Annotated in this window: 64 protein-coding genes (2 of these 64 cut by a window edge); 48 read left to right on the top strand and 16 right to left on the bottom strand. The window is 47.8% G+C overall.

What is annotated here, in order from left to right:
* On the top strand, positions 1–897 hold the 3' portion of the coding sequence (gene thrC, locus WHS43_06030; GenBank protein ID MEJ5339196.1) for a threonine synthase. It extends 333 nt beyond the left edge of the window; 897 of the gene's 1,230 nt are visible here — the last part of the coding sequence; its start codon lies beyond the left edge, outside the window; the stop codon is at positions 895–897.
* Positions 860–1,324 (top strand): TlpA disulfide reductase family protein, encoded by a 465-nt coding sequence (locus WHS43_06025; protein ID MEJ5339195.1) that lies wholly within the window; start codon positions 860–862, stop codon positions 1,322–1,324. The genes thrC and WHS43_06025 overlap by 38 nt, the downstream gene beginning before the upstream one ends.
* Here WHS43_06025 and mgtA read toward each other — a convergent pair.
* On the bottom strand, positions 1,314–3,734 hold the full coding sequence (gene mgtA, locus WHS43_06020) for a magnesium-translocating P-type ATPase (protein ID MEJ5339194.1): 2,421 nt from the start codon (positions 3,732–3,734) through the stop codon (positions 1,314–1,316). The two genes, WHS43_06025 and mgtA, sit on opposite strands and share 11 nt — an antisense overlap.
* A 63-nt stretch (positions 3,735–3,797) precedes the next feature.
* On the opposite strand from mgtA, the gene WHS43_06015 reads away from it, so the two are divergent.
* The 3 genes from WHS43_06015 to WHS43_06005 all read left to right on the top strand — a co-directional run bounded on the left by WHS43_06015 (position 3,798) and on the right by WHS43_06005 (position 7,842).
* Positions 3,798–6,815 (top strand): valine--tRNA ligase, encoded by a 3,018-nt coding sequence (locus WHS43_06015; GenBank protein MEJ5339193.1) that lies wholly within the window; start codon positions 3,798–3,800, stop codon positions 6,813–6,815.
* A 103-nt stretch (positions 6,816–6,918) separates the two neighbouring features.
* Entirely contained in the window at positions 6,919–7,593 is a 675-nt protein-coding gene (locus tag WHS43_06010; protein ID MEJ5339192.1) for a peroxiredoxin, read from the top strand.
* Positions 7,594–7,596: 3 nt separating this feature from the next.
* Positions 7,597–7,842, top strand: a complete 246-nt coding sequence (locus tag WHS43_06005) for a hypothetical protein (protein ID MEJ5339191.1) — start codon at positions 7,597–7,599, stop codon at positions 7,840–7,842.
* Here WHS43_06005 and fabZ read toward each other — a convergent pair.
* Positions 7,831–8,277 (bottom strand): 3-hydroxyacyl-ACP dehydratase FabZ, encoded by a 447-nt coding sequence (fabZ, locus tag WHS43_06000; protein MEJ5339190.1) that lies wholly within the window; start codon positions 8,275–8,277, stop codon positions 7,831–7,833. The two genes, WHS43_06005 and fabZ, sit on opposite strands and share 12 nt — an antisense overlap.
* Before the next feature lie 330 nt (positions 8,278–8,607).
* Here fabZ and WHS43_05995 point away from each other — a divergent pair, with 330 nt between their 5' ends.
* The 3 genes from WHS43_05995 to WHS43_05985 are packed head-to-tail and all read left to right on the top strand — an operon-like array spanning position 8,608 to position 9,883.
* The gene (locus WHS43_05995) at positions 8,608–8,850 is read left to right on the top strand and encodes a c-type cytochrome (GenBank protein ID MEJ5339189.1); all 243 of its coding nucleotides are present in this window, start codon (positions 8,608–8,610) and stop codon (positions 8,848–8,850) included.
* A complete protein-coding gene (locus tag WHS43_05990) occupies positions 8,847–9,083 on the top strand; it encodes a hypothetical protein (GenBank protein ID MEJ5339188.1) in 237 nt (78 codons plus the stop codon). Before WHS43_05995 ends, WHS43_05990 begins: the two co-directional genes overlap by 4 nt.
* Positions 9,074–9,883, top strand: a complete 810-nt coding sequence (locus WHS43_05985) for a TRC40/GET3/ArsA family transport-energizing ATPase (GenBank protein ID MEJ5339187.1) — start codon at positions 9,074–9,076, stop codon at positions 9,881–9,883. Before WHS43_05990 ends, WHS43_05985 begins: the two co-directional genes overlap by 10 nt.
* On the opposite strand, the gene WHS43_05980 is transcribed toward WHS43_05985, so the two are convergent.
* Complete coding sequence (locus tag WHS43_05980) at positions 9,868–12,366, bottom strand: cation-transporting P-type ATPase (protein ID MEJ5339186.1); 2,499 nt, start codon at positions 12,364–12,366, stop codon at positions 9,868–9,870. The genes WHS43_05985 and WHS43_05980 overlap by 16 nt on opposite strands.
* Positions 12,367–12,397: 31 nt before the next feature.
* Here WHS43_05980 and atpB point away from each other — a divergent pair, with 31 nt between their 5' ends.
* From atpB to leuA, 8 genes are read left to right on the top strand one after another with little or no spacing between them, the layout of a single operon-like run.
* Positions 12,398–13,057, top strand: a complete 660-nt coding sequence (atpB, locus tag WHS43_05975) for a F0F1 ATP synthase subunit A (protein ID MEJ5339185.1) — start codon at positions 12,398–12,400, stop codon at positions 13,055–13,057.
* Positions 13,058–13,082: 25 nt separating this feature from the next.
* Complete coding sequence (gene atpE, locus WHS43_05970; protein MEJ5339184.1) at positions 13,083–13,391, top strand: ATP synthase F0 subunit C; 309 nt, start codon at positions 13,083–13,085, stop codon at positions 13,389–13,391.
* A gap of 37 nt (positions 13,392–13,428) precedes the next feature.
* Positions 13,429–13,572: a 50S ribosomal protein L34 gene (gene rpmH, locus WHS43_05965; protein MEJ5339183.1), complete on the top strand. Its 144-nt coding sequence runs from the start codon at positions 13,429–13,431 to the stop codon at positions 13,570–13,572.
* Complete coding sequence (gene yidD, locus WHS43_05960) at positions 13,569–13,775, top strand: membrane protein insertion efficiency factor YidD (protein MEJ5339182.1); 207 nt, start codon at positions 13,569–13,571, stop codon at positions 13,773–13,775. Before rpmH ends, yidD begins: the two co-directional genes overlap by 4 nt.
* Positions 13,775–15,274 carry a YidC/Oxa1 family insertase periplasmic-domain containing protein gene (locus tag WHS43_05955; GenBank protein MEJ5339181.1) on the top strand — a complete coding sequence of 500 codons (1,500 nt, stop codon included), beginning with the start codon at positions 13,775–13,777 and terminating at the stop codon, positions 15,272–15,274. The genes yidD and WHS43_05955 overlap by 1 nt, the downstream gene beginning before the upstream one ends.
* Positions 15,271–16,203 (top strand): ADP-glyceromanno-heptose 6-epimerase, encoded by a 933-nt coding sequence (rfaD, locus tag WHS43_05950; GenBank protein ID MEJ5339180.1) that lies wholly within the window; start codon positions 15,271–15,273, stop codon positions 16,201–16,203. Before WHS43_05955 ends, rfaD begins: the two co-directional genes overlap by 4 nt.
* Complete coding sequence (locus WHS43_05945; protein MEJ5339179.1) at positions 16,172–16,783, top strand: DUF429 domain-containing protein; 612 nt, start codon at positions 16,172–16,174, stop codon at positions 16,781–16,783. Before rfaD ends, WHS43_05945 begins: the two co-directional genes overlap by 32 nt.
* 35 nt (positions 16,784–16,818) lie before the next feature.
* Positions 16,819–18,378: a 2-isopropylmalate synthase gene (gene leuA / locus WHS43_05940; protein ID MEJ5339178.1), complete on the top strand. Its 1,560-nt coding sequence runs from the start codon at positions 16,819–16,821 to the stop codon at positions 18,376–18,378.
* On the opposite strand, the gene selD is transcribed toward leuA, so the two are convergent.
* Entirely contained in the window at positions 18,375–19,343 is a 969-nt protein-coding gene (selD, locus tag WHS43_05935) for a selenide, water dikinase SelD (protein ID MEJ5339177.1), read from the bottom strand. The two genes, leuA and selD, sit on opposite strands and share 4 nt — an antisense overlap.
* Positions 19,344–19,497: 154 nt before the next feature.
* Between selD and trpD the strand changes: the two genes are divergently transcribed.
* From trpD to WHS43_05920, 3 genes are read left to right on the top strand one after another with little or no spacing between them, the layout of a single operon-like run.
* Positions 19,498–20,511, top strand: a complete 1,014-nt coding sequence (gene trpD / locus WHS43_05930; GenBank protein ID MEJ5339176.1) for an anthranilate phosphoribosyltransferase — start codon at positions 19,498–19,500, stop codon at positions 20,509–20,511.
* Complete coding sequence (locus tag WHS43_05925) at positions 20,511–21,263, top strand: menaquinone biosynthesis protein (protein MEJ5339175.1); 753 nt, start codon at positions 20,511–20,513, stop codon at positions 21,261–21,263. Before trpD ends, WHS43_05925 begins: the two co-directional genes overlap by 1 nt.
* 4 nt (positions 21,264–21,267) lie before the next feature.
* Positions 21,268–21,666, top strand: coding sequence for a YMGG-like glycine zipper-containing protein (locus WHS43_05920; protein ID MEJ5339174.1), 399 nt, complete (start codon positions 21,268–21,270; stop codon positions 21,664–21,666).
* A 12-nt stretch (positions 21,667–21,678) separates the two neighbouring features.
* On the opposite strand, the gene raiA is transcribed toward WHS43_05920, so the two are convergent.
* Complete coding sequence (raiA, locus tag WHS43_05915; protein MEJ5339173.1) at positions 21,679–22,281, bottom strand: ribosome-associated translation inhibitor RaiA; 603 nt, start codon at positions 22,279–22,281, stop codon at positions 21,679–21,681.
* A gap of 46 nt (positions 22,282–22,327) precedes the next feature.
* Here raiA and purN point away from each other — a divergent pair, with 46 nt between their 5' ends.
* Genes purN through WHS43_05900 form a run of 3 tightly spaced genes read left to right on the top strand, consistent with a single transcriptional unit; the run spans position 22,328 to position 23,885 of the window.
* A complete protein-coding gene (gene purN, locus WHS43_05910) occupies positions 22,328–22,975 on the top strand; it encodes a phosphoribosylglycinamide formyltransferase (protein ID MEJ5339172.1) in 648 nt (215 codons plus the stop codon).
* Positions 22,976–23,009: 34 nt separating this feature from the next.
* Complete coding sequence (locus tag WHS43_05905) at positions 23,010–23,402, top strand: PA2779 family protein (protein ID MEJ5339171.1); 393 nt, start codon at positions 23,010–23,012, stop codon at positions 23,400–23,402.
* A gap of 3 nt (positions 23,403–23,405) precedes the next feature.
* Positions 23,406–23,885, top strand: a complete 480-nt coding sequence (locus WHS43_05900) for a C39 family peptidase (GenBank protein MEJ5339170.1) — start codon at positions 23,406–23,408, stop codon at positions 23,883–23,885.
* On the opposite strand, the gene purC is transcribed toward WHS43_05900, so the two are convergent.
* The gene (gene purC, locus WHS43_05895; GenBank protein ID MEJ5339169.1) at positions 23,873–24,571 is read right to left on the bottom strand and encodes a phosphoribosylaminoimidazolesuccinocarboxamide synthase; all 699 of its coding nucleotides are present in this window, start codon (positions 24,569–24,571) and stop codon (positions 23,873–23,875) included. The genes WHS43_05900 and purC overlap by 13 nt on opposite strands.
* Before the next feature lie 27 nt (positions 24,572–24,598).
* Between purC and WHS43_05890 the strand changes: the two genes are divergently transcribed.
* From WHS43_05890 to WHS43_05840, 11 genes are all read left to right on the top strand, one after another.
* On the top strand, positions 24,599–25,702 hold the full coding sequence (locus WHS43_05890; GenBank protein MEJ5339168.1) for a type IV pilus twitching motility protein PilT: 1,104 nt from the start codon (positions 24,599–24,601) through the stop codon (positions 25,700–25,702).
* A gap of 2 nt (positions 25,703–25,704) precedes the next feature.
* Positions 25,705–26,937: a type II secretion system F family protein gene (locus tag WHS43_05885; protein MEJ5339167.1), complete on the top strand. Its 1,233-nt coding sequence runs from the start codon at positions 25,705–25,707 to the stop codon at positions 26,935–26,937.
* A 25-nt stretch (positions 26,938–26,962) separates the two neighbouring features.
* Positions 26,963–28,069 (top strand): redox-regulated ATPase YchF, encoded by a 1,107-nt coding sequence (gene ychF / locus WHS43_05880; protein MEJ5339166.1) that lies wholly within the window; start codon positions 26,963–26,965, stop codon positions 28,067–28,069.
* 15 nt (positions 28,070–28,084) lie between these two features.
* On the top strand, positions 28,085–28,930 hold the full coding sequence (locus WHS43_05875; GenBank protein MEJ5339165.1) for an Hsp33 family molecular chaperone HslO: 846 nt from the start codon (positions 28,085–28,087) through the stop codon (positions 28,928–28,930).
* A gap of 81 nt (positions 28,931–29,011) precedes the next feature.
* Positions 29,012–29,836, top strand: coding sequence for a 30S ribosomal protein S2 (gene rpsB / locus WHS43_05870; protein ID MEJ5339164.1), 825 nt, complete (start codon positions 29,012–29,014; stop codon positions 29,834–29,836).
* Entirely contained in the window at positions 29,833–30,702 is an 870-nt protein-coding gene (tsf, locus tag WHS43_05865; protein ID MEJ5339163.1) for a translation elongation factor Ts, read from the top strand. The genes rpsB and tsf overlap by 4 nt, the downstream gene beginning before the upstream one ends.
* The gene (gene pyrH / locus WHS43_05860) at positions 30,702–31,421 is read left to right on the top strand and encodes a UMP kinase (protein ID MEJ5339162.1); all 720 of its coding nucleotides are present in this window, start codon (positions 30,702–30,704) and stop codon (positions 31,419–31,421) included. The genes tsf and pyrH overlap by 1 nt, the downstream gene beginning before the upstream one ends.
* Before the next feature lie 2 nt (positions 31,422–31,423).
* The gene (locus WHS43_05855; GenBank protein MEJ5339161.1) at positions 31,424–32,062 is read left to right on the top strand and encodes a ThaI family type II restriction endonuclease; all 639 of its coding nucleotides are present in this window, start codon (positions 31,424–31,426) and stop codon (positions 32,060–32,062) included.
* Positions 32,047–32,940, top strand: coding sequence for a site-specific DNA-methyltransferase (locus WHS43_05850; protein ID MEJ5339160.1), 894 nt, complete (start codon positions 32,047–32,049; stop codon positions 32,938–32,940). Before WHS43_05855 ends, WHS43_05850 begins: the two co-directional genes overlap by 16 nt.
* 3 nt (positions 32,941–32,943) lie before the next feature.
* The gene (gene frr, locus WHS43_05845; GenBank protein MEJ5339159.1) at positions 32,944–33,489 is read left to right on the top strand and encodes a ribosome recycling factor; all 546 of its coding nucleotides are present in this window, start codon (positions 32,944–32,946) and stop codon (positions 33,487–33,489) included.
* A complete protein-coding gene (locus tag WHS43_05840; GenBank protein MEJ5339158.1) occupies positions 33,486–34,190 on the top strand; it encodes a SapC family protein in 705 nt (234 codons plus the stop codon). The genes frr and WHS43_05840 overlap by 4 nt, the downstream gene beginning before the upstream one ends.
* Here WHS43_05840 and WHS43_05835 read toward each other — a convergent pair.
* From WHS43_05835 to WHS43_05810, 6 genes are read right to left on the bottom strand one after another with little or no spacing between them, the layout of a single operon-like run.
* Positions 34,180–34,698, bottom strand: coding sequence for a C40 family peptidase (locus WHS43_05835; protein MEJ5339157.1), 519 nt, complete (start codon positions 34,696–34,698; stop codon positions 34,180–34,182). The two genes, WHS43_05840 and WHS43_05835, sit on opposite strands and share 11 nt — an antisense overlap.
* Positions 34,640–35,803 (bottom strand): geranylgeranyl reductase family protein, encoded by a 1,164-nt coding sequence (locus tag WHS43_05830; GenBank protein ID MEJ5339156.1) that lies wholly within the window; start codon positions 35,801–35,803, stop codon positions 34,640–34,642. The genes WHS43_05835 and WHS43_05830 overlap by 59 nt, the downstream gene beginning before the upstream one ends.
* Before the next feature lies 1 nt (position 35,804).
* Positions 35,805–36,731, bottom strand: coding sequence for a beta-ketoacyl-ACP synthase III (locus WHS43_05825; protein MEJ5339155.1), 927 nt, complete (start codon positions 36,729–36,731; stop codon positions 35,805–35,807).
* Positions 36,731–37,735 (bottom strand): phosphate acyltransferase PlsX, encoded by a 1,005-nt coding sequence (plsX, locus tag WHS43_05820; protein MEJ5339154.1) that lies wholly within the window; start codon positions 37,733–37,735, stop codon positions 36,731–36,733. The genes WHS43_05825 and plsX overlap by 1 nt, the downstream gene beginning before the upstream one ends.
* A complete protein-coding gene (rpmF, locus tag WHS43_05815; protein ID MEJ5339153.1) occupies positions 37,732–37,917 on the bottom strand; it encodes a 50S ribosomal protein L32 in 186 nt (61 codons plus the stop codon). The genes plsX and rpmF overlap by 4 nt, the downstream gene beginning before the upstream one ends.
* Positions 37,918–37,951: 34 nt before the next feature.
* Positions 37,952–38,440: a YceD family protein gene (locus WHS43_05810; protein MEJ5339152.1), complete on the bottom strand. Its 489-nt coding sequence runs from the start codon at positions 38,438–38,440 to the stop codon at positions 37,952–37,954.
* Between the two features lie 47 nt (positions 38,441–38,487).
* On the opposite strand from WHS43_05810, the gene WHS43_05805 reads away from it, so the two are divergent.
* The 9 genes from WHS43_05805 to tpiA are packed head-to-tail and all read left to right on the top strand — an operon-like array spanning position 38,488 to position 45,987.
* A complete protein-coding gene (locus WHS43_05805; protein MEJ5339151.1) occupies positions 38,488–39,465 on the top strand; it encodes a YvcK family protein in 978 nt (325 codons plus the stop codon).
* Positions 39,449–40,957: an FAD-binding protein gene (locus WHS43_05800; protein MEJ5339150.1), complete on the top strand. Its 1,509-nt coding sequence runs from the start codon at positions 39,449–39,451 to the stop codon at positions 40,955–40,957. The genes WHS43_05805 and WHS43_05800 overlap by 17 nt, the downstream gene beginning before the upstream one ends.
* Positions 40,958–40,966: 9 nt before the next feature.
* On the top strand, positions 40,967–41,377 hold the full coding sequence (locus WHS43_05795) for a hypothetical protein (protein MEJ5339149.1): 411 nt from the start codon (positions 40,967–40,969) through the stop codon (positions 41,375–41,377).
* A gap of 18 nt (positions 41,378–41,395) precedes the next feature.
* Positions 41,396–41,758 (top strand): YkvA family protein, encoded by a 363-nt coding sequence (locus tag WHS43_05790; protein MEJ5339148.1) that lies wholly within the window; start codon positions 41,396–41,398, stop codon positions 41,756–41,758.
* Positions 41,758–42,732, top strand: coding sequence for an ABC transporter permease (locus WHS43_05785; GenBank protein ID MEJ5339147.1), 975 nt, complete (start codon positions 41,758–41,760; stop codon positions 42,730–42,732). Before WHS43_05790 ends, WHS43_05785 begins: the two co-directional genes overlap by 1 nt.
* 12 nt (positions 42,733–42,744) lie before the next feature.
* Complete coding sequence (locus WHS43_05780) at positions 42,745–43,296, top strand: DJ-1 family glyoxalase III (protein MEJ5339146.1); 552 nt, start codon at positions 42,745–42,747, stop codon at positions 43,294–43,296.
* Positions 43,293–44,468, top strand: a complete 1,176-nt coding sequence (locus tag WHS43_05775) for a class I SAM-dependent rRNA methyltransferase (GenBank protein MEJ5339145.1) — start codon at positions 43,293–43,295, stop codon at positions 44,466–44,468. The genes WHS43_05780 and WHS43_05775 overlap by 4 nt, the downstream gene beginning before the upstream one ends.
* The gene (locus WHS43_05770; protein MEJ5339144.1) at positions 44,468–45,238 is read left to right on the top strand and encodes an undecaprenyl-diphosphate phosphatase; all 771 of its coding nucleotides are present in this window, start codon (positions 44,468–44,470) and stop codon (positions 45,236–45,238) included. Before WHS43_05775 ends, WHS43_05770 begins: the two co-directional genes overlap by 1 nt.
* A gap of 8 nt (positions 45,239–45,246) precedes the next feature.
* The gene (gene tpiA, locus WHS43_05765) at positions 45,247–45,987 is read left to right on the top strand and encodes a triose-phosphate isomerase (protein MEJ5339143.1); all 741 of its coding nucleotides are present in this window, start codon (positions 45,247–45,249) and stop codon (positions 45,985–45,987) included.
* Here the strand turns inward: tpiA and WHS43_05760 are convergent.
* Positions 45,946–47,004 (bottom strand): LptF/LptG family permease, encoded by a 1,059-nt coding sequence (locus tag WHS43_05760; protein MEJ5339142.1) that lies wholly within the window; start codon positions 47,002–47,004, stop codon positions 45,946–45,948. The genes tpiA and WHS43_05760 overlap by 42 nt on opposite strands.
* 16 nt (positions 47,005–47,020) lie before the next feature.
* Here WHS43_05760 and gcvT point away from each other — a divergent pair, with 16 nt between their 5' ends.
* The gene (gene gcvT, locus WHS43_05755) at positions 47,021–48,040 is read left to right on the top strand and encodes a glycine cleavage system aminomethyltransferase GcvT (protein ID MEJ5339141.1); all 1,020 of its coding nucleotides are present in this window, start codon (positions 47,021–47,023) and stop codon (positions 48,038–48,040) included.
* On the opposite strand, the gene mnmH is transcribed toward gcvT, so the two are convergent.
* Both mnmH and WHS43_05745 read right to left on the bottom strand, forming a co-directional pair.
* On the bottom strand, positions 47,996–49,042 hold the full coding sequence (gene mnmH, locus WHS43_05750; GenBank protein ID MEJ5339140.1) for a tRNA 2-selenouridine(34) synthase MnmH: 1,047 nt from the start codon (positions 49,040–49,042) through the stop codon (positions 47,996–47,998). The genes gcvT and mnmH overlap by 45 nt on opposite strands.
* 3 nt (positions 49,043–49,045) lie before the next feature.
* Positions 49,046–50,395, bottom strand: a complete 1,350-nt coding sequence (locus tag WHS43_05745; protein MEJ5339139.1) for a glycosyltransferase family 39 protein — start codon at positions 50,393–50,395, stop codon at positions 49,046–49,048.
* 17 nt (positions 50,396–50,412) lie between these two features.
* On the opposite strand from WHS43_05745, the gene asd reads away from it, so the two are divergent.
* The 3 genes from asd to amrB are packed head-to-tail and all read left to right on the top strand — an operon-like array spanning position 50,413 to position 52,957.
* Positions 50,413–51,429: an aspartate-semialdehyde dehydrogenase gene (gene asd, locus WHS43_05740; protein MEJ5339138.1), complete on the top strand. Its 1,017-nt coding sequence runs from the start codon at positions 50,413–50,415 to the stop codon at positions 51,427–51,429.
* 2 nt (positions 51,430–51,431) lie between these two features.
* A complete protein-coding gene (locus WHS43_05735) occupies positions 51,432–51,848 on the top strand; it encodes a M67 family metallopeptidase (protein ID MEJ5339137.1) in 417 nt (138 codons plus the stop codon).
* The gene (gene amrB, locus WHS43_05730; protein MEJ5339136.1) at positions 51,845–52,957 is read left to right on the top strand and encodes an AmmeMemoRadiSam system protein B; all 1,113 of its coding nucleotides are present in this window, start codon (positions 51,845–51,847) and stop codon (positions 52,955–52,957) included. The genes WHS43_05735 and amrB overlap by 4 nt, the downstream gene beginning before the upstream one ends.
* On the opposite strand, the gene WHS43_05725 is transcribed toward amrB, so the two are convergent.
* Positions 52,954–53,241: a DUF503 domain-containing protein gene (locus WHS43_05725; GenBank protein ID MEJ5339135.1), complete on the bottom strand. Its 288-nt coding sequence runs from the start codon at positions 53,239–53,241 to the stop codon at positions 52,954–52,956. The two genes, amrB and WHS43_05725, sit on opposite strands and share 4 nt — an antisense overlap.
* A gap of 53 nt (positions 53,242–53,294) precedes the next feature.
* Here WHS43_05725 and WHS43_05720 point away from each other — a divergent pair, with 53 nt between their 5' ends.
* Complete coding sequence (locus WHS43_05720) at positions 53,295–53,717, top strand: hypothetical protein (GenBank protein ID MEJ5339134.1); 423 nt, start codon at positions 53,295–53,297, stop codon at positions 53,715–53,717.
* Positions 53,714–53,767 carry the beginning of a tRNA (adenine-N1)-methyltransferase gene (locus WHS43_05715; protein ID MEJ5339133.1) on the top strand. The gene runs 687 nt beyond the window's last position, so 54 of the gene's 741 nt are visible here — the first part of the coding sequence; the start codon lies at positions 53,714–53,716; its stop codon lies off the right edge, out of view. The genes WHS43_05720 and WHS43_05715 overlap by 4 nt, the downstream gene beginning before the upstream one ends.

The following is a 53,767-nucleotide window of genomic DNA, read 5'->3' as shown; positions in this document are numbered from 1 at the left end:
GTCGTATCCGTTGCCATATCCAAGGCTATGGAGTTTGGCTTTGATACTGCCGCATGCGCCTCTACAGGAAACCTTGCCAATTCGGTGGCGAGCCATTCTGCACAGGCAGGCCTCAACTGTTTTGTCTTTATACCTGCAAACCTCGAATCCCAGAAGATATATGGTAGCCTTGTCTTTGCTCCCACAGTGGTTGCGGTGGAGGGCACTTATGACGATGTGAACAGGCTCTGCTCTGAGATTGCCAGCGAGCTTCAGTGGGCCTTTGTGAACATAAACATAAGACCCTTCTACGCAGAAGGCTCAAAGACCCTTGCCTTTGAGGTGGTGGAACAGTTGGGCTGGAAGGCTCCCGATGCTGTGGTGGCACCTGCAGCCTCAGGCTCATTGGTTACCAAAATATGGAAAGGTTTAAAAGAGCTCCTGAAGGTGGGTCTTATAGAGGAGCTCAGGACTAGAGTATACGGAGCTCAGGCGGAAGGTTGCTCCCCAATAGCAAGCGCCTGGAAAGAAGGCAGAGACTACATAATCCCCGTGCGTCCCAACACCATTGCCAAGTCCATAGCCATAGGAAACCCCGCAGACGGCATATACGCACTACAGGTCACAAGGGAAAGCGGAGGAGACTGGGAAACTGCCACTGACGAGGAAATAATAGATGGCATCAAACTCCTTGCGGAGACAGAAGGTATATTCACAGAGACCGCCGGTGGGACAACCATAGCAGTCCTCAAAAAGCTCGCCCAGAGGGGAGCCTTCAGAAGGGACGAGGTGGTGGTCGCCTACATTACAGGCAACGGATACAAGACCATGGAAGTTCTTGACAATCATCTGAAAGAGACTATACATATAAAACCGAGCCTTGCGGACTTTAAGGAAAAGATACTTGCCCGCGTTTAGATACTTTGCCCGTGTCTTCTTTCTCCTCCCCCTTTTTTTACTCCTTTCCTGCTCACGGGACACCCTGCCCAGGGTGCAGGTCAGAGACCTTGAGGGCAGGGGCGTATACCTTTCAGACTTAAAGGGCAGACCCATTATCCTTTACGTATGGAGCAGGACCTGCGCCGGGCACAGCGAGCATCTGAAGAAGCTAAACAGGCTCGTGGAAGAAAAGAAGGAATACCTTATCATCTCCTATGCGGTCGCCATGGAGCCCGAGGATGTTCTCAAGAGCTACAGAGAGCTCAACATAGAACCGCGTTTTCTCACCCTTGTGGACACAGAGGTCAGGTTCAACGACCACTTTCCCATAACCTTTCTGCCCTCCACCTTTATCTTTGACGAGAGGGGTAGGTTTGTGAGGAGTTCACCAGGACTTAATTACTGAGTCTCGCAGCATATAACCTTTTTACCATCTCCACAAGAAAAACGTAAGAGAGCGTCACTATGAACACGAAGATGAGCTGCTCTACACCAAGAGGATATAGCCCAAGGAGCCTTCCAAAGGGTGAATAGAGGAGGAAAACTCCAGAGCTCAAGACTCCGAGGACTGTAAGCACAAGAGCCTTAGAGGGCCTGCTCTGTAAAAAGGCAGTTTTATCAGTTCTTAAGAAGAGGAGGACGAGGCTCTGAGTGACAAGGCTTTCAAGAAACCAGAGAGACCTGAATGTATCCGGCCCTGCCCTGAGTATATGCATGGCGTAGAAGAAGGTTGCGTAATCAAAGATAGAGCTTACAGGACCAAAAAAGACGATAAACTTCTTGAGCTTTGATAAGTCCCAGGAGGTTGGTTTTTTAAGCTTTTCCTCATCCACATTATCAGATGGAAGGGTCAGGAAAGATAGGTCTGCAAGAAGATTCAAAGTTAAAACCTGATAGGGAAGAAGTGGGATGAAAGGCACAAGAAAGGAAGCACCCAACACAGACAACATGTTTCCAAAATTGGAGCTTGTCTGTATTCTTGAATACTTCATACTGTTCAAAAAGGCTCTCCTCCCCTCAACAATTGCTTCCCTTATGCCTGCAAGGTCTGGGTTTGAAAAAACGATATCTGCAGACTCTTTGACCACATCCATTGCATTTTCCACAGACAGTGCAACATCTGATGCTCTCATAGCAAGCAAATCATTGGCACCATCGCCCATATAACCCACCACATGACCAAGCCTTCTTAATGCAAGAACTATGTCTTCCTTCTGCATGGGGTCAAGTTCTGCAAAAACATAAAAATCCCTGACTATTGCTGTCAAAGCCTCCGCTGGATATTTTCTCAGCTCTTCACCGGATATAATTTTCTCTGGGAGACCCAAATCCTTTGCAAATTTTTTGGCTACGAGTATATTGTCTCCCGTTACTATTCTTAAATCAACTCCAAGAGCCATTAATTCCTGAATAGTTTTCTTTGAGTCTTGCTTTATCGGGTCATGAAGCACTATAAATCCTCCAAATATCATCTCTCTTTCATCAGTGTAGGCGATATTATCTTTTCTGAGGTCTTTATATGCTAGAGCTATGACTTTGTATCCCTGTTCGCTATATCTCTGATAGATTTCTTCAATCTTACCCTTTAATTCTTCTATTCTTAAGATTCTACCTTCAACTGAGGCGTAAGAGCATACTTCAAGTATGTTTTTATATGCTCCTTTTGTGATGAGTATAAAATTCCCTTCTTTTGTTCTGACAAGTATGGAAAGCCTTTTTCTCTGAAAATCAAAGGGTATTTCATCTGCCTTTGTAAAATCCTCCAGGTATTCTTTGTTAAACTTTGACTTAATGGCTTCGTCTATTGGATTTCTGTAGCCAGTCTGCATCATGGCGTTAAGACAGGCATAAAGTCTGACTTTTTCATCCTCCTTTCCAAGGGCGTTTAGAAAGGCCAGAACATCCATCTTCCCCTGAGTCAGGGTTCCTGTCTTGTCTGTGCAGAGTATGGTCATGTTCCCTAGATTGTAAAGGGAGGAGAGCCTTCTGGTTATTATTCCTCTTGTTGCTATAAGTCTCGCGCTGTGAGAAAGGGTTACATTCACAATAACCGGTAGCAGAAAGGGTGTTATCCCTATGCCAACAGAAAGAGCATATAGAAGGGAGTCGATTACACCCTTGTGGAGATGAGCGTTTATTGCAAAGACCACTATTACCATAGCTGAAGCTATCTGCAATAGAACAAAACCAAGGTTTCTGAGCCCCTTTTCAAAGTCCGTTTCTTCTTTTCCATGCTTTAGTTTCTCAACAACCTGGCCGTATCGCGTGTTCCTTCCTGTCTTTTCAACTCTACCAATACCGTAGCCGCTTATGACACTCGTGCCCATGTAAGTCCTTTCACCTTCACGCTTTTCTACGGGATACGCCTCACCGGTGAGAAAGGCTTCGTCTACGAATAAATCCTTTGCTTCTATGAGAAGAATATCTGCAGGGACTATGCGGCCTGCAGTCAGGACCACAATATCGTCAACAACCACTTCCTCAACCGGAACTTCTCTCCTTTCCCCCTCTCTAATTACAATAGCTGTGGTCTTTACTCTACTGAGGAGTTTTTCCACGGACCTGTTTGCAGACCTTTCCTGCAGGAAGCCTATAAAACCAGAGATTAGAAGAATCAGAAGGATTATGAGGGTATCTGTAGTCTCACCGAGGATGTATGAGAAGGTAGCTGTGAGAATCAGCAGGTATATGAAGGGGTTTTTAAACTGAGAAAGGAAAAGTTGAAGGTCTGATGACCTTCTTTCTCTCAAGCTATTGTATCCGTATAGCTTTAATCTTCTGTCTACTTCCTCATGACTTAGACCTCTATAGGACATACACTCTTATTCTAATCTTTGACCGTTAAGAAATAATGAAGAAGGTGCTATAATCCTTTCCTTATGAAGGACATAGGGCAGTATAACCACAGGGAAGTAGAGGACAGGCACTCAAAGAGATGGATAGAGAAGGCTCTTTACTCTGTAAAAGACCCGTCTTCTGAAAATAGGTTTTCGGTGGTCATTCCACCGCCTAACGTGACCGGCTCTCTTCACATGGGCCATGCCCTGAACGCCACCCTGCAGGACATTGTCTGCCGCTGGCAGAGGATGCTGGGCAGGAGCGTGGTGTGGGTGCCTGGCTTTGACCATGCAGGCATCGCCACACAGTATGTGGTAGACAGACAGCTTCAGGAGAAGGGCATAAGCAGGCTTGATATAGGAAGAGAAGAGTTCCTCAAAAAAGTCTGGGATTGGGTTCCACAGTCAAGGAAAGCCATAAGAGAACAGCTTGAAAAGCTCGGCGTGAGTGTGGACTGGAAGAGAGAAAGGTTTACCTTGGATGAAGGCTTTTCAAGGGCGGTCAGATACGCCTTCAGAAGGCTCTACGAAGAGGGTCTTATATACAGGGGAGAATATATGGTAAGCTGGTGTCCCAAAGACCTGACAGCCCTCTCTGACCTTGAGGTGGAGCACGAGGAGGAAGAAGGCAAGCTCTACTACATAAGATATCCACTTGAGGATGGCTCCGGCTACATCACCGTTGCCACTACCCGTCCTGAGACTATGCTGGGAGACACGGCGGTAGCTGTCCACCCAGAGGACGAACGCTACAAGGCTTTTGTGGGCAGAAGTATAAGGCTTCCTCTCGTGGAATGGAAAAGAAGGGCAATGGACGGCTCTGAGGTGGAGCCCCTTATACCCATCATAGCAGACGAGAGGGTAAAGCCTGAGTTTGGCACGGGCGCGGTCAAGATAACGCCTGCTCATGACCCTCTGGACTTTGAAATAGGTAAAGACCATGGCCTTCCCCTCGTGCAGGTGATGGACCAGTTTGCATGCATGAACGAGAATGCAGGCAGGTTTGCAGGACAGGATAGATACACGGCAAGAAAGAAAATCGTGGAGGAGCTTGAAGCTCTTGGACTTCTTGAAAAGGTGGAAAGCCACAGGCATGCGGTGGGCAAGTGCTACCGCTGTAAAACTGTTCTTGAGCCCTTTGTTTCTACCCAGTGGTTTCTGAAGGTCTCAGACCCGAGGATAAAAGATACCGCCATAAAAGTGGTAAAAGAAGGGCTTATAAAGTTCATCCCGGAGAACTGGGCAAAGATTTACATTGGGTGGATGGAAAACCTCAGGGACTGGTGCATATCCCGTCAGATATGGTGGGGGCACAGAATACCAGTCTGGTACTGTCAGGATTGCGGACACGAGAATGTGTTTACCGACGAAGACTTTGACAGGGTCTACGACAAGCTCATATTTAACCTCATAGCGGATGGCAAAATAAGCGAGGAGTTTACCCCGGAAGAGGTCTCGCAGATTCTCAACTCCCCCAGCTTTGTCCACCCAGAGATGACCGTTCTTGACTTTTACAAGAAGTTTGCTTTCCACAGATACCACTCCACAGAGGTAGATGCCAACTCCCTGAGATTGTTTTTTACTCAGGACCTTAACCCTATGGCCATACTCACAGAGAAGAAGAGTAGATACAGGTATGACAGTAGGAAAAAGACCTACCACTTTGTTCTCAGATGTAAGAAGTGTGGTTCTGAAAGGCTGGTGCAGGAAAGGGATGTGCTGGATACGTGGTTTTCTTCAGCTCTCTGGCCCTTTGGTGTTTTTGGCTGGCCCGAGCAGGCGGAAGACCTCAAGAAGCTCTATCCCACCGACCTTCTTGTGACGGGCTTTGATATTATCTTTTTCTGGGTTGCCCGTATGGTGATGATGGGCACCTTTTTCATGGAAGATGTTCCCTTCAGGGATGTATACATCCATGCTCTCATAAGGGACGAGAAGGGTCAGAAAATGTCAAAGACAAAGGGAAATGTGATAGACCCCCTTGACATAGTGGAAAAATACGGTGCGGATGCCCTGCGGTTTACCCTTGCCATACTTACCCAGCAGGGCAGGGACATAAGGCTCTCTGAAAAGCGCTTTGAGGGCTACAAGCACTTTGCCAACAAACTCTGGAACGCAGGCAGGTTTATCCTCATGAACCTCCAGCCAGACCTTCTTTCCAGCCTTCCCTACTTTGCACCCCCCAGACCTGAAGACCTCTGGATTATAACCAGGCTCAACAAAACAGCAGAGAAGGTAAACAGGGCTCTGTCAGAATACGAGTTTTCAGAGGCGGCGAGAGAGCTTTACGAGTTTGTTTGGAGTGAATTCTGCGACTGGTATATTGAGTTTTCAAAACTCAGGCTCTACGCCAAGCCGGATGAGAACCTTCCAGAGGAAGAGAGAAGGGCGCAGGATGAGAGGATAAGGGCTGAAAAGATAACCGTTCAGGCAACCTTGCTTACTGTTTTTGAAAAAACCCTCAGGCTTTTGCACCCCTTCATGCCCTTTATTACAGAGGACTTGTGGCAGAACCTTCCAGTTGCACACAGAGAGAGTATATCCCTGACCGACTATCCTCAGTTTAACCCTAAAGAGGTCTATGAAGAGGCGGAGAAGAAGGTAGAAAGAATAAAAGAAATTGTATCCTCCATAAGGTCTCTGAGGAGCGACCTAAGGATTGAGCCTTCAAGGAAGGTTAAGCTATATTACAGAGCTGGCGAAAGCAGACAGCTGGTGCACGAATTCCTGCCCCACATCCTTAGCCTTGCCAGGCTGGAAAGCCTTGAAGAGGTGGTTGAGGAACCATCAAACTGCGTTGCAGGCTTTTCTAAGGACTTTGAGTTTTACCTGCCAGTGGAAGAAGGCATAAAAGTGGAAGAACTCATAAGCTCCTATTCAAAGAGGCTATCTGAGATAGAAAAGTCCCTTCAGAGCCTCCAGCAGAAGCTCAGCAACGAAAACTTCCTCAAAAGGGCTCCAGAGGAGGAGGTGCAGAAGGCAAGGGAAAACCTGGCGGAACTGATGCAAGAAAGGGAAAAGGTGGAGAACCTTCTGGCGCTTCTTAAGCGTGTAGTATAGGTTCTGTCAAATTTCATTAGTTATTATGATTTTCGTCATCTTGCAAATTATTCGCATATACTTATAATACTATATATCAAAATTCTTTTAAGGAGGTAGAAACATGGAGCAGGTAGTCAGCATGCCAAGGATAGGAGACCAGGCACCCGCTTTTGAGGCCCAGACCACCATGGGGCCTATAAGATTCCCTGAGGACTTTCAGGGTCAGTGGGTTGTTTTCTTCTCACACCCAGCAGACTTTACACCTGTATGCACCACAGAGTTTATGGGCTTTGCCAGGCTCTACGAAGAGTTTCAGAAGAGGAACGTCCAGCTTCTGGGGCTGAGCATTGACAGCAACTTCTCCCACATCGCATGGGTGATGAATATCAAGGAAAAACTGGGCGTGGATATACCCTTCCCCATAGTGGCGGATGCTGACGGCAAAGTGGCAAGGCTCTACGGTATGCTTCACCCCGGGGAAAGCTCCACCGCCACAGTCAGGGCTGTGTTCATTGTAGACCCAAACGGAAAGATAAGAGCCATAATCTACTACCCGCTGTCTGCTGGAAGAAATATGAGAGAGATACTCAGGCTCATAGATGCCCTCCAGACCGCAGATGCGCATGGAGTGGCTACACCTGCAGACTGGGTGCCCACACCACAGACATGGGAATTCACCGAGGAAAACACCAAGGTAATCGTGCCGCCACCAGTCACCTATGAGGATGCGATAAAGAGGCTCAGGGATGGCTACGAATGCGCAGACTGGTATTTCTGCAAGAAAAAGCTGGGGTAAGCCATGAGCATGGGATGCGTAAGCCCGGATGGAAAGCTTTCCGAAAGGGCTCTGTCCTTTCTCAAGCTTGTCAAGGATAAGGGTAAGGTAAGCCCTCAGGAAGCGGCTCAGATAACGGGCCGCCCTCTCTTTCAAGTAAGAAGTTCTCTGAGGGAGCTAACTCAGGCAGGCTTTCTTCAGGTAGAGGCTGATGCCTATACCCTGACAAGTAAGGGGCTGAAAGCCCTTGAGGAGGCCTCAGCGTCTTAAGTCTTTAAGCTCTCTGGCTGCCGCATACAGAACTGCGGTGGCCACCACTTCAGAGTTTACCCTTGCGGTGCCCTTCATCTTGGAAAGACTCTTCTTCAGGGATATAACCTCAAGCTCCATGAGGAGCTGGTCTCCGGGATACACTGGTCTTTTAAATCTTGCCTCGTCAATTCCAGCAAAGACTATTGCATATTTCCCTATCTCAAGCCCCAGGGACTTTATCATAAGAATTCCCCCCACCTGAGCCATGGCTTCGAGCAGGTATACCCCTGGCATAAGAGGAAAGCCAGGAAAATGGCCCTGGAAGACAGGTTCGTTCGCGGATACGTTTTTGAGTCCCACTATTCTTTTTCCAGTTTCAATCTCTATTATCCTGTCAACGAGAAGTATAGGGTATCTGTGAGGCAGGATTTCCATTATCTCCCTTGTTTCCAGCATGGCTAAAGATTATAAGCCAAATTTTCATCAAATTTTAATTTTTCATGGCATATACTCTTTTCATTAAAGCAAGGAGGTCTGGCGATGAGAGGGTTCATCTATTTTGCTATGGTTTCTGGAGCGGTGCTTGCCTTTTCTTGCCAACAGAAACCTGCAGAACAGCCCAAAACTGAGCAGCCTGCTACACAGGCAGAGCAGAAACCAGCTCAGCAGGAGGCACAGCCTCAGGCAGAACAAAAGCCTGCTGAACAACCAAAGGCAGAAGAGAAGCCCACACAGCAGGAGGCTAAAGTACCAGCTCCCCAAGCAACTGCTCAGGTCAAGGACATGCAGGCCTTTGCCCAGCAGAAGGGATGCTTTGCCTGTCATGACATAAACGCCAAAAAGGTCGGACCTGCTTTTAAGGATGTTGCAAAGAGGTTTGCAGGACAGCCCAACATAGAGGAGGAACTTGCTAAAAGGATAAAAAACGGCGGTGTGGGTGTGTGGGGTCAGGTTCCTATGCCCCCACAAAATGTTACGGAGCAGGAGGCAAGGGACCTCGCCAGGTGGGTGCTCAGCCTTAAATGAGGGATATATTAAAAGGCTTTATAGACCTGCAGTTTAAAAAACCGCTGGAGGTCTCCTATTCCTACACAAGGGACCTCCTTCTCCTGTCTCTTTTTCTTGATTACTTTGGGCTCGACAATCCTCTGGGCATTTATGTCCTTGACCTCTACCCTTACATGTTTCAGGAGTTCCATCTCTGGCACAAAAGTCTTGGACTTGAGATGGTCAGTTTAGACTTCCTGCCGTGCTGTTGAAGAGGCTTGTATTCTTTGGAGGTAAGGGAGGTGTGGGAAAAAGCACTCTTGCCTGTGCCACAGCCCTGAGGCTATCAGAAAGGGAGAAAACTCTTCTTGTCTCCATTGACCCCGCTCACTCACTTTCTGGTATACTCGGCGTGCAGGTGGGACCCTCTTTGAAGAGGTTGAAGGAAAACTTCTTTGCTATTGAACTTGATGCCAGCAGGCTTGTGGAGGAGTATACAGACAGGGTTCTTTCTGCCCTTACTGATATCTTGCCTAGGGTCAGGTCTGGCATAAGGGAATATGTAAAGTATCTCAAAAACTCCCCCACAGCCCTTGAGACCGCAGTGCTTGACAGAATTGTGGATTACTGTATGGAGTTTCCCTCTGTAATCGTGGACTCTGCCCCCACAGGTCAGATGCTCAGGCTTTTTGAGACCGCCCATATGGTTGGTGGATGGTTTGAGTTCTTAAAAAAGGTGGCGGAGGAAAGGGGAAAGGTAGAGGCTTTTATGGGAAGAAGAGATGGACTCTCGGAGCTTATAGAGGACAGAAGAAAACGGTTGGACACTCTTGTGAAAATCTTCAGGGAAAAAACTGTGGTCTTTGCAGTGGCGAACGAAGAGCCCCTGTCTATGCAGGAAGCCAGAGATATAGAAAACAGGCTAAAAGATATGCGTGTTCAGCTGGTTCTTAACCGCTGGAAGTCTATGGAATGCGACTGCATAAAGATTCCAGAGCAGGAAAGGCCTTACAGTATTGAATCTCTCAGAAGGCTACCTGTGGAAGAGCTGGTGACCTATCTTTTCCAGTAAAGAAGCCATTTTCTCACTTCTATTCCTGCAAAGGTAAGAAGGGGCAGAACCAGGGCGTAGGGCAGATGTTCTGGCCATAGAAGGACTGCATGGAAATAATCCGCAATAATGGTTACCGCAAGAAGCTGAAGGAAGGCTCCAAGTAGTATACCAAGGTAAACGTAAGGGTTCAACCTGATATATTCAAGAGGGTTCCTGAAAAAAGGCTTTTCCCCCACCTCCTGAATGCCCACTGCCCACTGACTTACCACTGCGGAGGTAAAGCTAATAGTCAGTGCAGTCTCGTAGGGGTATAACTTTAGAAGGTAAAGGAAAAGAAAGTAGTGCATCACCGCCATGAGAAGTCCATTGTAGGCAACTGCAAGGAACTGCTCCCTGCCCATGAACACTCTCACAGGGTTTTTAGGCTTCTCCTTCATTGGATTGCCTTCATACTTTGTAAAGGGATAGGCTTTATCCTGAACACCGTCGGTGACGAGGTTTATCCAGAGTATCTGGGTGGGATAGAGGGGAAGAGGGAGGCCCGTGATTATGGCCATGGAGTTGTAAAAAATCTGGAAGGAGTTGGCAGAGAGTAAATACCTTATAACTTTGGCTATGTTCTTAGCGATGAGCCTGCCCCTCCTTATTGCGTTCACTATTATGGCAAGGTTGTTGTCCACTATGACCATCTTGGCGGCGTCCTTTGCCGCCTGAGACCCTGAGCCCATGGCAATGCCAAGGTCTGCCACCCTGAGAGCGGGTGCATCGTTGGCACCATCACCAGTTACTGCCACTATCTCACCCTTTGACTGTAGAACCTTCACTATCCTGTATTTGTCCTCCGGTGTTGCCCTTGCCACAACGCTGACTTTTTTAAGCAGGTTGTAGAGTTCTTCATCGCTGTATTTTTCAAGCTCCTTGCCCTCTATGGCTATGTCATTTTCTCCATAAATCCCAACCATCCTGCCTATAGCCCTTGCCGTCAGTAGATTGTCCCCGGTAACCATGATTACTCTTATGCCTGCGGTCTTTGCGGTTTCAACCGCCTCCTTGACCCCCTCTTTTGGAGGGTCAAGAAACCCAACAAGGCCAACAAGGTCAATCCTCACATCATCCACACTTTTTGGTATCTCTCTGAGTTTTGTATGTCCAAAAGCCAGAACCCTCAGCCCCTCCTCCGCCAGCCTGTCGTGAGCCTGCTGGACTTCCCGAGGACAACCCTTCTCACACATGCCTGCAAGGCTTTCAAGAGCACCCTTTACGTAGAAATCAAAAGCACCTGAGCCGTCAGATACGATAACTGCCATAAGCCTCCTTTTTGTGTCAAAGGGATGCTCCCATACCCTTTCGTATCCCTTTCTCAGTGCTTCCCAGTTTACTCTCTCTTTTTCCAGCCACTCCAGAAGGGCCAGTTCCAGAGGGTCACCCCTCAGACCGTCTGCATCGTTGCACAGGGCTGCACCGATAAAAAGCCTTCTTTTATCATAGGCAACATACTCCTTAACGCTGAGTTTACCCAGAGTTATAGTGCCGGTTTTATCGGAGCATATGTAGGTGGCACTTCCAAGGGTCTCAACAGCTGGCAGGTATTTGACGAGAACCTTCTCCCTTGAGAGCCTCACTGCACCAACCACGAGGGCTATGGTAACCACGATTGGAAGACCCTCAGGAACCGCAGACACCAGCTGGGCTATGGCGAAGAAAACAATGGTCTTTGCATCTCTGCCCTGAAGAACTCCCACGGCCACGAGCAGGGAGAGAAGTGCAAGCAGGATAAATATCCACCTTTTTCCAAAGCTGCTCAGGGCTTTTGTCAGGGGGCTTTCCGGAGACCTTTCCTGCACCCTCTGGGCTATTTTGCCAAGTTCTGTGTTCCTTCCAGTGGCAAAGACTACACCAAGCCCCCTACCCCTTACCACCGTTGTCCCCTTATAAAGACAGTTGCTTCTCGCATGCAGGGGTGTATCCTCCGCCAGCACCGTGCCAGCCTCCTTTTCAACGGGTAAGGACTCTCCTGTGAGCATGGCTTCATCCACCATGAGCCCTGCACTTTCTATGAGCCTTATGTCCGCTGGCACCACATCTCCCTCACCCAGCAGAACAAGGTCTCCTGGCACGAGTTCTTTGCCGTCTATTTCCTTTTCTCTACCTTCCCTTATTACCCTTACCTTAGGGGCGGTCAGGGACTTAAGAGCCTCTATTGAAGCTATGGCTCTGAGTTCCTGATAAAAGCCCAGAAGCCCATTCACCAAGAGAATACCATACACTACCAGTGCATCCTTCAGGTCTCCTAGAAAGAAGGCGATAAACCCGGCTATGAGAAGTATAAGAACAAAAGGGCTGGTAAACTGCCTTACGAGCACCCTGAGCTTGCTTTCTCTCTCTTCCCTAAGTGTGTTATAGCCAAAGAGGGCAAGCCTCTTCTCTACCTCCCTTTCATTGAGCCCTTCAGGGGTGGTGTTCAGCTCTATCAGACTATCTTCTGGACTTCTGTAATGCATGCATGGAATTTTATGGTATAATTTCTATGCCATGCAAGAGCTAAATCTGAGTCATGTCTATTTTGGTGTGCTCGCGATGGCTATCTCCCTTGGGCTCGTTTCTTTGGCAGGGAAGCCTTCCCTCAAACCCTCAAAGTTTCAGGCCTTCTGGGAGGGTTATGTGCGTTTTGTCAGAGGTATGGTTCTTGAAAATATGGGACATGAGGGCCTCAGGTATGTTCCCCTCATAGCAAGCATAGGGCTTTTTGTTTTCTTCTCAAACCTCCTTGGTATGGTGCCAGGGCTTGAAGCCCCCACTGGTAATGTAAACACGAACCTTGCGCTTGCTCTTATAGTTTTTATACTATACAACATCGAGGGGTTCAGACTTCATGGGCTTAGTTATCTCAAGCACTTCGCTGGTCCCAATCCATATCTAGCTCCCGTATTCTTCGTAATAGAGATTATCTCTAACTTGGCAAGACCCATAACCCTTACACTCAGGCTTTTTGCCAACATGAAGGGTGGGGCTTTGTTGCTGGTGGTCCTAGTGGGGCTTGTGATTAAGAATCCATTTACTATGGCAGTCTCTCCCATTTTCTTGCTATTTATAATAGCCATAAAGTTCCTTGCAGTCTTTATACAAACATACATATTCATGATACTTTCAGTTGTTTATCTTGCGGGTGCTGTATCCCATGAAGAACACTGAAAATAAATCAAAGGAGGTTGGAAACATGAAAACCAGACTCATGACAGCTCTGGCACTGCTTGCTCCTGCATTTGCTCTGGCGGCGGAGCCCGGACAGGGGGAAAACCTCAGGCAGGGTCTCATGTTCCTGGGTGCAGGTCTTGCCATAGGTCTTGCAGCTCTGGGGACTGGTGTAGGTATGGGTCATGCCATAAGGGGCACACAGGAAGGTGTAGCAAGGAACCCCACAGTTGGTGGAAGGCTCCAGACTATAATGTTCATAGGTCTTGCCTTCATAGAAACTCTTGCCCTCTACGCCCTGCTTGTGGCTATAATACTTCTCTTTGTAAAGTGAGGGGGTCCTCCCCCTTTTATGATTCTGGAGGTTAAGGATGGCAACTCAGAGAAATGTAACACGAACTTCAAACCTGAAGCGTAAACGCAAAAGTGGTTTCCTTGCCAGAATGGAAACTAAGAGCGGAAGGTCTATTATTAAAAGGAGAAGGCAGAAAGGAAGGAAAAGGTTGACACCTTGAAGAAGGCGGTTGTTGGATTTTTGAGACTCTGGCAGATTTTTATATCGCCGCTTTATCCACCAAGTTGCAGGTATTATCCCACATGCTCCAACTACGCCATAATGGCAGTTGAAAAGCATGGAGTTGTTAAAGGTATGCTCAAAGCTATATGGAGAATTATAAGGTGTAACCCCTTTTCTAAGGGTGGAGTGGACTATCCCTGATGGAAAAGAAGGATTTGGACTTAAGAGGACTGCTGGTAATCTTCGCGGTAATGACTCTATTTCTTTTTGGTTACCAGGCATACCTCATCTTCTTTGCTCCTCAGCCAGCACCACAACCACAGGAGAAGGTAGAAGAAAGGCCTCAGGAGGTTCCATCCCTCCTCCTCGGAACAAATAGAGAGGAGCGAAAGCCCAGAGCTCTGAAGACCTTTGACTTTGAGAAGTTTATTCTCGTGCTCTCGGAGGAGGGTGCGAGGGTTGTGAGCCTTGTAGACAGAAGATATGGGAAGGAACTGATTACCGATGAGGAGAAAAGGCTTGGCATATATCCACTTGAGGTCTTCACAGGTGAGCCAGAGACTGACCTTCTTCTGAACTTCTCACCCTACGAGATAAGGACCGAGGGCAATAAAATAATTGCCACCCTCAAGTCGGGAAGTTTTGAGCTAAGAAAAATTCTTGAATACAGAGGCAACTACTTTACTCTCAGGCTGGAAAGTAGTGGACTGCCCCCTGTCTTTGTAAACTCAGGCATGCGCGTCAAAGAGGATGACTTCTTTACCCACTCTGGTCCAGTAATTAGGATAGGTGATAAGGTGGAAAGGTTAGACCCTAAAAAAGTTGAGGGCAGGGAGCTCATAACTGGACAGATAGGCTTTGCAGGTGAGGAGAGCAGATACTACTTCAAGGGCTTTTCTGGGAATATAGACGCTGTTGCCATATACAGACTGCAGGGACAGGAGACTCTTACACTGGTGAAGCCTCGGGGTGAATTAATCTTTTACGCGGGTGCCAAGGAGTATTCAAGACTCAGAGAAATAGGTCTGTCTGATGTGATAGACTTTGGCACCTTAAGGCTAATAGTCAAGCCTCTTTTCATTTTCATGTACTGGATATACGAGCATCTTCACTCATGGGTTGTTTCCATATTTGCCCTGACCCTTATTGTGAGGCTTCTCATGTTCCCCCTCACATACAAGAGCACGGTTGCCATGGGCAAAATGGCAGAGCTAGCCCCAAAGATGCAGGAGCTCAAAGAGAAGTATAAAAACGATCCTGCAAAGTTTCAGGAAGAAATGATGAAGCTATACAGTGAGGTGGGCTTCAATCCCATGTCGGGATGCCTTCCCATACTCCTTCAGATACCTGTATTTTTTGCCCTCTATAAAGTTCTCACCATAACCACAGACCTTCAGCTTGCCAAGTTTCTCTGGATACAGAGCCTTGCTCAGAAAGACCCCTACTACATACTGCCCATTTTGATGGGTGTCACCATGATAGCCCAGCAGTTCATAAGCCCAAGCCCAGAAAAATCCCAGAATTACATAATGATAATAACCTCTGTGGTCTTCACCTTCCTCTTTGCCAGTTTTCCTGCGGGTCTTGTTCTCTACTGGACTCTCAACAATGTTTTTAACCTTGGACAGACCTACATAATAAAGAAGTTGACCTTCAAGGGTAAGCCCTCGCAGTCTCAGAAGAAGAGGAAGAAAAAATGAGATTTCTGGTTACCGGTGGTGCTGGCTTTATAGGCTCAAATCTTGCAAAGGCTCTTGAGAAAAAATACCAGGTTTCAAGGGTTTATGTGCTTGACGATTTTTCTTCTGGACACTTTAAAAACCTTGTGGGCTTCAGCGGTGAAGTTATAACGGGGGACTTATCAGACCCGCATCTCTGGGAATGGCTCAAGAATAGCCATCACTTTGATGCTGTCTTTCATCAGGGAGCCATAACGGATACGACAGTTATGGACCAGAATAGAATGCTCAGTGTCAATGCAGACAGCATGAGGTATATACTCGATGCCTGCCTTCATTGGGAAGCCAAACTCATCTATGCCTCCTCTGCAGGAGTTTATGGCAACACCCCCCCACCAATGAGGGAAGAGGAGGGGTTAAAGCCGGAGAACATCTACGGCTTTTCCAAGCTCATGATGGACAGGATAGCCATGGGTTTTATGGAAAGACACACAGAGGTTCAGGTTGTTGGTCTGAGATACTTCAATGTCTACGGTCCTGGAGAGCACTATAAGGGAAAGACTGCAAGTATGGTTTATCAGATATACAGACAGATGAAAGAGGGTAAACGTCCTAGACTTTTTAAATGGGGAGAACAGAAGAGAGACTTCGTCTACTTGGAGGATGTGGTGAGGGCAAACCTTCTGGCCTTTGAGAAGGATGTTTCTGGAATATTTAACATAGCCACCGGTCAGGCTCGGAGCTTTAACGAGATAGTTTCTATACTGAACTACTATCTTGGTATGAACTATCAGCCTGAGTATTTTGATTGCCCCTACGACTTCTATCAATATCACACGCAAGCGGATATCTCAAAGGCAAAGAGGCTCCTTGGCTACGAACCCCAGTATAGCCTTGAGGAGGGTATACGGGAATACCTTGAGAGGCTTGGAGAAAATCCTCGGTCTTGACCTTGCGGGAAGTCCAAAAAGAAAAACGGGCTATGCCTACTGGGAAGAGGGGAAGCTTAAGGTGGGCGTGCTATACACTGATGAAGAGATACTTGAACTTGCCAGCAGGTTTTCACTTGTGATGATAGATGCCCCCCTTTCTATTCCAGCGGGAAGAAAAAGCCTCCATGAGAGGGGTCCACATTTCAGAGAGTGTGACCTTCTTCTGAGAAAGCACGGGCACAGGTTTTTCCCCGTGACGCTCGGTCCAATGAGAATGCTCACAGAGAGAGCCATGAGACTGGCAGAGAGCCTGAGAAAAGGAGGAGCTCAGGTCTTTGAAACCTTTCCGGGTGCGCTCTACGATATTCTCGGGCTTGACAGGAAAGACAGAGTTGCCATACTGGGCTTTTACATGAGCCTTCCCTTGAAACTTGAGAGAAGAGGATACTCACAGGATGAGCTGGATGCGATTGCCTGCTGGCTTGCAGGTGTGTGCTATCTTACGGACAGGTCCTTGAGTTTTTCCGGTGGAGATGGTGAGATAGTGGTTGCTACGAGAGAGTGTATATCTTCTGCTCTTTCTCTTGACAAAAAGTGAATTGCAAATTATTATCATTTACAAGGAGGTAAGGAATGGACAGGGTATACATCTTTGACACCACTCTCAGAGACGGAGAGCAGGCACCGGGCTTTTCTATGACTACAGAAGAGAAACTGCAGATGGCACATCAGCTTGCAAGGCTTGGGGTGGATGTGATAGAGGCGGGTTTTGCGGCCGCTTCAAGGGGAGACTTTGATGCGGTCCAGCTCATAGCGCAGGAGGTAAAAGGACCCGTCATATGCTCCCTTGCCAGAGCCCTTGAGAAGGACATAGAGCTGGCAGGTCAGGCTCTCGCACCTGCAGAGAGAAAAAGAATTCATACCTTCATAGCCACTTCAGAAATTCACATGAAGTATAAGCTCAGGCTTTCTCCTGAAGAGGTGCTCCAGAGGGCAAAAAGGGCGGTGGAGTATGCTCGTAGATTTACGGATGAGGTGGAGTTTTCCTGCGAGGATGCCACCAGAAGCCAGAGGGACTTCCTATACAGGGTCATAGAGACCGCCATAAAGGCGGGTGCCACTGTGATAAACATACCAGACACGGTTGGCTACACAGTGCCTGAGGAGTTTGCAGACCTCATAGAGGGCATAAGGAACAAGGTGCCCAACATAGACAGGGCAATAATAAGCGTGCACTGCCACGATGACCTTGGCATGGCTGTTGCCAACTCTCTCATGGCGGTAAAGCACGGAGCAAGACAGGTGGAGTGCACCATAAACGGTATAGGAGAGAGGGCGGGAAACGCTGCACTGGAAGAAATCGTTATGGCTCTTAAGGTCCGCAAGGACTTCTTTGGAGGACTTTACACGGGCATAAACACAAAGGAGCTATACAGAACAAGCAGGCTTCTGTGTAGAATAACGGGGAGTTTTGTCCAGCCCAACAAGGCAGTGGTGGGCGACAACGCCTTTGCACACGAATCGGGCATACACCAACACGGCGTGCTGGCAAACCCCCTCACCTACGAGATAATGTCTCCAGAGGATGTAGGCTTTCCCTCAACGCGCATAATCCTTGGCAAGCACTCTGGCAGACATGCCCTCAAGAGCAAGCTAAAAGAAATGGGCTTTGAGTTCACAGAGGAAGACCTTGACAGGATATTTGAAAAGTTCAAGGCGCTGGCAGATAAGAAGAAGGAGGTCTACGAAGAGGACATAGAAGCCCTTGTTTATGAAGAGTTTGTAAAGCACGAAGAGGAAGAGCCCATAAGAGTCCTTCACTACCAGGTGCAGACGGGAGACAGGCTTCTACCAACCGCTACTGTGGTGCTCTCCTTCAGGGGAGAAGAAAGGACCGCCACATCCACCGGCAATGGACCCGTGGACGCTATAATAAGGGCAATACAGAAGGCGCTGGAGATAGAGCCAGAGCTCCTGGACTTCTCCATCAAGGCTCTCACACCCAACACGGATGCACAGGCGGAGTCAAGGCTTGTGATTGAGCTAAATGGAGTGCGTGCCAGTGGAAGGGGAGTGGATGTGGACATAATAAGGGCGAGCGTAAACGGCTTTGTGGATGCCCTCAACAGGGCAATGATGAGAAAAAGCTACATACTCTCCAGAGAGAACCTGAGAAGAGAGGGAACAGTCTAAGAGCGGTAGACCCTGAGCCCCTCTCCCTCCTCCACCCTTCCCACAAACCACACACTTACACCAAGCTCCTGAGCCCTCCTGAGAAGCTCCTCTCTCTTATCTTCTGAAAAGCTAAAGAGAAGCCCACCTGAGGTAACAGGGTCAGAAAGGAGCAGAAGCCTCCACCACTCAAGCCCATCCTCAAGGAGATGTCCCTTCACAAAGTTATAGTTGTCCATGGCACCCTTGGGATAGAGCTTTTGCCTTACAAAGTGAACAGCCTCATCATAAACTGGCACAGCAGAGAAGTCTATGGCAAGCCTTACGCCTGACCTTCTGGCTATGTTGTAGGCATGTCCCAGAAGTCCAAAGCCAGTCACATCGGTGCATGCACTGGCAAACTCCCTTGCTAAAAGAGAGGCTCTGTCGTTTAGCATGAGCATGTATTCTATGGCGTGGCTTATATCCCTTTCTTTCAGCTTTCCTTCCTTTATAGCCTTGGTGAGGATTCCCACGCCCACAGGCTTTGTGAGTGCAAGAAGCTCTCCGGGCTTTGCTCCCTGCTGAGTGAGATACTTACCTTCCTCGCACACGCCCATGACTGCAAGCCCAAACTTGGGCTCTTTATCGTCAATGGTATGCCCTCCAAGAAGCACTGTCTTCGCCTCTCTCAACTTTTCGGCACAGCCTCTCATAACTTCTTTCAGAACTTCTACTTCAAGCTCGCAGTTGTTGAAGCCTACAATAGCCAGAGCGTTCAGAGGTCTGCATCCCATGGCGTAAACATCGCTCAGAGAGTTGGCGGTGGATATGGCACCCCACAGGTATGGGTCGTTCACTACAGGAGTTATAAAGTCCACCGTGTGCACAAAGACATTTCCACCAAAAGAGTAGACTCCCGCATCATCGCCCACACCCACAAGGGTGTTCTGGTCCACGTAGAGCTCAAGCCCTTTTACAAGCTCCTCCAGGTCCGCCGGACCCAGCTTACTGGCTCAGCCCGACGCCCTCACAAGCCTCAAAAGCTCCATGGTCTTTTATCATAAAACAGTTCAGTAAGGTGAAAGTTTGAACTTTTCAAAGGGCCAGCCCTCTATCCTTTGAAGAATTCAAACATACTCTGGTTTAAAATCTTAGCTTATGAAGGAACTGCTCAGAAAACTTTCAGAGTTCAAGAACCTCACCAGAGAAGAGGTCAGGCAGGCGCTGGAAGACATAGTGGAAGGCAGAGCCACCGATGCCCAGATAGGTGCCTTCATAATGGGCACAAAGATGAAGGGAGAGACTCCTGAGGAGATAGAGGGGGCGGCCAGTTTTTTCAGAGAAAAGGCAACGAGAGTAGAGGTAGAGGACAGGGAAAACCTTGTGGACACATGTGGAACAGGTGGGGATATGTCGGAGACCTTCAATGTGTCAACCGCTGTAGCCTTTGTGCTTGCGGGTGCAGGCATAAGGGTTGCCAAGCATGGAAACAGGTCCGTGTCTTCAAAAAGCGGCAGTGCAGACCTTCTTGAACACCTCGGTGCAAGGATAGACCTCGGACCTGAGCAGGTAAAGACCATGATTGAGGAGATAGGTATAGGCTTTATGTTTGCACCCATGTTCCATCCAGCCATGAAAAGGGTCATAGGTCCAAGGAGAGAGGTGGGACTGCGTTCCATCTTTAACCTTATAGGTCCCCTTTCAAACCCTGCAGATGCAAGAAGACAGCTTCTTGGAGTATTTTCAGACCATCTTGTGGACAAGGTAGCCTTTGCCCTGAGGGGCGTGGGAATAAAAAGAGCCTTCGTGGTGCATGGTAAAGATGGCATGGATGAGGTTTCCATAAGCGCCCCTACACGCATTGCAGAGCTGAAAGATGGGGAAGTTTTCCTCTATGACTTTCATCCTGAAGAGATGGGATTCAGGACTTACCCGGTGGAATACATAAGGGCGTCTTCTGTGGATGAAAGCTCAAAAATAGTCCTTTCTGTGCTTAAGGGAGAGGTTTCACCCGCTTATTTTATGGTTTTAATAAATTCTATGTTTGGAATCCTGGTTTCAGGTATCACCGAAGACAGGAACACGGCCCTTGAAATCGCCAAGGAATCCATACAATCTGGCAAAGCATACAGAAAACTGCAGGACTTTATAGAGCTATCAAAGCGAATCTAATGCTGAGGATTGGCAAAGTGGGCTATCTGAATACACTCCCCCTGTTTTACCGCTGGGATACCTCCAGAGTTGGTCTTCTTGAAGGACACCCCTCAGACCTGGTTAAAAGGCTCAGAGAAAATAAGATACAGGCGGGAATAGTCTCTTCCGTTGAATTCTTACTACACCCGGAGGAATACAGGGTAGTGCCGGGTGTATCCATATCCTCCAAGAAAAGAGCCTGTTCTGTTCTTATCTTTTCAAGAGAGCCCATTGAACTTATAAAAAGCCTCTATCTTACGCCTGCATCCATGACATCCAGAGTGCTGGCCCTTTACCTTGTGAGAAAAGTTTATCAGAATGAACCAGAACTTGTGGAAGAAAGGCACAGGGCCGAAGCTCTGATGCTCATAGGAGATGAGGCTATAAGGGAAAAGTTATCCGGCAAGTGGCCTTATGTCTATGACCTCGGTGAAGAGTGGTTCCGGCTACATGGTCTTCCCTTTGTCTTTGCTCTTTTCCTTGTCAGAAAGGATGCCCCTGTCTGGCTGGACAGCTTTATAGAAGAACAATGTAGGAGGTCAAGAGAAGAGTTCTACCATGACCTTGAGCAGGGCAGGATTAAGGTTAAAGGTTATGACCATGAGGAATTGAGGGATTACTTCACCCTCTGCCTTGATTATGACCTTGACCGGAGGGGATGGCAGTCCATCAGCATTTTTAAGGAAGTTTTAATGGAAGAGAGTATATTATTAAGTAAAGAAAGGAGGTGATAAAATGAAAAAGAAGGCACTGTTTCTATTGACTGTCTTCTCCGCAGGCTTTCTTTTTTCCTGCGGTCAGGTGACCACGCAGAGAACCTATGAGGGGGCAACTGTTGGAGCAGTGGGTGGTGCCATAGCTGGTGCCCTCATAGACAGGAACAACAGGTGGCGTGGAGCTGTGATAGGTGGTGCTCTGGGTGCAGTCATTGGTGGAACTATTACGGAGATAGCGGCAAGGGCTTCAAGGGAGGCTGCCATGCAGAACAGGCCAGTGGAGTATAAGTCAGAGGATGGAAGAGAGAGAGTATACGCCGAGCCTGTAGCTTCAAAAGGTAACTGCAGGATTGTAAAGACCACCTACTATCAGGATGGTAAGGTGGTAAAGGTTGAAGAGAGGGAAGTATGCCCCTGAGGGGCTACCCCTCTATAACCCCCTGCATTTAGTATTTATAACTCCGTAATTCCCACCTCTTTTTCTGTAAACTATTCTCAGGGTGCCCGTTTCTATATCTAGAAAGGGTAGGAAATAAATGCCAGAACCCTGGAGTTCAAAGACCGCATCTTCCACACTCATGGGTTTTTCTATTACCAGCTCTTCTTCAACAATAGGAGGTCTTTCTCTCTCTTCATGGGGTCTTATCTCTTCCATTATTAGCTCTTCCTTTATCTTGTGACCCCTGCGTCTGAGTTCATGTCTTCTCTGCTTTAGCTTTATAAGCTGTCTCTCTATCTCATCCATCACCCTGTCAAGGGCTGAAAAGGGGTCAATGTCCTCATCCCAGGCGTGCAGAGCTCCGCCACCCCAGGTCTTCAGGTATATGTCCATGTCAACCCTGTAAAGGGTTGGCCTACTCTCACCTGCAAAGTCCTTCTGTTTTGCTCTTGAGGTAGAAAGGGTCACAACAATCTCTACCTGGTCCTCCTCAGCTTCCTTTAAAAACCTGTTGAACCTTTCAACTTTACCCTCTACAAAGGCCTTCATTGAGTCAGTCCACTCAATACCCTTACCTATAAACTCCACGTTCATTCTATAACCTCCTTCTATGGCTTGCTTTGAAGTAGAATATGATAACATGAATTTAGGAGTTCTTGTATCGGGGCGTGGTTCAAACCTTCAGGCAATCATAGACTCCATTGAGGCGGGGAGGCTCAAAGACAGGATAGCTCTTGTCATATGTGACAGAGAGGGTGCTCAGGCAATAGACAGATGTGTAAGGCATGGAATTCCATACAGAGTTACCAAGAGAAGGGATTTTGATAGCAAGGAGGATTTTGAGAGGGCTCTTGTAGAAGCCATGAAGAAGGCCGGAGTTGAGCTTATAGTTCTTGCCGGTTTTATGCGTGTGCTTTCCCCCCTTTTCCTCAGACACTTCCCAATGAGGGTGATTAACATACATCCTTCTTTAATACCAGCCTTTCAGGGAATGCATGCCCAGAGGCAGGCTCTGGAATACGGAGCAAAGATAAGCGGATGCAGCGTTCATTTTGTAACAGAGGAGCTGGATAATGGTCCAGTTATAGCACAGGCATGCGTGCCAGTGCTTCCAGAAGACACGGAAGATAGTCTTTCTGAAAGGATACTTGCCCACGAGCACAGAATACTCCCGCAGGTAATAAGGTGGATTTCAGAGGGAAGGGTAAGGGTTGAAGGGAGGAAGGTGGTAGTAGAAGGGGCAAAATACGGAACACTCCCCTTTAATCCTGAGCTTGAGCACTTCTGATATAATTAGAGAAAACTGACAAGGAGGTGGAAAGATGCTGGGATTTTTAAGAAAACCTGTGCTCGTGCTTGGAGCAGCTGGATGGTTTTTTGCCTTCAACGCGGCTCCTGCAGTGGCCGGGCTCGTGGGCTCCAAACCTGCCTCTGAGGCTGTCAACCTGAGCAGGGAAGAGGAAATGGCGAAAATACAGAAGGTTCTGGAAAGCAAACAGCTTCAGGAAAAACTGAGGGCATACGGCCTAACAAAGGAAGAGGTGGAAAAAAAGCTTTCAGAAATGAGCGACGAGCAGATACACATGCTGGCAAAGGCTTCTGATAGAGTTTTAGCTGGTGGTGATGGAGTTGGTCTTGCCATAGGTATACTCATAGTGGCAATTCTTATCGTCATACTCCTCAAACTCCTCAACAAGGAGATAATCATAAGGTGAGGAATGTTCCTGCTCCTCCTTCTTTTTCCCCTTTTTTTATTCTCCAAGAATCTGGATGTTCCCTTTGTTAAGCAGCGGGACCAGTTTTGCGGTCCTGCTTCTCTGAGTTCTGTCCTTGCATATTATGGTGTAGAGGTGTCTCAGGAAGAGATTGGGCAAAGGGTATATGACCCAAAGCTAAAGGGCGCTCTCATCACAGACCTTGAAAAATATGCCAGAGAAAGGGGCTTCAAGACCTCATTAAAAGTATCAAATCTACAGGAGCTCAGGGACTATCTGAAGGAGGGAATCCCTCCCATAGTGCTTGTGGACCTGGGAAAACTGTGGGTCAGCTTGCCCCACTACATGGTGGTTGTGGGATACAAAGATGAAACATTCTTCGTTCACACGGGCTATGAAGCCAGCAAGCCCATCAGTGCAAAGGAACTGGACAGAGTATGGTCGAAGATGGGAAGGGTTGTTCTCATACTTTACCCGCCCTGAACCTTCTCGAGAACCTTTCTATAGCCTTCCAGCAGGTCGCCAAGGTCAAACCTGAACCTGTCCTTGTCCAGCTTCTCCCCTGTTCTGGCATCCCAGAGCCTGCAGGTATCAGGTGATATCTCATCTATCACTGCAAGGGTGTTATCTGGAAGAAGGCCAAACTCCAGCTTAAAGTCTACCAGCAAAAGCCCATGGGACCTGAAGAAGCTCTTCAGTATCCTGTTCACTTTAAGAGCAGTTGCTGTTATCTGTCTTAAGGTGCTTCTGTTTGTTATACCAAGAAGAAGAACATGTTCAAAACATATGAGAGGGTCGTGTAGCTGGTCATTCTTATAGAAGAGCTCAACGATTGGTCTTTTTAACCTCTCTCCTTCTTTAAGTCCGAGTCTTTTGCATATACTCCCTGCGGTTATGTTTCTTACAACCACCTCCAGGTCAAACCTCCTGGCTCTCCAGACAAGCATTTCCCTCTCAGAAACACGCTCTATAAAGTGCGTTCTTATGCCTTTTTCTTCAAGGAGTTTGAAGATAAGACTTGATATGGCATTGTTGAGCACACCTTTTCCCTCAACCTCAGCCCTCTTGGTGGCGTCAAAGGCTGTGGCTGTGTCCTTGAAGTATATAAGGCATTTCTCCCCCTCAAGCTCATAGACTTTCTTTGCCTTGCCTTCATAGAGAAGTTTCATATAATTAATTATAAAAGGAGGGATAAAATGACACCTACTGAAAAGATCGCCGTATCACCCGCAGATGTTAGGCTTGCGGATATACTTCAAAAGGCTGTCCAGGTTAACGCTTCAGACATCCATATAACAGCAGGAGCAAGACCTGTGCTGCGGGTTGATGGAAGGATAACACAGCTTATTGAATACCCCGTATTAACCCCAGAAATGACTCAGAGAGTTGCCTACTCTGTCATGTCTGAAAGGCACAGGAAAACCCTTGAAGAGAAAGGACAGGTGGATTTCTCCTTTGGCGTCAAGGATATTGGGCGTTTCAGAGCAAACGTTTTTTTTCAGAGGGGTGCAATTGCAGCCGCCTTTAGGAGACTACCATACAAGATAATGAGTCTAAAGGAGATAGGTCTTACGGAGAAGGTCCTTGACCTGTGCCACAAGAGCATGGGTCTTATACTTGTCACCGGACCCACAGGTTCAGGAAAGACTACCACACTGGCATCACTTATAAACTATATAAACGAGACCTTTCCCTACCATATAATAACCATTGAAGACCCGGTAGAATATGTGTTCCAGCACAGAAAGAGTATAGTAAACCAGCGGGAAATAGGTGAAGATGTTCATAATTTTGCAGAGGCCCTGAGGGCAGCCCTGAGGGAGGACCCAGATGTCATACTGGTTGGTGAGATGAGGGACCTTGAGACCATAGAGATTGCTCTGAGAGCTGCTGAAACTGGTCACCTTGTTTTCGGAACCCTCCATACCAATACGGCCATATCCACCATAACGAGGATAATAGACGTTTTTCCTCCGGAACAGCAGGAGCAGGTGAGGGTGCAGCTCTCCTTCGTGCTTCAGGGAGTCATATCACAGAGGCTTCTACCAAAGATTGGTGGTGGAAGGGTCCTTGCCTACGAGCTTATGATACCAAACACTGCCATAAGAAACCTTATAAGGGAGAACAAGCTTCAACAGATTTATGCCATCATGCAGAGCGGTCAGGCTCAGACAGGCATGCAGACCATGAACCAGTCCCTGTATGGTCATTACAAGGCAGGACTTATATCTCTCGAAGAGGCTTACAAGTATTCACCAGATATAAAAGAACTGGAGAGAATGATTGAGAGAGGAGGCTGAACATGCCAAGGTTCAAGTACAGAGCTTTTGACGAAACAGGGTCTTTTGTGGAAAGCGAGGTAAACTATCCAACTCAGGAAACTTTAATAGCAGACCTGCAACAGAGGGGTTTGAGTGTTATAGAGATAGTAAAACTTGAAAGGGGAGAGGAAGAGAAGGAGAAGAAGCCGCCCACGCTTACAGCCCTGACAGGCGGTAAAGTTAGCGACAGAGACCTGTCCATATTCTGCAGGCAGCTGGGAACTATGATAAATGCAGGACTGAATATAATAGATGCCCTCAACATACTTGGGGAACAGCTACCCAGCAAAAGGCTTGCGGATGCCAGTAAAAGGGTAGCTACCATGGTAAGCGAGGGAAGGCCCATATCCAGCTCCATGGCGGAGTTTCCAGCTGTTTTCCCCAAATTCATAGTTAATCTTGTCAGGGTGGGAGAAGAAACCGGTAATCTTGATGTTGCCCTGATAAGGGCTGCCGATTACTACGAAAAAATGGCGATGATAAAAAGCAAGATAAAGAGCGCTGCCTTTTATCCCACCTTTGTGGTCATAATAGCCACTGCCATAGTTACAGGCATACTTTACTTTCTGGTTCCCACCTTCGGGGAAATATACGCATCCCTTGGCGGAGAACTACCGGCCCCAACTCAGATGCTCATAGCTGCATCCAACGCTTTAAGGTCAAACCTCCTTTTCATACTTGCCTTTGTGGTAGGTTTTTCTCTGCTCTTCAGGTTCTTGATGAACAATAGCTATCAGTTCAGAAAGTCGGTGCACTCCTTTATGCTCAGAGCTCCAAAAATGGGTGACCTTGTAATGAAGAGCACCATGGCAAAGTTTGCAAGAACCATGGCAGCCCTTTTTTCCAGCGGTGTGGTGCTCGAAAGGGCCTTTGAAATAGCTGGTCAGGTAACCGGGAACGTTATAATAAGAGAAGCCCTTGAGTCTGCAAAGAAGGGGGTCATAGAGGGTGAGCCCATGCATAAGGCCCTTGAAAAGACGGGAATGTTTCCAAGGCTGATAATAGCCATGGTAAGGGTGGGTGAGGATACGGGAAGACTGGATGAGATGCTGGACACAATAGCAAGGTTTTATGAGGATGAGTTTGACAAGGCGGTGGAAGGTATGATTAAGCTCATAGAGCCCATGCTCATAGTCTTTATAGGCGGGATAGTGGGTGCCATCCTCATAGCCCTTTACATGCCCATATTCAAGCTCGGTGAGTTGATAAAGTAAGCCCTTAGATTATAATTAATAGCTTATGGCTCTGAGCGTGGGAATAGTGGGACTGCCCAACGTGGGCAAGTCTACCCTCTTTAACGCCCTCATACAGTCTGCAAAGGCAGCTGCCGCCAACTATCCCTTCTGCACCATTGAGCCAAACCTTGGGACAGTTGAGGTTCCAGATAAAAGACTATACGCAATAGCGGAGCTTGAAAGGTCGAGGAAGGTCACCCCTACCTTTATAGAGTTTGTGGATATTGCGGGGCTTGTGAGAAACGCAAGCAAGGGTGAGGGCCTCGGTAACCAGTTTCTTGCCCATATAAGGGAAGTAGATGCTATAGCCATGGTGCTCAGATGTTTTGAGAATCCCCATGTGGTCCATGTGGAGGGCACTGTGGACCCCATAAGAGATGCTCAGATAATAGACCTTGAGCTAATAGCAAAAGACATAGAGACGGTAGAAAAGAGGCTGGAAAAGGTGGAAAAGCTCGCAAGGCTCGGAGATAAGAAGGCAAGGGAGGAGCTGGAAATGCTGGAGTCTATAAAGGCAGTTCTTGAAAATATGGAACCTCTGAGGAAACGCATAAAGGAATTGCCCTCAGAAGTGCTTGAGTATGCAAAAAAGAGCCTTTTCCTCCTTACGGTGAAACCGCTCATGTATGTGGCAAACGTAAGTGAGTCTGACCTGCCAGAAGGCAATGAGCTCAGCGGGAGAGTTTTTGAATACGCAAAGGAAGAGGGTTCCCCCGCAGTCCTTATATGTGCAAGGCTTGAAGAAGAGTTAATAGGTCTTGAAAGAGAAGAAAAGGAGGAACTTCTCAGATCTTACGGACTTGAGGAGCCCGGGCTAAACAGGCTCATAAGGTCAGCCTATGGACTTCTTAACCTCATAACCTTCTTCACAGCTGGGGAGAAGGAAGCGAGAGCATGGACAGTAAGAATGGGAACCAAAGCACCACAGGCTGCGGGTAAAATACACTCGGACTTTGAGAGAGGCTTTATTGCGGCAGAGGTCATAAACTATGAAGACTACGTAAAAGCCGGCTCCATATCAAGGGCAAAGGAGCTCGGACTTTTGAGGCTTGAGGGCAAAGAGTATGAAGTTAAGGATGGAGATATCATCTACTTCAGGTTCAATGTATGAGCTATCTTTATAAGTATGTTCAGAGAACTGGACCTTCAGACAAGAAGCGACCTTGAAAACTACTTTCAGGACAAGGACTATATGGTAATAGCAGTGCCAAGGGAAGAGCTGATTCGGGTCTATGCCCTGCGAGCAACGAGAACCGTAGAGACAGCAAGAAGAGTTCACGCTCTTGAAGGTAAAAGTCTTGAGACCCTCGGTCATTCCCTGTTATCGGCACTTCTTCTCACATCCCTTGTAAAGCATGCAACTCCTCAGAAGGTTCTTCTCAAGGTGCAGAACGATTGTGGTGTGGTGGTGGCTGAGGCAGATGGTAAGGGCAGGGTGAGGGGTTTTCTGGAAGGGCAGCCACAGGAATGCTGGAACTCTGGCACTCTAAGCGTGGTGAAAGAGCTCAGGCTTGGAACACCCTATACCAGCATAGTGCCGGTGGTGGGAAGAGACTTTCAGGAAGCCCTTTCCTTTTACTTTGAGCAGTCTGAGCAGACAAGAAGTTATCTGGATATGGCTCTCAGTCAGAAGGATGGCCTCGCATATGCTACAGGTTATCTTGTGCAGGTGCTTTCAGGTGTATCTGAAAAGAGCATAGCCCTTCTTGAACAGAATCTGAAAAGCCTCAGGCTGGCAGACCAGAGACCTGAAGACATTGCAATCCATATACTCATGGGCATGGAGCCTAGGCTAATAGGTCTGAAAGAGGTGGAGTATTACTGTCCATGCAGTGAAGAGATTGCTCGTTCAAGTCTTATGCTATTGCAGGAAGAAGAGCTTGAAGACATACTCAGTGAAGGTCCCGCGGAGGTGGTGTGCAAGTTCTGCAAGAGAGTATACCGCTTCAGCAGGGAACAGCTTATGCTATAATTTTTGTAAGACCGCACCTTTCCCTACTGGGTTGCCCCATAAGGGGTCTGGGAAAGGGTGGCAAAACCCAAGGAGGAGAAAATGGCAGTAGTTTCTATGAGAGACCTTTTAGAGGCGGGTGTCCACTTTGGACACTCAAGGGGCCGTTGGAACCCCAAAATGGCACCATACCTCTATGGCGTCCGCAACGGCATACACATTGTGGACCTCAACAAGACGGTGGTATTCCTTGAGCAGGCATACCACTTTATAGCGGACAACGTGGCACAGGGAGCTGATGTGCTCTTCGTGGGCACAAAAAAGCAGGCAAAGGATGTTATAAAGGAAGAGGCAGAGAGGGCTGGTGTGCCCTATGTGAACGAAAGGTGGGTGGGCGGACTTCTGACCAATTTCAGAACTGTTCGTAAGAGTATTCTGAAGCTCCACACCCTTGAGAGGATGGAGGCTGAAGGTGTTTTTGATGTGCTTCCCAAAAAGGAGGTAAGAGAGCTAAAGAGGAAGATGGAAAGGCTCAGGAAGCTCTACGGTGGCATAGTGAACATGGAAAGGCCTCCCAGCATAATCTGGGTTGTGGACACAGTCCGTGAAGCCATAGCAGTCCAGGAGGCGAAAAAACTGGGAGTGACAGTGGTTGCCATAGCAGACTCCAACTGTGACCCGGACCTCATAGATTATCCCGTGCCAGGGAACGATGACGCCATAAAATCCATAAAGCTTCTCACCTCAAAGATAGCTGATGCGGTTATAGAAGGTAAACAGAGAAGGGAAAGCCTCGGAGAAGCTGCTGTGGAAGTGCCAAAGAGAAGGGTTATTGCAGTAGAAGAGGAGGAGAAGGTGCTCTTTGAGAAAGCTATGGAGATGTCTGAGAAATACGAATACATTGACAAAGGTGCAGAGGAGGAATGAGGATGATAACCGCCGAGATGGTAAAAACCCTGAGAGAAATGACTGGGGCTGGTATGCTGGAATGTAAAAAAGCCCTTGAGGAAGCTGGTGGCGATATGGAAAAGGCAAAGGAGATACTCAGAATAAGGGGGCTTGCAAAGGCAGACAAAAAGGCAGGGAGGGAAACAAAGGAAGGTATAGTTTACGCCTATGTCTCTGAAGATAGAAAAACTGGAGTGCTCATAGAGCTCAACTGTGAGACGGACTTTGTAGCTAAGAACGAGCACTTTGTGGAGCTTGCCCTGAACATTGCCAAGCATATAGCTCTTGACCCGGAAAACTCCAACAGGGCTGGAACTGGTGAGGACATAGCCACTCAGGCATACAGTCAGGACAGGAGCACAACAGTAGCAGACCTCATAAAATCTGCCATAGCCAAGATAGGTGAAAACATACAGCTCAGAAGGTTTGTAAGATACGATACAGATGGCTTTGTGCACGCCTACGTGCATGGCATAGGAAAGGTGGGTGTCCTCATAGACTACAAAGCACCGGAGTTAAGCGAGCAGGTTCTCAGGGTTGTTCAGGATGTGGCGCTCCAGATTGCAGCCATGAAGCCCGAGTTTGTGAGCATAGAAGGCGTTGACCCAGAAGCCCTTGAGAGAGAGAGGAGGATACTTACAGAGCAGGCAAGGCAGGAAGGAAAGCCGGAAAACATAATAGAAAAGGTGGTGGAAGGAAGGCTCAAAAAGTTCTATCAGGAAAAGGTGCTTTTAGAGCAGGCTTTCATAAGGGAAGAGAAGAAGACAGTGGGTCAGTATATAAAGGAAAGTGGAACTGGGGTAGATATAAAGAGGTTTGTGAGGTTTGAGGTGGGTGGTGCCTGATGGAGGAAGCACCTGCATACAGAAGGGTGCTGCTAAAGCTGTCTGGTGAGGCCTTTGCTGGAGAACAGGAATTTGGTATAGACCCGAGGTTTTTGCAGTATATAAGCGGTGAGATAAAAAGCCTTGTAGATGCAGGTGTTCAGACGGCCATAGTTATAGGCGGTGGAAACATATTCAGGGGTGTGGAGGGTCTTGAGATAGGTATAGACAGGGCAACGGGTGACTACATGGGCATGCTGGCAACGGTGATAAACGCCCTTGCCCTGCAATCTGCCCTTGAGAGGCTCACAGGTCTGCCCACAAGGGTTCTATCCGCCATAGAGATGAGACAGGTGGCAGAGCCTTACATAAGGAGAAGGGCAATCCGGCACCTGGAGAAGGGAAGAATTGTAATATTCGCCGCAGGCACGGGCAACCCCTTTTTCTCCACAGATACTGCGGGCGCTCTCAGGGCGGTGGAGATAGGTGCGGACCTTTTCATAAAGGCCACTAAGGTGGACGGCATATACACGGAAGACCCCCTTAAAAATCCCAATGCCGAGTTCATACAGGAGATAAGCTACCTCCAGGCTATAAACATGGGACTTAAGGTTATGGACCATACCGCCATGACCCTGTGCAGGGAGAACAGGCTACCCATACTCGTGCTAAACATAAAAAAGCCGGGCAATCTTCTGAGGGCTATTATGGGGGAGAAGGTGGGGTCACTGGTGAGGTAGGGATGGGTGACCTTTTGGCACAGATATTTAAAGAGGAATCATCGGTGAAGAAATTGAAAGAGAAATTGCCCTACATCTTCAAGATAGCAGAGTTAGAACTGTCCAGAGGCGGACACACTGGTATGGAGGTTGGGACGCTCAGAGAAAGGGCTATAATAGCTTTTCTTATATACAGGTTTGGCGAAGATAAGGTTCTGTATGACATGCCAGTAAATGAGGCAGAGGCGGATGTTAAGATAGAGGGGCACGCAAACCCTATATCTATAAAAACTAAGACTGGTAAAGGATTTTCAGGTGTTAAGTTAAAGTGGACTGTTGATTGGGATAAGGTCAATGAATTTTACAACAGCTATCTCCCGTCTTCAGATATTCTTTTTGTGCAGATAAATTGGGGATTTAGTGGATTTTTTGCTTATATACCATTAAGTATTCAAAATTCCGTATTTGAGGAACTTGGAAGAGAAGGATATATAAAACTACCGAAGCAGGGAACGAACCCAAGGGGCATAGAAATAAGTGCTAATGCATTGAGAACATGTGTAGAAAAAACACCGTTTAAAATAAGTATAGACTGGAAAATAGAAGGAGAACTTAACTATAATCCTTATACGCGTTGGATAGAGATATGGGCAGAAGATTAAGAAGAGGCACAAAGACAAGTTCCTTCGGCTCTGCTGGAAGGATAGCTCACGACTCGGCAAGTTTTTACAATAGAAGACTATATACTGATTTTAGTGGGCATCTAGAAAGCAAGCAGAAGGAGGTAGAAAATCCATTTCCGGAGGAATTAAAAAACGCTATTTTCTGTAAGTCTTCTGAAAGCATAACAGAAGTCCCCGATAGTAGCATCCACCTCATGGTAACCTCTCCGCCCTACAATGTGGGTAAGGATTACGACATGGATATGAGCCTTGAGGAATACAGGGATTTTCTAAAAAGAGTCTGGAAAGAGGTTTATAGAGTGCTTGTTCCTGGTGGGCGGGCGTGTATAAATGTGGCAAACCTCGGTAGAAAACCATACATTCCTCTGCACGCATACATAATTCAGGATATGCTTGATATAGGTTTTTTGATGCGGGGTGAGATAATATGGGTAAAACAGGGGGGAGGAGCTCCTTCAACTGCATGGGGCACATGGCTTAGTGCAAAAAACCCTGTGATAAGGGATGAGCACGAATATATTCTTATCTTTTCAAAGGGCTTCTTTGAGAGAAAAACTACAGGAGAAAACACCATAAGCAGAGAAGAGTTTTTGAGTTTTACGAGAAGCGTGTGGTATATGAAAAGTGAGAGCGCAAAAAGGGTGGGGCACCCTGCACCTTTTCCCATTGAGCTTCCCTACAGGCTCATTCAGCTATACACCTTTAAAGGTGATGTGGTGCTTGACCCCTTCATGGGTAGTGGACAGACCGCCATAGCAAGTCTTATGTGTGAAAGGTTCTATGTGGGATATGAGATAAACCCTGACTATGTGGAGCTTGCAAAGAGGAGGATAGAAGAATACACGAGAGGAGGTTAGAGCATGATAGAGGATATTTTTAAGAGCGTCGAAGAAGACATGAAAAAGGCGGTGAGCTACTTTAAGAATGAAATAGCTGGTCTGAGAACTGGTAGGGCAAGCACCTCTCTGGTGGAGGAGCTCAAAGTTGATTATTACGGCTCAAGAGTTCCACTGAAACAGCTTGGAAGTATAAGTATAACTGATGTGAACCAGATAACCGTCCAGTTGTGGGATGCAAACGCCGTGTCAAGCGTAGAGAAAGCAATAATGGAAAGCCTCAGCCTCACTCCCCAGAGGCAGGGCAATGTGCTCAGGATAACACTTCCGCCCCTTACACAGGAGAGAAGGAAAGAGCTTGTCAAGATGCTCCATAAAATGGCGGAGGAGGCAAGGGTAGCCGTAAGGAACATAAGGAGGGATGCGAAGGATATGCTTGAAGAGCTGGAGGGAGTATCTGAGGATGAGATAAAGAGGGCTCTGGAAAAGCTACAAAAGCTCACTGACAAACACATAGATGAGATAAACCAGCTCGCAGAGGCTAAGGAAAAGGAGATAATGGGTGGATGAAGCTCTTCTCCAATACCATACTTCTTGACCAAGAAAAACACATAAACCTCAAGTGGTCATGTCTCAAAGGTGCATGCCCCCACAGCTGTTGCCTTATTCCTGATAGAACTTTTGTAGTTCTTGAGGAAGTTGTATCCCTCTCAAGACATTTTCCAGTGGTCATAAACATAGAAGTAGACCAGGAGGGCAAGGAGCAGAGGCTTTTTTGTGCATACTTCAGGCTAAAGGAAGACTGGAAGGGCTGTATATATCTAAAGGATGGTGTTGGCTGTCTTCTAGAGGAGGAAAAGCCCTACACATGCAGGCAGTATCCTTTTTTCATAAGTGGAGGCTATCTTGCCCTTGACCTTACCTGCCCTGGCTTCTCTGAACTGGAAGGAGAACCCATCTGGGAGGGTCAGCTGATAAACTCCTGCTTTGAGCAGGGTTTCTATGTTTACTCTCTCAAACTTGAGGAGGGTAAGGCTCAGACAGAGGAGTTTATCAACCTTCTTTTTGACCTTGGGCTTGTGGTGGGCGGGAGGGTTAGCTATGAGGGGGTAGAGGTCTCCTTTAACATGGTGGATGAGAAAAGACTTTTTGAACTTTCTGGGGATACCCTCAGATGGCTTTCAGAAAAGGGATATCTCAAAGTAATCTACGCCCACCTTAATTCCCTGCAGAACTGGGAGCGCCTGATAAGAAGGTATATTAACGGTTAGAAAGTATGAAGATGAGGTCTCCAATCTCATCGCCCTCTGGGGTTATGGTGCGAGCTGTTTGCCTTCCTTCAAGCCTTGCGTAATCATTGGCGCTATGTTCCAGCCTCCTTGCGAAGAGGAACCTTCTCTGCCAGTATGTTTCATCAATTCTGCTTACTGTTATACCTGTCTTTTCGCTGGCATGCACAAATCTACCATTTCCCAAATATATGCCCACATGGGATGGTCCAGGTCTGTAGGTGGTGAAAAAGAGAAGGTCTCCCGGTCTTAGCCTGTCCCGTTCTACCTGCACTCCTACCTTTGCCTGTTCCGCAGTGCTTCTTGGCAACTTTATACCGTTTACTTCAAAGACTCTCTGAACAAAGGCAGAGCAGTCCATCCTGTATAGCTCGTTGGCACCGAATTGATAGGGTCTTTCCATGTAGGTCAGAGCGGTTAGAACAATTCCATCAGCGTTTGCCAGTGAAAGTCCCACGTTCAGAAGCACTGCCCCTATTACCACCCTCATGGGGCTTCATTATACCTCCTAGCCAGGCCTTAGTCAAGTGTTTTAGAAAGCCCGGCAACCCTCTCCAGTAAAGGTCTCTGTAGCTCTTCTCCCCTGTCAGAAGTTTATAAAAACTCTTGAGAGCAAAATCCTTACCCATTCTGTAGGATATACTCTGAAAGGCATAGGCAAGCCTTGCAATCCTTCCTGCATACACGAGCTCCTGCACAAGGGGCCTCAGCCTTTTTCTGTAGGCCCCTACGGGTTCCGAAGGGTTTTCCACTATTGCCTCCGCAAGGAGCTTACCTCCCCAGAGGGCATAGTATATTCCCTCGCCAAGAAGTGGGTCAGTCATGTTTGCGGCGTCTCCCACAAGCAGTATCCTCTCTCTGCCTGCATGGAGGTCTTCATCTCTTTCCACAAAGGGTATGTGCCATCCCCTGGGATGGTGGAATTTTATACCCTTTTTTTCAGAGTAATCCTTGAGAATTCTCAGCAGGTCTTCCCTGCCGGTGCTTGCGACTCCGAGGCTTATGCCATCTCCATGAGGAAAAACCCAGAGGTATCCCCTTCCCACATACCCCGTCTCAATCAGCACTTCATCTTCCATGTCCCCGTCAGTGAAGAGCTCAAGACTTCTGAAAAATTTCTTTTTTCTGTATCCCAAGAGCTTTGCCACCTTTGAATAAAAGCCATCTGCACCCACAAGAAGGTCTGCCTCAAAAGTTCCCCATGAGGTGTATACTCTGTAGCCTTCATCCTCTCTCTCAAAGCCGAGAAACTCTGCACGGAGGAGCTCCGCACCAGCCTCCAGAGCCTTTGAGACCAGGAAGTGGTCAAAGTCCCTTCTGTCCACTATGTGGGCCACAGCCCCTTCTGCCTCCGCTCTTGTCTCCTCAAGGCCCCTGAATCCAAGCCTTCCGGCTCTTATGGTGTTAAGTATCAACCTCTGGTATCCATCAGGCAGAAGTCTAATGGCTCTCGCAGAAATACAGCCTGCGCAGAGTTTGAACCTGGGGAGGTTTTCTTTCTCAATGAGAAGGACCTTCAGCCCCTTTCTGGAAAGGTGGTATGCGGAGGAGGCCCCGGCAGGACCGCCGCCTACAACTATGGCATCAAACCGCAAGTCAGAACCTCAGAAGGCTTGCTCCCCATGTGAGCCCTCCGCCCATGGCAGTCAGGAGAACAAGGTCGCCCTTCTTCAATCTTCCTTCTCTGTATGCCTCACGCAGAGCTATGGGAATGGAGGCGGCGCTTGTGTTTCCGTATTTATGTATATTGGAGTATACCTTCTCTGTGGGCACTCCCAGTCTTTCGGCAAGAGCCTGCACGATTCTTATGTTTGCCTGATGTGGCACAAGAAGGCTCACCTCTTCTATGGAAACCCCAGCCCTCTGGAGGACCTCTTCACATACCTCCGCCATGGAACGCACCGCCAGCTTAAAGAGCTCCTTTCCCTTCATCTTAATGTAGCCACACCTCTCCGCATAAAGGATTTCCCAGTAATTTCCGTCGGAACGCATCACAGAAGAGAGAAGCTCACCATCACCTTCAGAACTCAGAAGCACTGCACCTGCACCATCGCCAAAGAGAACACAGGTAGACCTGTCCGTCCAGTCCACTATCTGAGAGAGCTTTTCTGCACCCACAAGGAGTATGTGCTTTGCCTTTCCGGATGAAATCATAGAGTTTGCTATCTCAAGACCGTAGAGAAAGCCACTGCAGGCTGCAGATATATCAAAGGCGTAAGCCCTGCTAGCTCCGAGCCTTGCCTGCAGGAGACAGGCGCTGGCGGGAAAGCCAAGGTCAGGCGTGAGGGTTGCAAGAATTATTACATCAAGCTCCTCTGGATTTACACCGGCTTCTTCAAGTGCCTGAAGGCTTGCCCTGTAAGCCATTTCAGTCAGGGTCTCGGACTTTGCTATTCTCCTTTCTTTTATGCCAGTCCTTGTGGTTATCCAGTCGTCGGAGGTGTCCACAAGCTTTTCAAGGTCAAAGTTGGTCAGCACTTCCTGAGGCGTATAGTCGCCCATACCCTTTATAGTCAATCCCATCAGACTTTTACCTCTTGTGGGAGTAAATTTTTCAGGTTCTCTGAAAGCCTTTCGTTGAAGTGATGTGTCAGAAATTCGTTTGCAACCCTTATGGCGTTTCTTATGGCCTTTGCGTTTGCCCTTCCGTGGGTTATTATGACTGGCTTTTTAGCCCCCAGGAGGGGTATGCCTCCATACTCCGCGAAGTCTGCCTTTTTCCTGAAGTTGTTGAGAGCAGGCTTCATAAGCACTGCTCCCAGCTTTGCCAGGAGGCTTTTCTGCACCTCTTCCTTTATCATCTGAAGCACTGCAAAACCAAGGCTCTCACTTGCCTTGAGTATAACATTACCCACAAAGCCGTCGCACACTATCACATCAAAGGTGCCTGCGTATATGTCCCTGCCTTCTGCATTGCCCAGAAAGTTAAGTCTGCTCGCCTTCAGAAGGGGGTATGTTTCCTTTACCAGCTCATTGCCCTTGCCCTCTTCTTCTCCTATGCTGAGAATACCCACCCTGGGGTTTTTTATACCAAGTATCTCCTCGGCGTAGGTGTGTCCTATGACTGCAAAGTGGAGAAGATGCTTTGGCTTGCAATCCACATTAGCACCCACGTCAATAAGGACCGTTTTCCCCTTAGGGTTCGGAAGGGCAACCCCTATGGCAGGACGCTCCAGTTCCTCAATAGAACCAATAACGAACTTACCTACAGTAAGAACTGCACCTGTATTTCCTGCTGATACAAGCCCATCCGCAAGACCCTCTCTTACCAGCTTACCGGCCACAAAGAGAGAAGAGAGCTTCTTTTTAAGCACATTGGAGGGTGGTTCATGCATCTGCACCAAATCAGGTGCATGCACTATCTCAAGACTATCAAACTTTTCCCTCTCGAGCACACGCCTTATTTTCTCCTCATCACCCACAAGCACACTTTCAAGGCCCAGCTCTCTGTATGCAAGAATACAGCCTTTTACTATCTCCTCTGGGGCATAGTCCCCCCCCATACAGTCAACCGCTATTCTTGTCATGAAGTCTTGAGAACTTCTCTACCCTTGTAGTATCCGCAGTAAGGGCATGCTCTGTGGGGCATCATTAGCTCACCGCAGTTGGGGCAGTTTGCGAGCGACCCACTCTTCAACTTAGAGAAGAAATTCTGGGCCCTTCTCTGGTCTCTTCTCCATTTTGAAGTCTTTCTCTTTGGAACCGCCATTTCACAGCCTCCGTAAGGTATAGTGAAGATTGTATTATAACATATTGCTCTTCTTAAGAAGGTCACCGAGCGTTGTAACTCTGCTTTCAAGCTGTTCCTGAAAACCGGCCATGCAGTCGGGGCTGCACAAGGGCTTTGTGGGTATACTGAGGATTATCTGCTCCCTGAGTAGCTGTGTAAGGTCAAAGGCCTCCTCATCTTCAAAAAAGGATACTTCAAGCTCTGAGGGCTTCAGATAAAGCACATCTCTGGTGGGATATGGCTCTATTCTTATAGACTCACTTCTGCCAATATCCTTTTGGTATATGGTAAGGCACCGGCTGCACTCAAGCACCACATATCCTTCAATCTCCATGTATACCCTGTATCCACCCCTTTCCTTTGTTATTTCCACGTACAGGCTAATGGGCTCCCTTATCTCGCCGAGGTCCGGAGGCAGTTTTATATCCTCAGGTTTGAAAAGGTAGCTCTGCGAAAACCTGTTCCTGGTCTTGAATATTTCCTTTAAGTTCAGCTTTACCATAATGGTTTAAAATATTTCAGACCTGTGAAGATTTCAAGGAGGTAGGTATGAGGCTTGTAGCCGTAGGAGGAGGAACGGGGCTTTCCACCCTTCTGAGAGGTCTCAAGGAAAAGGTGGGCAGGGAAATAGAGGACCTTTCCGCCATAGTTACTGTGGCAGACAGCGGTGGGAGCACCGGAAGGCTCAGAAAACTCTACAACGTGCCAGCTCCTGGGGACATAAGAAACTGTATAGTGGCTCTGTCAGAAAGTGAAGAGATAATAAGGGAACTTTTTCAGTTTAGGTTCAGGGGTGGAGAGCTTGATGGACATGCCTTTGGAAACCTTTTTCTTGTTGCCCTCACAGAGATAACGGGCAGTTTTATGCATGCGGTAAACATAGCCTCTCAGATACTCAGGACTAGGGGAGAGATAATACCCGCAACCCTTGAAAGCGTTCAGCTCTGTGCAGAGTTTAGCGACGGCAGAATGCTCTGTGGTGAGGAAGAAATAACCGAATATGGAAAGTCCGATGGCGTCAGGCTCAAAAAGATATGGATAGAGCCTCAGGGTGTAAAGGCTCCCATAGATGCAGTAGCAAAAATAGAATCTGCTGACATGGTGGTCTTTGGTCCGGGGAGCCTTTATACCAGCATAATCCCCAACCTGCTCATATCTGATATAAGAGAGGCAGTCCTTCATTCTCCTGCTCTAAAGGTCTTTGTGGTCAACGCCATGACCCAGCCCGGTGAAACGGACGGCTTTACTGCCTATGACCACATAAGGGCCTTTAGAGAATACACAGGCATTGAGAAGGTAGATGTGGCCTTGGTAAACACCAAGATGCCTTCTGACCAGGTGCTGAGAAGATACATGGCACAGAGGCAGGAGCCTGTTATTCCAGACATAGCGAGGATAGCAAGGGAGGGAATAGAGGTCTATGCGGAAGACCTTATAGGTGAGAAGGAGGACTTTGTCAGGCATGACCCCAAAAGGCTTGCCGACCTAATAGTGGAAGTATACAGAAAGCATGGCGTATTTTCTTAGCTTTGATACCTCAAAGCTTCCCCCTGAGACTGCCTCTGTGGTGGTATGCGGGAGTGGCATAGGAGGGCTCACAACCGCCATAGTGCTCAAAGAGCTTGGCGTTGAGCCCCTGATTCTCACAAGGGGCATAGGAAACACTTACTACTCTCAGGGGGGCATAGCATGTGCCGTGCACCCGCAGGACAGCCCATACCTTCACATGCTTGATACCCAGAGGGCGGGCAGAGGCCTTTGCAGGGAGGATACGCTCAGGGTTCTCGTAGATGAGGGTATTCAAAGGCTTGCAGACCTCAGAAGATGGGGTGTTACCTTTGACGAGGATACCACCATAGAGGGTGGACACTCCTTCCCGAGGGTCTACAAAGTTAAAGACTATACAGGAAAGGCCATATACGATGCTCTCCTGAAGAAGGTCAGGGATATGGGCATAAGGGTTATCATGGGTGAGCTTCAAGAGGTTCTGGGTGAGGATAAGGTGGAGGGGATTCTTTACTATGAGGGGAATTTAAAGCTCATAAAGACATCCGCCCTAGTTCTGGCAACAGGCGGTGCAGCCAGCATGTTTCTGCATACTTCAAACCCCGTGAAAGTAAGGGGTGATGCAATGGGGATTGCCCTTAGGAAAGGGTTAACACTCCTGAACGCCGAGTTTGTTCAGTTCCATCCTACTGTAGTAAGGAACACAAACATACTCATATCTGAGGCGGTAAGGGGTGAGGGTGCTGTGCTTGTGGACCAGAAGGGAGAAAGGTTCGTTGATGAACTCCAGCCCAGAGACGTGGTGGCGAGGGCAATATACAGGAAGCTCAGAGAGGGGGATGAGGTGTTCCTTGATATGAGACCATTGAAGGAAAGGGGCATGAACCTGTCCCAGAGGTTTCCTACCATATATTCAATGCTGAAAGAGAGGGGCTATGACCCGGACATCCAGCCCATACCCATAACGCCGGCTGCTCACTACTTTATAGGTGGTATAGAAGTGGACTCTTATGGAAGAACCACTTTCCCCGGACTTTACGCGGTGGGTGAATGTGCCTGCACCGGTGTTCATGGAGCTAACAGGCTTGCTTCTAACTCTCTTCTTGAGGGTGTGGTCTTCGGATACAGAACCGCCTACAGAGTATTCCACGACCTTGAATTTCTAAAACCCTCTTATGCAGATTTCACCTCTCAGAAGGAAGGGAGGCAGAAACCCCCATACAACTTTGAAGAGCTCAGAAGGCTCATTTGGGAGAGCTGTGGTCTTGAGAGAGAGGAGGGAAGCCTCAGGGAGGCAATAGAAAAACTCAGAACATGGCTGGAGGGCTGGAAAAACTGGGAAAGGAGCGTGGAAAACAGACAGCTCCTTGACATAAGCCTTGTGGCCCTTGCAACCCTCAACTCAGCCCTGTGGAGAGAAGAGAGCAGAGGCGTGCATTACAGGAGAGACTTTCCTGGTGAGAGGGAAGAGTTTAGAAGGGATAGCTTTTACAGGCTGGATGTTGAGCTATAATTTAAAATCATGGCGGTGAGCTACGAGGTCTACAGGATCCTTGAAGAGGAACTGGGAAAGGAAAAGGCAGACAAAGTTGTAAAGGTGCTTGAGGAAAGTCTGAAGGTCATTGAGGAGAAGGTAAAGGAGCAAAAACCTCTCCTAAAAGCAGAGATAAAGGATGAACTCAAAAAGGAACTTGTTACTAAAGAAGAGTTTTACGGAGAGATGAGGTCTTTAAGACTGGAGCTGGAGAAAATAATAGATAAGGTGGAGGCAGATTTAACAAATAGGATAAACAAAGTGGAATCTGACCTTGGGCGGAGAATAGACAGAGTGGAACTTCTCCTCAAAGTCCTTATAGGTCTTGTGGTGGTCGGTTTAACACTTCTTAACCCTGCCTTTGTAGAGCTTCTCAAGACAGTTTTTGCTCTAAAGTAATGCTATAATAAAAGTTCTATGGAAGAAAAGCTCAGGAAATACCACAGGGAAACAGGCACAAGGGAGCTGAGAAGCCTTCTTGAAGAAAAGCTCAGGCGCGTGCCACCAACCATGGAATATGTGAGAAACCTCATACTTGATGCAAAACTCCTTTTCAGGATTCTCTCCGATGAGGAGTTTGACCTTAAAGAAGAAGCAAGGAAAGATTTTATTGCTGCACTGCTCTATTTTATAGAGGACAGAGACTCTATAAGGGACAGAATACCCTTCCTGGGATACTGGGATGACTACAAGCTCATCAGGTATGTAAAGAACAAGCACAGAGAAGAGATAGAAAGATACTTCTCAGAAGTCAGGCACTTTATAGCCAACTACTTCTGATGTTGTGGTTTCTCTCCTACAGGATATTTCAGGCATTCCTTACCCTGCTGGGTGTTACCTTTCTGTCTTTTCTTATCATCAAGCTGGCACCCGGAGATTACCTTGACCAGCTAAAGCTAAACCCTCAAATATCCCCCGAGACCATAGAAGCCCTGAAAAGGCAGTATGGACTTGACCAGAATGTCTTCATGCAATACATAAAGTGGCTCATATCCGCCCTGAAGTTTGACCTTGGATACAGCTTTCAGTACCACGCTCCCGTAAGCCAGCTAATAGGTGAAAGGGTATGGAACACTCTTCTGCTAACGGTAACTTCCACCATTTTCTCCTGGCTAATCGCTGTCCCCCTCGGTATGCTGGCCGGGCTAAGAGAGGGAAAGCTCTCTGACAGGATAATAAGGGCTTACAGTTATACCTTCATGTCCCTTCCTTCCTTTTTCCTTGCCTTCATTGTTCTTGTAATAGTATCCAAGACAGGACAATTACCCGTGGGTGGTCCCTACAGCCCTGACTTTCACAAGCTAAGTCTCTGGGGGAAGGTGGTTGACCTGGCTTCTCATATGTTTGTGCCTGTTCTAACCCTGACCCTTGTGTCTTCAGCCGGGCTTGTAAGGCTCATGAGAAGCAGTGTAATAGAGATAAAGAACAGCCCCATGGTGGTTATGCTCAGAGCAAAAGCTGTTTCCCAGTGGACTATCACAAAGCATATTTTCAAGAATGCCATGAATCCCTTTACCACTCTCATAGGTTACGAAGTGGCAGGACTTCTCTCGGGCGCAGCTCTGATTGAAATAATAGTTGGCTGGCCTGGGCTTGGAACTCTTATGCTGGATGCAGTGCTTTCTCAGGACCTTTTCCTTGTTATGGGTGGGCTATACATTGGCACTATAATGTTGCTTATAGGAAACCTTATTGCGGATATACTTCTTGCTATCATAGACCCGAGGGTAAGGGAGAGGGAGATAATAAAGTAAGGAGGTTTTGACATGCCAAAGGTAGCCATAATCCTTGCAGAAGGCTTTGAAGAAGTGGAAGCGGTTGCACCCATTGACGTGCTCAGGCGTGCAGGCGTGGAAGTGATAATTGCGGGACTCACACCCGAGCCAGTGCCCAGTGCAAGAAACATAAAAATAGTTCCCGACACAACCGTTGACAGCCTCAACCCTGATGAACTTGACCTAATCATACTCCCCGGCGGTGCGGGTGGTGTGGAAAGGCTCAAGCAGGACCAGAGGGTAGAAAAGCTCATAAAAAATATGCAGGAGAAAAAAAAGCTGATAGGTGCCATATGTGCAGCACCCACCGCGCTGGCAAAGTTTGGCGTGCTGGAAGGGAAAAGGGCTACCGTCTATCCCTCCCTTGTTGAAGAGATAAAGCCAGCTCACTTCGTAGACAGGTCAGTGGTGGAGGATGAAAACATAGTTACCAGTCAGGGACCTGGCACTGCCCTTGAGTTTGGTCTGAAGCTTGCCGAGAGGCTTGTTGGGAAAGAAAAGGCCAGGGAAGTAGCCAGGAGGATGCTGGTAGCCTACGAATGATACAGGTAAGGGTGGAGCCTGGCGTTGAGGAGAGGATAAAGGGCTTTTTCCCTTGGGTTTACAGACCTGAGATAATAGGATATTCCAAGAAGCCAGAGAAAGGGGACCTTGTGGTGGTCAGAGACTATGCAGGCAGGTTCCTTGGCTATGGCTACATAAATCCCTCTGCCAACATAAGTGTAAGGATACTCTCCTTTGACAAGGAGGAGCCGATAAATGAAGAACTTATAAAGAAAAGGCTCCAGCAGGCTCTTGAATACAGGAAAAGACTTTACCTGGACAGCAATGCCTTCAGGCTCGTTCATTCAGAAGGCGACCTCCTCCCGGGGCTTGTGGTGGACGTATACGGAGAGTATGTGGTGGTGGAGTTTACCACCTACGGTATGAACAGGCTGAGAGAGTGGGTAATCCCCGCCCTTTTGGAGCTTCTCAGCCCAAAAGGTATATATGAAAAGGTGAGCGATTATGTGGCTTCGGTAGAGGGCTTCAGGGAAAGAGGCGGTGTTATATACGGCCATGTGCCGGAGGAGGTAGTCATATGGGAGCATGACCTGAAGTTCATAGTAAACATACCGCAGGGGCAGAAAACGGGCTTTTTCCTTGACCAGAGGTGGGCAAGAAGGCTCATAAGAAACTTCGTCCGTCCTGGGGACGAATGTCTTGATGTTTTCTGCCATACAGGTGGTTTCGCCCTCAGCATGAAGAAGGCAGGCGCAGAGAAGGTGACAGGGGTAGACCTTTCTCCTCTTGCCCTTGAGGTCGCCAGAAGAAACGCAGAACTCAACGCACTTGAAGGGATAGAGTGGGTAGAGGCTAACGCCTTTGACCTGCTCAGAAAATTCCATCAGGAGGGTAGAAGGTTTGACCTTGTGGTGATAGACCCCCCTTCCTTTGCAAAAAACAGGGCCTCAGTTCCCAATGCCCTCAGGGGCTACAAGGAGCTTCTGGTCAGAGGTCTGCATATCACAAAGCCTGGCGGATACCTTGCCATATACTCCTGCTCTTTTCATATAACAAGAGAGCATTTGCTGGAGGTCCTTCTATCTGCCGGGAAGGATACAAAGAGGCAGCTCAGGATAGTGGCTGAGAGCTTTCAGGACCTTGACCATCCCTGGATTCTTCAGATGCCAAACACCCTTTACCTGAAGGGAATATATGCGGAGGTGCTATGATGGACCTAAACCAGGCCCTCATCATGGGAGCGGTAGAGGGGCTAACAGAGTTTCTCCCCGTGTCTTCCACCGGACATCTAATACTTACGGCCCACCTCCTTGGAGTGCCCCACAACACCTTTACCAAGAGCTTTGAAATTTCCATACAACTGGGTTCCATACTGGCTGTTGTCTTTATCTACTGGAGAAGGTTTGTATCAGATTTCGAGCTGTGGAAAAGGATAGCCCTTGCCTTTCTACCCACGGGAATCCTGGGCTTTACCCTTTACAGGTTCATAAAAGAACAGCTGATAGGAAACGATGTGGTGGTTGTTGTGGCCCTTGTTCTTGGTGGAATTTTTCTCCTCTTTGCAGACAGGCTCTGTGAGAACTTCTGCACCCTTCAGGATGCCAGAGAGCTCAGCTATAGGAGAGCCATCGCCATAGGCTTTTTCCAGAGCCTTGCCATGGTGCCTGGAGTTTCGCGTTCTGCCTCAACCATAATCGGCGGTATGTTCATGGGACTTAACAGAAAAGCCTCTGCCGAGTTTTCCTTTCTCCTGGCAGCACCCACCATGCTCATAGCAACCGCCTACGACCTTTTTAAATCCCACTCAGAGTTTCACTCTCAGGACTGGCTTGTGCTCTCTGCAGGCTTTTTAACCGCTTTTGTTTTTGCCCTGCTGAGCGTCAAAGCTCTTCTTGCCTTCCTCTCAAGACATTCCTTTGTTCCTTTCGGTATTTACAGAATAGGGATAGGTCTGGCTTACGCCTACTTTTTTCTGCTATAATCTATGTGATGAAGCTCATAGCAGCAAACTGGAAGATGAACCTCACACCCTCTCAAACAGGGGAGTATCTAAAGAAGTTCATCCCCCTCGTTGAAGACATAAAAGACAGGGAGATACTTATCTGTCCATCTTTTACTTCCCTCTGCGTGGCGCAGGATATGCTCAGAGAAACCCACATAAAGCTCGGCGCCCAGAACTGCTATTATGAGCCTAAGGGTGCCTTTACAGGTGAGGTCTCTCTTGATATGCTTAGGGAACTTGGAGTCTCCTATGTTATAGTGGGACATTCAGAGAGAAGGTGGATATTTGGAGAGTCTGACGAGCTTATAAACAGAAAGCTGACTGCCTGCCTGAAGGCAGGCATAAGGCCTGTGCTTTGTGTCGGTGAAAGGCTTGAAGAGAGAGAGGCAGGGCTTACCTTCAAGGTGGTGGAGGCTCAGGTCAGGCTTGCCCTTTCTGGCCTTGAGGGCTACACGGACAGCATAGATATAGCCTACGAGCCCGTGTGGGCAATAGGCACGGGAAACCCCGCTACCCCGGAGGATGCACAGCTGGTTCATGCCTTTATAAAAGACCTGCTCTATCAGATAAACCCCCAGCATTCTGACAGGGCAAGGGTTCTCTACGGCGGTAGCGTCAACCCCAAAAACTCAGTGGACTTTATGAAAATGAAGGATGTGGATGGACTGCTTGTGGGTGGTGCCAGTTTAGACCCTGAAGCCTTTTCCCAAATCGTAAAGTGCTTTTAAAGCCACAAGAGGTATGGGCACGTATATGAGGTATGTGAGGTAAAGGTTCAGGTCCGTATTCTCTATGATGGACCTCATGGCATTTATAAAAAACCAGTGAGAGGAGAAAGACAGAAGGAGGGCAAAGAGCCCAAGCCTTAGCTGTCGCCATCTTATATAAACCCAGCCAACTATAAGACTCATAGAGAGGGGAAGCAAGGAAGTGAGCACCCTTTTTGCCAGTTCGTAGGCATACTGTCTGTAGTTAATGCCTATTTTCTCGCCTAGAAGGCTCAGGATAAAAACATCCCCTATGGAAAGGTGTTCTGGCTTTTCAGCGAGTGGCCTTATCTGGGAAAGCTCAAGAAAGTCAGTGGTAAACTTTTGAACCTTCTCCTCTCCAGTGGCAAGGTCCCTAAGGCTCGCCTGAGAAAACTCCAGTCTTTTACCTTCCCATCTTCCTGCGCTGGCAGTAACCATCTGCCTTATGGACCCTTCCCTAACCTTGAGGAGATAGAACCCGTGCACCTTACCCGTGGAAAGGTCCACAAGTTCAAAGTTGTAAAAGTTTACCCCTCCCTTCTCTTCTTCTGTAAGCCATAGATTTCTAACTATTCCGCTTTCCGTTTCTTTTGCCTTCCTGTATTCCTTCTCTATGCTGAAGAGCTTTCTCTGACTTTCCGGGTATAGCTGAAAACTGCCCAGAAGGTTAAGAAATGAAAGAAAAAGGGAAAAAAGCAGAACCCAGAGAAAAAATCTCAGAGGTGAGATACCAAAGCTCTGCAGGAGAAGGTCTATTTTCTTCTGAAAAAGTCTTCTGAAAGCCACAAGCAGCGCAAGGGCATTCACAAAAGCGCCTGAATAGAAGAAGGCCGTAGGCAAAAAGTTAAGCGTATAAGTGAGAAGAACATCGGGGCTTTTGTCCTTGAAAAGGAGCAGAACCTCACCTACAAGATAGACGTAGAGTATACCCATGAGAACCATAAGAAGGAGCAGAAAGGTCTTCATGTGGTTGAGAAGAATGTATCTGTTGAGCATAGGCTAAAATTTTAATATGAGAACACCCCTCTACTCTCAGCACAGAGCCCTTGGTGCAAGGTTTTTCCAGTTTGCAGGATGGGAGATGCCCCTGGAATACACCTCAATAGCAGAAGAGGCAAGAGCTGTCAGAAACTCCTGTGGTCTTTTTGACATATCCCATATGGGAAGGCTGTTGATTTTTGATGGCTTTGACAAGTTGCAGTATCTGACTTCCAGAAACATAGAAGGGTTAAAGGTTGGAAAGGTTCATTACAATCTCTTTCTCAATCCTGAGGGTGGAATAAAGGAGGATATAACCTTCTACAGGCTCTCCGAAGAGGAGTTTTTTATGTGTGTAAATGCAGGCAACAGAGAGAAGGTGGTGGCATGGTTGAAAGAAAATGGTCTTTCTGTAAAGGATATGAGCAAAGAGTGGGTGCAGTTTGCCCTTCAGGGACCTGAGGCAGTTTCACTGCTGGACAGATACTTTCCCGTGAAGGACATGAAATACTACAGCTTTCAGCTTTTTGGAAACACCCTAGTATCACGCACGGGCTACACGGGAGAGGACGGTTTTGAAGTCTATGCACCCCTGAAGGAGGGGGTAGAGCTCTTCATGGAGATATCTATGGAATGCATGCCCTGCGGGCTGGGTGCAAGGGATGTTTTGAGAATAGAGGCGGGTATGCCCCTTTACGGGCACGAGATTTCTGAGGATATAAGCCCCTTTGAGGCGAACCTTGACAGGTATGTGAGCCTGAATAAGGACTTCATCGGAAAAGAGGCACTTCTCGGAAGGAGGGTGGAAAGGAGGCTCTTTGGTCTTGAAATTCTTCAGAGAGGTGTCCCAAGGGAAGGATACAAAATTTTCTACCAAGACAGGGAAATAGGTTATGTGAGCAGTGGCACCTTCTCCCCAAATCTTCAGAAAGGCATAGCCCTGTGCTTTGTGTCTGTGGACTTCAGGATTGAAGGTCTTGAGGTCCATGTGCAGGTTAGAAACAGAAGGCTACCTGCAAGGCTCAGGAGCTACCCCTTCCTTAAGAAGGCATGAATATAGCTCCTTCAGATTCTCATAGCACTTCTCCAAGTCATTACAATCAAGCCTGAAAAGGGTATTTTTGTGAAGTTTGTAAGTTCTGTCGTAGTATTCCCTTATGAGAAACTCTGCAAGGTCTTCTGCCATATTTTTTTCCAGTATCTCGAGAGCTATTGAGTATTTACCCTCTCCAAGGTATTTCCTTATCTTGAGAAGAGACCTTCTTGCCTCTTCCTGCCAACCATCAAAGCCGGTATACTCCTCCACAAGGGTTTTAACTCTCCTTTCATGTGAGGCATGAACCTCTACGTATATGCCCTCTTCCTTCTTCTTCCAGAAAGCCTGTGGAAGATGTATGTTGCCTATTACTCTGCTCTCATCCTCGGTGAAGATGAGGTCTGAGCTAATCTTGCGAAGGCTCTCATAAAGCAGGGCATCAAACATCTTCTGACTGACCCTTTCTCCTATGCCCACCCTTCCGAAGGCTGAGCCTCTGTCTTTTGCAAGCCCTTCAAGGTCAATAACAGGGTAGCCATCCTTTTTCAGTCTTCTCAACAGGAGCGTTTTCCCCACCCCTGTCCTGCCAGTAAGCACCACAAACTTCTTGTTTTCTAACAGCCTTTCCATATCCCTCAGTATAAACTCCCTGTATGCCCTGTAGCCTCCTGCCAGCCTGAGAACTTCCAGGCCCACTGAGCTGAGAAACCTGCAAAGCTCCTGACTTCTCAATCCACCCCTCCAGCAGTAGACCACCACATGCCCGTGCCTTTCCTTTAGTTCCCTGAACCTTCTTAATAGAACTTCCAGCTTTGAGCCTGCTATCTCATATCCAAGATTTTTAGCCTTCTCCACCCCTTCACTTCTGTATACGAGCCCTATGAGCTTTTTTTCTTCATCTTCAAAGAGGGGCAGGTTAACAGCACCCGGTATGTGAAACTCCTCATACTCAGAGGGACTTCTTATGTCCACAAGCACTCTATCTTCAAGGCTGTATATCTGCTCCGGCTTAATGTCCATGTCTTAATAATTTAACGCAGCCGAAAGAGAGTGTTTGAGTTTTTCAAGTCTTATGGTCCTTCCCCTAAGCCTGTATTCTGCAATAAGAATGCCCATATGCTCCCCGCACGTGACGGAGTATTCAGGGTCCCTGGTTTTTGTGAGCAACCTGAGAGGCTCACCCTTCCATATGCCCAGGTATAGACACACTGACTTTTCTTCCTGGCATTGGCAAGCTATGGAGCTTCTCATGCTTACATATCCTGCCATACTCTCTGCTATCCTCTTCCTTGAGCTCTCCCTATTCTCTGCGTAGGGAAAGAAGAAAATTCCATAAAGAAGCCTGAGAAGTATTACAGAGACCAGAGTAAAGAGCAGAAGTCTTTTAAATAGCTCAGAGCTGAGTGCCCTGTATGTGTAGTAGGAAAAAATTATTGCCAGAAGCGGATAAAGGGGCATTATGTATCTTCCTGAAGAGTCGGATATCCAGTATGGAAGGTAGTTAAGCAAGAAAAGGAGGGTGAGAAGCTGGATCTGAGAGGGAAAGGTGAGCTCCTTTCTGCCATACCACAGGGAAAGCAAGAACAGAAGGCTCCACGGAAGAAGGTCTTTGAAGTTTATCAGGGGGTAGAAAAGCATGTGGCTTAGCCGTGAAAACTCACCCCCCACTCTGCTAAAGCTCTCCCTCCAGAGGCTTTTTATGTATTCCACTGGCTCTGCAAGCTGAACCAGCCAGAGGGCGGGGACTATCAGAGAGAAAAGATATATGGCTATTGCCCCCTTTCCCATCAAGTATCTTATATCCCTGCGGTAGAGAGCAAAGGATATCATGGATATACCCATAAAGGCGTAGGCGGGCAGCCCCTTTAACATAAAGGAGATACCAAAAACAAGACCTGCAGAAAGGGCAAACATAAAGGAAGCCCTTTCCCACCACAGGTAGAGAAAAAACATGCCGAGAAAAACAAAAAGGCTGAAGGTAATGTCAATCTCCGCAAGATATCCGTAAAAGAAAAGAATGTTTCCAGAGGTCAGTAATATGAGGGAAGAGAGAAGGGAAAGCCTTATGTTTTTGAAAAGGTAGTAGGAAAAAACCCCCACAAGCAGCGTTAAGAGAGTGAGGGAGGTAAGGCTTACAGCTCTAGCTGTCAGCTCACTCCAGGGGATTATATGGGAGTAAAGAACTATAAGCCAGTTAAAAAGAGGGGGCTTGTTAAAGTAAGGCTCGCCAAAAAGTGTAGGCTGAAGGTAATGTCCGGAATGCCACATCTCAAAGGCAATCTGCGTGCGTAGAGACTCTTCGTTCTTAAAGGTATATCTGTGGAGGTTTGGCAGAAGGCTCAGGAGAGCAAGCAGGATAAAGACTAAAAACATGGCTTATAATTATACTCATGGGATATAGGGTAGCTGTAGTTGGTGCCACGGGTGAGGTAGGAAGGGCTTTTCTCAGGGTTCTGGAAGAGCGGGACTTTCCGGTGGATGAGCTCCTGCTCTTTGCCTCAGAAAGGTCTGAAGGGCTTGAGCTAAGCTTCAGGGGTGAAAAGCTCAAGGTTCAGGCTCTAAACAAAAGGTCAGACTTCAGAGGGATAGATATAGCCCTTTTCTCTGCTGGCTCTTCCATAAGCAGGGAGTATGCTCCGAGGTTTGCCTCCGACGGTGCTGTGGTCATAGACAACTCTTCCGCATGGAGGCTTGAGCCGGATGTGCCCCTTGTGGTGCCAGAGGTAAACCCTGATGACATAAAGGAGCACAGGGGTATAATAGCCAACCCCAACTGCTCCACCATACAGATGCTGGTTGCCCTCAAGCCCATATACGATGTGGCAGGCATTGAGGCTATTGTGGTCTCCACCTATCAGTCTGTGTCCGGTGCAGGTGCAAAGGCAATAAGGGAGCTTCAGGAACAGACCAGAGCATGGTGTGAAGGCAGAGAACTCCCCCCAGCAAAGGCACTGCCCAAGAGAATCGCCTTCAACGTGGTGCCCCAGATAGACCTCTTTACGGAAAACGGATACACGAAGGAAGAGCTCAAGATGCTCAACGAAACCAGAAAGATACTCCATGACCCTCATATAAGGGTATCCGCAACCTGCGTGAGGGTTCCAGTCCTTTACGGACACTCTGAGGCTGTAAGCCTTAAGCTGAAGTCCGAGCTTTCTCCAGAGGCTGCGAGGGAAATTCTCAGAGGGGCTAAGGGGGTAGTGCTCATGGACAGCCCCGAGAAGGGTGAATACCCCTTACCGGTTGATGTGGCAGGAAGGGATGAAGTCTTTGTGGGAAGAATAAGAAAGGACATGGTCTTTGAACCAGGACTTTCCCTATGGGTTGTGGCGGACAACATACGAAAGGGTGCGGCTACCAACGCGGTTCAGATAGCAGAACTTCTCACCCAGTATGCAATGGTGTGAGCATGCTCAGGATTAAGGGCTCCGCACTGCAGAAGATAATAGCACAGGCGGAGAGGGACTATCCCTATGAGACGTGTGGGCTTCTTCTTGGTAAGGTGGAGGGGGATATGCGAACTGTCTTCGGTGCCTTTGAAACACCCAACGCAAACCCTGACAGGAAGGAAGACCGATATGAGATAGCACCCCAGGACTACCTGAAGGCGGAGAAAAAGGCAAGAGAGTTCGGACTTGAGATAGTTGGCGTTTACCATTCCCATCCGGACCATCCAGACAGGCCCTCTCAGTTTGATGAAGAGAGGGCTTTTGAGGGCTTTTCATACATAATACTCTCTGTGAGCAAGGGCAAGGTGGTTTCTTACAGAAGCTGGGAAATGCTTGACGGAAAGTTCAGGGAAGAAGAGATTTTCATATTCGGATGAAGCCCAGAGTCAGAGCACTGGAAGTTGTTCCCCATGATGGAGCTTTCTGGCTGAGAGACCCGCTGGGTATATCCGGAGGTCTTCTTGTATCTTACCATGCCCTGCTTCTGCTTTCCCTAATGGATGGCTCAAGGGAGCTTGCAGACATAAGGGCTGAGTTTTTCAGGCAGACGGGCGTGCTCATCAGCGAGCAGGAGCTTCTTGAGTTTATACAGACTCTCGAAAGAAGTCTACTTCTGGATGGGGTTGGATTCAGGAGGGCTGTTGATTCTCTTCGTAGGGAGATTTTCGGGAGAGGTATAAGGCCAATGTCCCATGTGGGCGAGGTCTACCCTGCAGATATGGAAGAGTGCAGAGGGTTTCTAACGGGAGGAGAAAGGGAAAAGAGGGAAATGCTGGGTCTTATGGCGCCTCATATGGACATAAGAGTTGCAAAGGAAACTTACTGGGAAGCTTACGGAAGGATCAGGGCTGATAAGAGACTGGTGATAATACTGGGTGTATCTCACTACTGGCACGAGATGCCCTTCTCTGCGCTGCCTTTACATATGGAGACCCCTTTCGGACTTCTCCATACGAGAAAAGACCTCATTGAAAAACTGCAGAAATTTTACAACTTTGACATAACCTATGACCTTCTCTCTTACAGGCAGGAACACTCCATAGAGTTTGCATCAGTTTATGTAAAGATGCTCCTTCCAGAGGCAGAGGCGTTAGCCCTGATTATCTCCTACGGTGAAAAGGAATTTTTGAAGGGGCTTGCAGAAAACCTCCTCAGGATAGTAGACAGAGAACTTCCACATACGCTCATTATCTCAAGCGTTGACCTGAGCCACGTGGGAAGAAAGTTTGGAGACCCAGAGAGCTATGACCCCTCCTTCAGGGACAGGGAATACCTTGGACTTTTGCAGGATATCAGGGCTGAGGATGCCTTTGAACTGCTCAAGAGCACCAACAACCCCACTCGTATAGACGGACATTATGCAAACCTGGTTTTTTCACACATGCTCAGAAAAGCAGGGCTTCAGAAGGGTGAGCTTTTTGACTACAGGGCATACTACGAAGAGCCCACAGATTCCATAGTTTCCTATGCCAGTATGGGTTTTTAGAACTTCAGATACTCGGTTTTCAAGTCCACTATGAATTCAGGGTAGTGTCTTTCAAGAAGCTTCTTTACTCCCATAAGAGTATCCTCCGCTATAGACCTTTCAAAGGCAAGGCATGCAAAGGCAAGACTTGACCTCTGCCAGAGGTCATGATGGTCCACCTCTGCAACGGATACGTTAAAAGAAGACCTGACCCTGTCCTTTATGGACCTGAGGTGATGCCTTTTCTCCTTGAGAGACCCATTTTCAGGGAAGAAGAGCTCTACCCTCAGCAAACCAAGCACCATGCCTATGCTAATATTATAATAACTCTACCGTGTTCTGGCTACTGCTTTTTTTTATGCTCTTTCAGGTATACGCTCAAGAATGTCCACTGCTAAGGGTGAGGTATCTTGCTCTCAAGGAGGACATGATATACGAGGACCTGATGCGAGAAGCAGAAAGCCTGATAAACGCGGCTTGCGAAAGAGGGGACAGAAAAGCCGGAAGGTCTGCGGACAAGATACTGCAGGCTCTTGAAAACATAAGGTTCCCTGAGGGCTTTGGAAAAGACAGAGTGGTTGCCAGCAAGAGACTGAGGAGAGCATCTTTGCTTCTAAACGAAACTGGAAAGTATTCAAAAAAGCATCCTCAGTTATACGCCTACCAGCTCCTTTTCTATCAGGTTGCAAGAGAGAATTACAGGGTGGGAGACTACGAGTATGCGTTAAAATACTCAGTAGCATCTTATAATCTGGGAAGGGCCATACTGGAGCTGAGATGACCTTCAGGGAAGGCGACTATGTTCTACTTGTTCACGAAGAGAGGAGGTAT

Source organism: Aquificaceae bacterium (assembly GCA_037481935.1).
In the GTDB taxonomy this organism is placed as follows: Bacteria; Aquificota; Aquificia; order Aquificales; family Aquificaceae; genus Pampinifervens.
The sequence above is the reverse complement of the archived record's forward strand: the minus strand, read 5'-3'. Positions and strand labels throughout refer to the sequence as shown.

What these genes read in the sequence shown, in the direction of transcription:
- leuA (MEJ5339178.1), top strand. Translation starts at nt 16,819, where the DNA reads ATGGACAGGGTATACATCTTTGACACCACTCTCAGAGACGGAGAGCAG.
- WHS43_05995 (MEJ5339189.1), top strand. Translation starts at nt 8,608, where the DNA reads ATGCAGGCCTTTGCCCAGCAGAAGGGATGCTTTGCCTGTCATGACATA.
- atpE (MEJ5339184.1), top strand. Translation starts at nt 13,083, where the DNA reads ATGAAAACCAGACTCATGACAGCTCTGGCACTGCTTGCTCCTGCATTT.
- WHS43_05720 (MEJ5339134.1), top strand. Translation starts at nt 53,295, where the DNA reads ATGCTCTTTCAGGTATACGCTCAAGAATGTCCACTGCTAAGGGTGAGG.
- WHS43_05980 (MEJ5339186.1), bottom strand. Translation starts at nt 12,366, where the DNA reads ATGCATTACAGAAGTCCAGAAGATAGTCTGATAGAGCTGAACACCACC.
- WHS43_05835 (MEJ5339157.1), bottom strand. Translation starts at nt 34,698, where the DNA reads ATGAGGGTGGTAATAGGGGCAGTGCTTCTGAACGTGGGACTTTCACTG.
- plsX (MEJ5339154.1), bottom strand. Translation starts at nt 37,735, where the DNA reads ATGACAAGAATAGCGGTTGACTGTATGGGGGGGGACTATGCCCCAGAG.
- rpmF (MEJ5339153.1), bottom strand. Translation starts at nt 37,917, where the DNA reads ATGGCGGTTCCAAAGAGAAAGACTTCAAAATGGAGAAGAGACCAGAGA.
- WHS43_05770 (MEJ5339144.1), top strand. Translation starts at nt 44,468, where the DNA reads ATGGACCTAAACCAGGCCCTCATCATGGGAGCGGTAGAGGGGCTAACA.
- WHS43_05990 (MEJ5339188.1), top strand. Translation starts at nt 8,847, where the DNA reads ATGAGGGATATATTAAAAGGCTTTATAGACCTGCAGTTTAAAAAACCG.
- WHS43_05795 (MEJ5339149.1), top strand. Translation starts at nt 40,967, where the DNA reads ATGGCGGTGAGCTACGAGGTCTACAGGATCCTTGAAGAGGAACTGGGA.
- WHS43_05800 (MEJ5339150.1), top strand. Translation starts at nt 39,449, where the DNA reads ATGGCGTATTTTCTTAGCTTTGATACCTCAAAGCTTCCCCCTGAGACT.
- ychF (MEJ5339166.1), top strand. Translation starts at nt 26,963, where the DNA reads ATGGCTCTGAGCGTGGGAATAGTGGGACTGCCCAACGTGGGCAAGTCT.
- mgtA (MEJ5339194.1), bottom strand. Translation starts at nt 3,734, where the DNA reads ATGTCCTATAGAGGTCTAAGTCATGAGGAAGTAGACAGAAGATTAAAG.
- WHS43_05775 (MEJ5339145.1), top strand. Translation starts at nt 43,293, where the DNA reads ATGATACAGGTAAGGGTGGAGCCTGGCGTTGAGGAGAGGATAAAGGGC.
- rfaD (MEJ5339180.1), top strand. Translation starts at nt 15,271, where the DNA reads ATGAGATTTCTGGTTACCGGTGGTGCTGGCTTTATAGGCTCAAATCTT.
- WHS43_05850 (MEJ5339160.1), top strand. Translation starts at nt 32,047, where the DNA reads ATGGGCAGAAGATTAAGAAGAGGCACAAAGACAAGTTCCTTCGGCTCT.
- purN (MEJ5339172.1), top strand. Translation starts at nt 22,328, where the DNA reads ATGAATTTAGGAGTTCTTGTATCGGGGCGTGGTTCAAACCTTCAGGCA.
- WHS43_05840 (MEJ5339158.1), top strand. Translation starts at nt 33,486, where the DNA reads ATGAAGCTCTTCTCCAATACCATACTTCTTGACCAAGAAAAACACATA.
- WHS43_06015 (MEJ5339193.1), top strand. Translation starts at nt 3,798, where the DNA reads ATGAAGGACATAGGGCAGTATAACCACAGGGAAGTAGAGGACAGGCAC.
- rpsB (MEJ5339164.1), top strand. Translation starts at nt 29,012, where the DNA reads ATGGCAGTAGTTTCTATGAGAGACCTTTTAGAGGCGGGTGTCCACTTT.
- purC (MEJ5339169.1), bottom strand. Translation starts at nt 24,571, where the DNA reads ATGAAACTTCTCTATGAAGGCAAGGCAAAGAAAGTCTATGAGCTTGAG.
- tpiA (MEJ5339143.1), top strand. Translation starts at nt 45,247, where the DNA reads ATGAAGCTCATAGCAGCAAACTGGAAGATGAACCTCACACCCTCTCAA.
- asd (MEJ5339138.1), top strand. Translation starts at nt 50,413, where the DNA reads ATGGGATATAGGGTAGCTGTAGTTGGTGCCACGGGTGAGGTAGGAAGG.
- WHS43_05905 (MEJ5339171.1), top strand. Translation starts at nt 23,010, where the DNA reads ATGCTGGGATTTTTAAGAAAACCTGTGCTCGTGCTTGGAGCAGCTGGA.
- trpD (MEJ5339176.1), top strand. Translation starts at nt 19,498, where the DNA reads ATGAAGGAACTGCTCAGAAAACTTTCAGAGTTCAAGAACCTCACCAGA.
- WHS43_05825 (MEJ5339155.1), bottom strand. Translation starts at nt 36,731, where the DNA reads ATGGGATTGACTATAAAGGGTATGGGCGACTATACGCCTCAGGAAGTG.
- WHS43_05735 (MEJ5339137.1), top strand. Translation starts at nt 51,432, where the DNA reads ATGCTCAGGATTAAGGGCTCCGCACTGCAGAAGATAATAGCACAGGCG.
- WHS43_05955 (MEJ5339181.1), top strand. Translation starts at nt 13,775, where the DNA reads ATGGAAAAGAAGGATTTGGACTTAAGAGGACTGCTGGTAATCTTCGCG.
- WHS43_05855 (MEJ5339161.1), top strand. Translation starts at nt 31,424, where the DNA reads ATGGGTGACCTTTTGGCACAGATATTTAAAGAGGAATCATCGGTGAAG.
- WHS43_05760 (MEJ5339142.1), bottom strand. Translation starts at nt 47,004, where the DNA reads ATGCTCAACAGATACATTCTTCTCAACCACATGAAGACCTTTCTGCTC.
- WHS43_06010 (MEJ5339192.1), top strand. Translation starts at nt 6,919, where the DNA reads ATGGAGCAGGTAGTCAGCATGCCAAGGATAGGAGACCAGGCACCCGCT.
- WHS43_05810 (MEJ5339152.1), bottom strand. Translation starts at nt 38,440, where the DNA reads ATGGTAAAGCTGAACTTAAAGGAAATATTCAAGACCAGGAACAGGTTT.
- WHS43_05885 (MEJ5339167.1), top strand. Translation starts at nt 25,705, where the DNA reads ATGCCAAGGTTCAAGTACAGAGCTTTTGACGAAACAGGGTCTTTTGTG.
- atpB (MEJ5339185.1), top strand. Translation starts at nt 12,398, where the DNA reads ATGCAAGAGCTAAATCTGAGTCATGTCTATTTTGGTGTGCTCGCGATG.
- WHS43_05790 (MEJ5339148.1), top strand. Translation starts at nt 41,396, where the DNA reads ATGGAAGAAAAGCTCAGGAAATACCACAGGGAAACAGGCACAAGGGAG.
- WHS43_05725 (MEJ5339135.1), bottom strand. Translation starts at nt 53,241, where the DNA reads ATGGTGCTTGGTTTGCTGAGGGTAGAGCTCTTCTTCCCTGAAAATGGG.
- tsf (MEJ5339163.1), top strand. Translation starts at nt 29,833, where the DNA reads ATGAGGATGATAACCGCCGAGATGGTAAAAACCCTGAGAGAAATGACT.
- WHS43_05780 (MEJ5339146.1), top strand. Translation starts at nt 42,745, where the DNA reads ATGCCAAAGGTAGCCATAATCCTTGCAGAAGGCTTTGAAGAAGTGGAA.
- WHS43_05900 (MEJ5339170.1), top strand. Translation starts at nt 23,406, where the DNA reads ATGTTCCTGCTCCTCCTTCTTTTTCCCCTTTTTTTATTCTCCAAGAAT.
- WHS43_05745 (MEJ5339139.1), bottom strand. Translation starts at nt 50,395, where the DNA reads ATGTTTTTAGTCTTTATCCTGCTTGCTCTCCTGAGCCTTCTGCCAAAC.
- WHS43_05925 (MEJ5339175.1), top strand. Translation starts at nt 20,511, where the DNA reads ATGCTGAGGATTGGCAAAGTGGGCTATCTGAATACACTCCCCCTGTTT.
- amrB (MEJ5339136.1), top strand. Translation starts at nt 51,845, where the DNA reads ATGAAGCCCAGAGTCAGAGCACTGGAAGTTGTTCCCCATGATGGAGCT.
- rpmH (MEJ5339183.1), top strand. Translation starts at nt 13,429, where the DNA reads ATGGCAACTCAGAGAAATGTAACACGAACTTCAAACCTGAAGCGTAAA.
- frr (MEJ5339159.1), top strand. Translation starts at nt 32,944, where the DNA reads ATGATAGAGGATATTTTTAAGAGCGTCGAAGAAGACATGAAAAAGGCG.
- WHS43_05805 (MEJ5339151.1), top strand. Translation starts at nt 38,488, where the DNA reads ATGAGGCTTGTAGCCGTAGGAGGAGGAACGGGGCTTTCCACCCTTCTG.
- WHS43_06005 (MEJ5339191.1), top strand. Translation starts at nt 7,597, where the DNA reads ATGAGCATGGGATGCGTAAGCCCGGATGGAAAGCTTTCCGAAAGGGCT.
- WHS43_05890 (MEJ5339168.1), top strand. Translation starts at nt 24,599, where the DNA reads ATGACACCTACTGAAAAGATCGCCGTATCACCCGCAGATGTTAGGCTT.
- WHS43_05875 (MEJ5339165.1), top strand. Translation starts at nt 28,085, where the DNA reads ATGTTCAGAGAACTGGACCTTCAGACAAGAAGCGACCTTGAAAACTAC.
- pyrH (MEJ5339162.1), top strand. Translation starts at nt 30,702, where the DNA reads ATGGAGGAAGCACCTGCATACAGAAGGGTGCTGCTAAAGCTGTCTGGT.
- raiA (MEJ5339173.1), bottom strand. Translation starts at nt 22,281, where the DNA reads ATGAACGTGGAGTTTATAGGTAAGGGTATTGAGTGGACTGACTCAATG.
- WHS43_05920 (MEJ5339174.1), top strand. Translation starts at nt 21,268, where the DNA reads ATGAAAAAGAAGGCACTGTTTCTATTGACTGTCTTCTCCGCAGGCTTT.
- WHS43_05785 (MEJ5339147.1), top strand. Translation starts at nt 41,758, where the DNA reads ATGTTGTGGTTTCTCTCCTACAGGATATTTCAGGCATTCCTTACCCTG.
- gcvT (MEJ5339141.1), top strand. Translation starts at nt 47,021, where the DNA reads ATGAGAACACCCCTCTACTCTCAGCACAGAGCCCTTGGTGCAAGGTTT.
- mnmH (MEJ5339140.1), bottom strand. Translation starts at nt 49,042, where the DNA reads ATGGACATTAAGCCGGAGCAGATATACAGCCTTGAAGATAGAGTGCTT.